Below are 55,071 nucleotides of genomic sequence, written 5' to 3' on the forward strand. Positions count from 1 at the left end.
ATGAAAAACGGTTATATTACGATCCACAAAATAGAATTTTTAAAAGACTATTTACACTGCGGGGACTGCCCCGTAGAAATCTGCACCATCTAAAAGGGCTACTCATGAGAGAGCCTTTTTTTTTGATTAAAAGAAGGGGCAGCACCGCACAGCAGCCATTTAGATAATCAGAGCTGCCGCAGAAAAGGTTATTTTACAGAAACATGTATGACTGGTTTACTTCCTCTTCAGCGGCAAACGGCACCATTAATTAAATATTAAATCCTGTCTCGTCAGTAACGGGAATAATATTCAGGTGATCTCCTAAAAAGGTTTCCTCTCCTTCAGAAGAGATAATCGTACAGAATGGCGTCTGTTTCTGCCCTTGTTTAGTTCGAGAAGAAACATCGGACTGAATGAGAATACCTCTTCCCAGTAACTTTTGACCATCAAATACTTCTACTGTGAAGCCCTCCATTGAACGGTGCTTTGCCTGATTTATAAATTCTCTCCAAGCCGTAAATCCGTGATATAAGTAGGCAGGTCTGCCTTCTGAATCATATCCAAGCATGGCTTCTTTATCATCCACCTCCGCCTGCAAGTGTTCAGACAAGTGGGCAATAAGAGCATACAATTCTTTACATCCGTCAAACGAAATTTCGTCTTCACACACAGCTTTCAGCACTTTCTCGTCATTCTTGTGAGTCATAACCACTGAGAAAGCGTCTGATTTTAAATTTTTTTCATAGGAATTACCTTTAAATTGAAACCCGTATTTGGATAAAACAGGGAAAACTCCGCTTTCGGTTTTATAATTTAAGCGTACAACTAACATAGTGACAACCTCCCGTTGCATTTACAGTTTCTCATATAACGATGATAACAAATCAGTAAAACCTGCGCTGTGGGAAAAATCACATAAGTTAAAAGCAATTGTGACCCGCATCACATACAAAAAAAGTCTCCTTTAGTAAACTTAAATTAGAACATTACAGGAAAGAGGGGGTTATTATGAAATGGTATATACCCAGGGAACATGGGGCTTGGGCAATGTTCATCGTTCCTTACTGGATCGGCGCAGTTATTTCCGGGTTAAATTATCATCATCTTTTATTTTTTGCCGGATTAACAGCCGTGTATTTTGCCCAGGCGCCTTTGCTGACGTTTATCAGACAGCCTAAATACCGGGATGTATGGCCATCATTTTTTATTTATGCAGGTCTTGGAAGTCTCATTTTAATTCCTTATATGCTCTCTGATATAACGCTGCTTTTAATTGGTTTAAGTATTTTGCCATTATTTTGTATTAATATCTTTTTTGCAAAAATAAAGAAAGAGCGGAGCTTTTTGAATGATGCTGCTGCGATTACAGCTCTGGCTGCTCTCCTTCTGTTCGCTTACCAGCTCGGTAAAGGCACACTGGCCGGAGAAGCCTATTTATATACAGCCATCACTATTATTTATTTTATAGCGAGTGTCTTCCACGTTAAATCGCTGATCAGGGAAAAAAAGAATATGTTATTCCGTAAAACATCATACGGTTATCACATCTTAATCACCTTTGCTACTATATTGACTGGATGGTTCGGTGCCGCAGCGGCATTCTTTTTAAGTACACTGAAGACAATTTTTCTTCCTGAAAAATATTTAAATAAACCGATGAGCATTGGAATAGTTGAAATTGCCAACAGTCTGCTTTTTTTTATTTTTATCGTTACTGGCTATTACATTTAATTAATTGAAATACCATGTCGTGACTGTATGCTGGCACCTTATGCGTATGAGCGTATGATTTAAGTGTAAGCGGGAAAGATAAAGCATATTACATTTTCAGAGGTGAAACAGATGGGACAGCGTCATCAGTTTAAGACGGGCGACAAAGCACCGAATAACGGTATGTATGTGGAAATAGGAGAAACAGGGAGCATGGTGCAGAAGCCTCAGCAAATTCATCTGGAGGCAGGCGACACTTTTCCTGAGACAAGGAATAAAGACCGCATCTGGACTTACAAACGAAAACCTTGAAGAGGCTGGGAGAAAAGAATAGTAATCATAAAGAATGCCGAACAAAATTCAAAAATTTTGTTCGGCTGTTCTTTTTGAGAAAAGGAGTGATTTTAATTCGTCAGGCGGGCACTTGTCCCTTTAATCTGCCGGTTCACTCTTTACGAAGGCTTATGCCACAGATATAAGTGCAACTAGGCACAAGTGAAAATTGGAATCATAAAAAGGAGGTCCGGATAGGATCTTAAAAAGCCTGCCCATTTTTCTGCTTGTTTTCTTCACTCATTTTTGCGACTCTAATAATAGCTGGAAAGGAGAATATTATGAGATTAACTATAGGGGTCGTTATTTTTTCATTAGTAGCACTGGCTGTTTTTTTCACACTCAATTCAGCAGTTGACTGGCCTGTGGAAGTTATTGTTATCAGTTCGTTACTGGCAGGCGGTGCAACAGAATGGCTTTTCTACCAGTTCAGAAAAAACAGTGAGTAGAACCTATAGGAGGAAAAAACAGCCAGAGTGTAGAATAATACATTTAGAAATAATCATTTTCTGCTTCCTTCCATCACTCCAGGAAACACGGTTTAAGTATTATAACAACTATAATAGGGAGCGTGGCTATTAAGATGAACCGTAAGATATTACTGTTTGTTTTCGCTTTATTCCTGCTTCTGGCCGGTTGTGCCCAGGCTCAGGAAAAACCCCTTGATAAAATCGGGGTATTGCTGCCCCATCCAGTCGATGACAGAGGGTGGAACAGTAAAGGGTATCAGGGTATTTTAAAGGTCCAGTCAGCAATGGATCTCGAAATATCCTTAAAAGAGGATATACGCTCAAGTGAGGCTGTAAAAGAAGCAATAAGAGAATTTGCAGAGGAAGAGGCAGGACTCATTATCGGTCACAGCCATATTTATGCAGATATTTTCATGGAAGTAAAAGATGATTTTCCTTCAATTCATTTCGTGAGCTTTAACGGTGAAGTGGAAGGGGACAATATTACAAGCCTGCATTTTGACGGGTATGCAATGGGTTATTTCGCCGGTATGTTAGCAAGTGAGATGTCTGAAGAGGGAACGATCGGAACAATCGCTGCCTTTCCATTCCAGCCTGAGGTCCAGGGTTACGAAGATGGGGCTAACTATCATTCACCTTCTGTCAATGTACTAGTAGAGTACGTGGAAAGCTGGGCAGATGAAGAAAAAGCTGTAGAGGTTTTCCATGAAATGAAAAATAAAGGCGCTGATATTTTTTATCCTGCTGGTGACGGGTACCACGTCAGGGTCGTAGAAGAAGTCAAGAAAGAAGGGTTGTATGCGATCGGTTATGTAGGTGACCAGATAGACCTGGGCGAGTCAACTATATTGACGAGTACCGTGCAGGAAGTAGAGAAGTTATATGAATATGTTGCCACTCAGTTTAAAAACGGTGAATTGGAGACCGGGAACAAGTATTATGATTTTCAGGAGGAAGTTATTTCACTGGGCAGTTTTGGTCAGGAAGTACCTGAAGATATTAAGAAGTGGCTTGAAGAGCAAGTTGACACATATATCCAGACAGGAAAATTGCCTCATGAAACTAATTAAATTGTAAAGGGTGATAATAATGGAAGAACACACACTGGCGCCAGTCTCTTCAAGAGAATCACTTCATTTACTCGGAGGTTTAATTTTAACAAGAGAACGTCTGCTTACGCTTCTGGACGAGCTCGATGACCAGGATCTTCATCATCAGGTACACGATTTCCCGACTTTAGGAGGTTATGCGCTGCATTTAGCCCAAATTGAGTTATGGTGGAATAAAATGGTGCTGACTGGTGAAGGTTTAACAGCTGAAGACCGGAAAAAGTTTGACTTTAAAGAAAAACAGGAAATAACAGCTCCGACAGGGATGGAGAAAAGCTGGGTATTAGCCAGACTCGGTGAAGCCCGTATGTTAACCCGTGAATATTACCATAGTTTGTCGGATTTTGAGTTTAGAAAAGCGATATTAAAGGTTAAAGATGGAGACACTGAAAAGGTCTACTCGCCTGAATGGGTGTTATATCATTTAAATCACCATGAAAGTTATCATTTAGGTCAAATGTATATGCTGTTAAAATGGATTAACGGGAGACGGGAAAAATGGGATCACTTTAACACTCCATACTTATCTATATAATTTTTACAGCCAGTTAGGAGATTGATTTATGTCAGATCAGCAGTCAAAAGCAGTTAAAAAGATGGCAGACCGTATCGTCAAAGGGTACGAGGCTGTGCACAGCAAAAATTATCAGGAAGCAAAAGAACTGCTGGAACCATTGGTTCCTTTATTTCATCAGGAAGAAAAGCCGAACGTAACCTTATTATGTTACACGTCGATTGCACAACTAGGATCAAAAGATATCGATTCGTTCCTGCAAACATATGAAGAACTGAAAAATTATACACCTTCTAAAAAAGGGGAAAAGGATCTGGTTAAAAGAGTTGATGAAATGTTCGAAGAATTAATGCATGCCATCAATTTGGATTCTGACAGTAACGAGAGCCATTAAACGTACTACAGTACAAAAAGGCAGAAACAAAATGATAGTAACTTTAATAACACCCGGAACAATTTTTAAAATGTTGTTCCGGGTGTTTTTTTATTTGGGGTGTTTTTTACAAAACTGTATTGAGGTTTGTTTTCCGTGTTTATTCAGTAACGAATAGTAACCAGAGTGTTCAGTAAGAATAGAAGCTTTCCTGTGCAGTAAAAACGTTGCAATTTTTTTAGCACTAGGTCATAATAATAACTATAAAAACATACTTGATCATGAATGTTATGAGGAGGAAAAGAGATGCGAGCAGGAATATGGGGAATGGGTAAATACATTCCGGAGCATGTCCTCACTAATGAAGATTTAGAGAAAAAAGTAGATACAAATGATGAATGGATTCGTTCCCGCACAGGCATTGAAGAGAGGCGTATTGCTTCTGATGATATAGATACATCGCATATGAGTTACTATGCAGCAGTTGAAGCGCTTGATAATGCAGGAGTTCATCCTGAAGAACTGGACATGATTATCGTGGCTACGGTGACTCCGGATCAGAGCTTTCCATCTGTGTCCTCTATGCTGCAAACACAGCTTGGTGCAACTAAAGCGTCAGCCATGGACGTAAGTGCCGCTTGTGCGGGCTTTGTTTACGGGCTTGTAACAGGTAAACAGTTCATAGAGACGTCGGCTTATAAACATGTATTGGTTATCGGGACAGAAAAGCTCTCTAAGGTTGTGGACTGGAAAGACCGGAATACCGCTGTACTGTTTGGGGATGGTTCAGGTGCAGCCGTTCTTGGACCGGTGGCTGAAGACCGGGGAATACTTTCTTTTGAATTAGGGTCTGACGGAACAGGCGGAGCACATATCCGAATGGAAGACCATCTTCTTATGAATGGACGGGAAGTCTTCAAATTTGCAGTCAGGCAGATGGGGGAATCTTCGTTAAATGTAGTAAAGAAAGCCGGACTAACTAAAGAGGACGTTGATTTTCTTATTCCTCATCAGGCAAACATCCGAATTATGGAATCTGCCAGACAGAGACTGGATCTTCCAGTTGAAAAAATGTCTATGACAGTTAATAAATATGGAAATACATCTTCTGCTTCTATTCCTCTTTCCATGGTTCATGAATTGGATCAAGGTAAAATCAAAGAGGGAGACGTCGTAGTGATGGTTGGTTTTGGAGCAGGCCTCGTCTGGGGCGCTGCAGCTATTAAATGGGGAAAATAAAACAAAATGATACAATGGGAGAAAAAGGAAAGGGGTTTCCGACAATGTCAAAAAAACGAGTAGTTATTACAGGCGCAGGCGCCGTTTCCCCTTTGGGGAATAATATAGATATCACGTGGAACAAACTGATTAACGGCGAGTCAGGAATTAATCGCCTCACAAAATTTGAAGAAGGACAATTTCCTGCTACAGTAGCAGCAGAAGTAAAAGACTTCGATCCTTCTCAGTTTATGGATGGAAAAGACGCTAGAAAGATGGACAGGTTCACTCAGTTTGCGGTTGCCAGTGCAAAAATGGCAGTTGAGAATGCCGGTTTAACGATTGATGATTCAAACGCAGACCGAATAGGTGTGTGGATCGGTTCCGGTATTGGCGGAATGGAAACTTATGAAAAACAATTCCGCCTTTATGAAAAACGGGGCTATCGCCGTGTCTCTCCCTTCTTCGTTCCAATGCTGATTCCAGATATGGCTTCCGGGCAAGTATCGATTCAGCTTGGGGCCAAAGGAATAAATTCCTGCTCAGTTACAGCTTGTGCTTCAGGGGCTAACTCTATTGGCGATGCTTATAAAGTGATCGAGCGCGGAGATGCAGATGTCATGCTAACCGGAGGAGCAGAAGCGCCTATAACAGAAATGTCTATGGCAGGCTTTTCATCTGCCAGGGCTTTATCGCTTAATCCTGACCCTGAAAAAGCAAGCCGCCCATTTGATAAGAACAGAGATGGATTTGTTATGGGAGAAGGCTCAGGTATTCTCGTTCTCGAGTCATTGGAATCAGCTGAGAAACGGGGGGCCACGATCCTCGCTGAAATTGCAGGGTACGGAGCTACAGGAGATGCTTATCATGTCACAGCACCTGCTCCTGAAGGGGAAGGGGCTGCCCGTGCAATGATGCAGGCGCTTGAAGACGCGGAAATGTCTCCGTCTGAAGTCACTTATTTAAACGCCCATGGAACAAGTACCGAGTATAATGATAAATATGAAACGACTGCAGCTAAAAAAGTGTTTGGAGAAACTGCCCATAACCTTGCTATTAGTTCTACAAAATCGATGACTGGGCATCTTTTAGGGGCGGCAGGTGCAGTTGAAGCCATTTTTTCTGTAAAAGCTATTCAGGAGGGCATTATTCCTCCAACTATGAATTATGAAACACCTGATCCTGACTGCGATTTGGACTATGTTCCAAATAAAGCGAGGAAACAGGATGTGCCAGTGGTTATGAGTAATTCACTCGGTTTTGGAGGGCATAACGCTTCCTTGGTGTTTAAACGTTATGAAAAGTAATATAAGAATTTACTGCTCAGGAAACTGCGGTTTCCTGGGTATTTTTTGTATTATAAGAAAGTTGAGGTTTAAATTAAATTTATCTCGCGGGTTACAGAGACCACCTGTAAAAATCAGACTTAAGGTTGAGAAGAAGACCGTCTGAAGGGCGTTTAACTGCGCCGTTTTTGAATTTAAAATTTAGTTAGGCAAGAATCAGGGATTTGCTTAATGCCTGTACGAGCATTAAAAGTGAGTTGATCGCCTGCCAGAATATTACTAAAAATTAATTGGCGGAAATGGTATAAAAGGATACAATAAAAGATGAGAAAGCTGCAAGGGATCGCGCGGTTTTCTTATTTGAAAAGAGGTGTCTTTAGATGAAGAATTTCATAGGAATCCTTATATTAAGTACAGGAATCGTCTTTCTCATGGCAAATACTGGTTTTATTGATACAGAAGTAACTAGTCTTTTTTCGACTTTCTGGCCGGCAATTATCGTTCTCTTCGGATTAAAAATCCTTTTTGAGGGGCTCGTCTACTTTTTTCACGGATTAAGAAGAGACAGATGGCATATTGGCAAAATTATATGGGGACTCATTGTCACAGCAGTCGGAGCCGTTCTATTAGGAAACAATGCAGGGTGGTTCAGCTATGGTCTGGGAGATTTATGGAGCTGGATATGGCCTCTTCTGATCGTATATATAGGTTTTAAAGTATTATTTGACCGTGACGGTAATGTAGTAATTAATTTAGGGCCTGATGATATAGAAAAAGTTAAGAGAGAAAAGAGGAAAGGTAAAAACAAAGACCGCTCTGCTGATTTTAATTTTGGACCCTTCAGTGGAACAGTGGGGCGACCTGGACAAGACAGAAAAACACACCGGACCTTTATTGGAGATATTTCTCTTGGCAAACAGCCATGGGAACCCGATGGTATGGATATAAATATGGGAATAGGAAGTATTGAACTTGATTTGACTAAAGCGATCCTAAAGGAAGGCGATAATATAATTGACGTATCCAGCTGGATAGGTTCAGTGGAAATTTACGTTCCGAAAGAAATGGCTGTAAAAGCTGGTGTTTACGTGAAAGTTGGTGAAGTGACGCTCTTTGATGATTCTCATGGAGGGACAGGCAGGAATGCTACTTACACAAGCCCGGGATTCCATGAGTCAGAAAAAAGATTAATACTCAATGTTGATCTGAGTATTGGAGATGTGGAGGTTCTCACAGTTGACTGAAGCCGAAAAAAAAATTCAGCAGAAAAATAAAAAGAATAAAGAATCTCTGCAGGGAATTCTTTGGGACCTTCTCAGAATACAGACTAAAGTGGTTTTAACAGCAGGAGCAGCCGTGTTTATTCTTTTTCTTATTTTACAAAGTTTTCTTCCGCATACTCCCGGAGCCCCCTCCACTTTCTTATACGACATTACAGCCTTAGCTTCTGACAGACTTATTTTTGCTTTTTTAATAGTTATCATTATGGTTATATTTCTGATAACGGGATGGGTGTATTATTACTCTTACGGCCTGTCACTTAAAAGGACGCTTGCCCATATTATTCATCAGTTGAAACAGTTTCAAAGAGGCTCCTTAAACAGGAAAATAACTGTGGAAAGAAATGATGAACTTAAAAAACTTGCTGATGAAGTTAATGAATTAACAGATGATCTGCAGCAGCAGATTGTCTCTATGAGAAGACTGTTAAACGAGAATGCCAAGCTGATTGAAGAGGCTGAAAAAGGAGCAGGTCTGGAAGAACGGAGGAAGCTTGCCAGGGACTTGCATGATGCGGTCAGCCAGGAATTATTTGCTGTATCCATGTCACTGGGAGCTCTTCCGAAAGTTTTAGATAAAAGCCCAGAAAAGGCGAAAGTTCTGTTTAAACAAACGGAAAAAATGGTTCATCACGCTCAGCAGGAATTAAGGGCTTTAATTATGCATCTTCGCCCGGTCACCCTGGAAGGAAAATCGTTAAAACAGGCGATGGAAAGTTTAATGAAAGAATTATTGAGTAAACATCCTCATCTGACTTTTGAATGCGATTTAAAAAAGGTTCCTCCTATGGAAAAAGGAACTGAAGAGCAGCTATTCCGTGTCCTCCAGGAAGGTTTATCCAATGCATTAAGACATGCCGATCCTTCAAAAGTCCAGCTGCATGCTTTTCTACGGGGGGAACGCCTGCTTATCGTACTTGAAGACGACGGGCGGGGGTTTGATACGGATAACGTGCAGAAAGAAAAGACAGGGAACTACGGATTAAGTTCAATGAAAGAAAGGATGGTTGAACTTGGCGGTCATTTAACGATTGTTTCGTATCCCGGAAAAGGGACAAAGCTTGAATTCAGAGTTCCGCTGACAAAGCACCAATAAAAGGTTGAGGAGGAAAGAAGATGGACAGGAAGATTAAAGTGCTGGTTGTAGATGATCATGAAATGGTACGAATGGGGCTGGTTACATACTTAAACGTGGAAGATGATATAGAAGTGGCCGGTGAAGCCGGAGATGGGGAAGAAGCCATTAAAGCTGCTGCTAAATTCGATCCTGACGTCATACTGATGGACTTGCTTATGGAGAAAATGAATGGGATTGAAGCAACGAAGGTCCTTTCGAAAAGCCGGGCAAAAATTATAGTTTTGACAAGTTACCTCGATGACGAAATGCTGTTTCCTGTAATGGAAGCAGGAGCCTTCAGTTACTTGCTGAAAACATCAACAGCAGATGAAATTGCTTCAGCTATTCGTAAAGCTGTAAAAGAAGAGCCGACTTTTCAGGGGCAGGTGACTCAGAAAATGTTCAGGCATATGAATAATAAGCCGAAACATGAGGAATTGACCAAAAGGGAAAAAGAAGTCCTCTGCCTGATCGGTCAAGGTAAATCAAATAAAGAAATCGGGGAAGAGTTATTTATTGGTATAAAAACGGTGAAAACTCATGTAAGCCATATACTGGCAAAGCTTGAACTGGAAGACCGTACTCAGGCGGCAATATATGCCCATAAACATCATCTTGTATAGAAAAACCTTTCTCTTCTCCTGGGGCAGTGAAAAAAGCCGTCCTTCCTTATTACCGGAGGACGGCAGCCGGATGGGCTATGAGTCCTGTCTGCTTCCCATCAGGATAAAGTACATATTTCCAAAGGACATTTTTCACAATGGAGGTGCTTTTTTAGCTCTTCTATTTTTTTTATAACTATATAGCCATTCTCAATCTCGGTTACCCCGTCTTTTTTAAGTTCGTTGAACATCCGGTTGACTGTTTCCCTTGTTGATCCGATAAAATAGGCAAGCTCCTGGTTAGTCAGCTTCATGTCTATTTTAATTCCTTCAGGATGTTCAATTCCGTAAGAGTGTGCGAAGCGAATAAGGATGGAGTAAAAGGCGCCTGTCTTGCCATATAAGAGCAAATCAGAAAATTTCGCCTGAGTGGCTTGCGTATTTCTTGCAAAAAGTTTAATAAAAACTGTGGCAATTTCCCCGTTTTGTATAAACAGTCCTTCGAGTATATCTCTGTCGAAGCGGATGAGTGTGGCAGGTGTTTTTGCTTCGGCTGTCATACTTGCACGCATGTCATTAAACAGGCTGAATTCCCCAACAATGTCATTTTCCCTTTTTATATGAATAACAAATTTTTTATCATCCATTGTCATTTTGCTCATTTGAACTTGCCCTTTAGTAATTAAATATATATATTTTACTGTTTCTCCTTCATAAAATAATATTTTGTTTTTTGGTACTGTAACCTTTTCTCCATGTAATAAGAGATGCTGCTGGTTTTCCTCGGACAGCTGTTCGAAAAAAGGATTATAATTTTTGTAATTATATAGTTTTTTTGACATTGAGTACCCACCTTTCTTGGGTTCGCATACCTTAATGGTAGCATATCACAATATATATTTTAAAAAAGTGAAGCAAATCACTAAAAACTTTTGGGAGGTATATAGTGAGACTATATGATACGTCTTCCTGGGTGTTCCGCCACCATCTGGAAAAAATACCGTTAAACAAGGCCTTCCAGCCGCTGTTTGATAAAGATAAAACAAAAATTAAGGAAGAATGGTTCAATTTTCTTATGTCCCAGGGAATGATGCCTGTATCTTTAAAGACAAAACGGGACTGGATGGTATGGAGAAAAAAAATAAATTTAATTAACTTGAAAAAGCATATGGTGGATTTAAAAAAAGAGTTTAAGGGTCCTGAAATTGATATATTTTTATTTCCCTTGAACCAGCGTCATACAAACATAATGGAGGAACTTGATGGTAAAAACGGCTGCACGTTTCCTGACTATATTATAGCTTTTTGGAAAGATTCGCTTCCGGAAAATGATCAAAAAGCTTTATTGCTGCATGAGTACCATCACGCCTGCCGGATTAAATATCAGAGAATAAAAGAGAGTTCGATTACTTTATTGGAATCAATGATTATGGAAGGACTGGCTGAATGGGAAGTTCAAAACCGGCTGGGGAAAGAATATTCAGCTCCATGGATAAAGAGATATCCTTCAGAAATGGTTGAAAGCTGGTGGAAAGATATTTATTCAAAGAATATTAATCTTCGGGGAAGGCAAAACCACGCAGATTTATTGTATGGCTCGAGAAAGGGAATTCCCCCATTAATGGGATACCAGCTCGGTTATGAAATTATTAGTAATTATTTGAAAGATGATCAATCTTCAGACTCCCGGGTTTTGCTCGAAATAAAAGATCATCAGTTTTTAACAGGTAAATTTACTAAAAATAAGCAGGTAAAGGGATGAAATCTCGTTTGCGAGTCCTAATGCCTGTTTTCCTTTCATAGAATATCTTAGGTGGTTAATCGCCAGGTCCTGTGAAGGGAGGGGCTTCATGAAGTTTTTTATGTTAATTGTAGGCTTCGCTCTCGCCGTCTTTGGGGGCGTAAGTTTAGTAGCTTATTTGAATTTGTTAACGGTTGGTTACTCCCTTCAGAACTTCTTATTATTTTTGGTGCAGCGAATTGAAACGTATATGTTTGCTGCCGGTATATTTATCATTTGGATAATTGTCTATTTTCCAATGAAAAGAGGAAATAAGAGAAAGAAAATTAAGAAATAAAGCCTTTGTGGAATAATATGGATACGATCTGCGAATACTGTTGGCAAAGAATAAGTAAGGAGGTCTGTCCATGCTTCACATGAGGGATGTTTGGGTAAACTGGTTTGAGGGAGAAGAGAACAGCTACAATGTCTGTGAATTTTTTGAATGGAAAAAAAGCGACAGGATTGAACTTCTGGATCAAGTGGCGGTAGTCAGAATAACTGATACCTTGCTTGATTATATTGAAAATACACTGCAGGAACTTCCTGAGGAGCTCCTTGCAGACGTTTATAAACAAAGCTTTATCCGGCAGAAAAATGAGCGGAGTGCATTGGAGTATTGTTTTATAGCAACAAATGGGACAAGGGCTCTCATCGTTGATACATTAGGTTATCATACGCCAATTCGAAAAAGCCGGATGGTTCCGAGACAGGAAGAACAACTGAGAAAACTGGTGGAGGAGCATCCTGTATCAGATTACTATATGGATTACCTGGAATGTGATAAACAATATCATATGCTGTCTCCCGAACCGCATTTGATGCACGGACTGGTCAGGCGGGAGAAACAATTAAAGCAACTGCTGTTTATGGCTTTCGATCAGCTGTACTGCCAGGCTGAACTGGCTGAATTAAGATACTGGTATACTGAATGGGCTCCGCACAAATATCATGAGATACAATTAATGTCTTTTGATGAAGCTTGGGACGGCCTATTTAATGATATAAAGCACGGATGGTCTAAGCGTCATGAAAGTTATTGTCAGTCGATGATAAAAGGCCAGCCCTTCTTCGAGAAACTGTGGGAACTTCAGCAGCCTCAAGAAAAGAAAAAAACGAAAAGGTAATATTTTGGGGGGAGGCCCCCCCAAAAAATATTACCTTTTTCTGCCGAGGCCGATTGCTTTTTCTGCTTTTTTTAACATTTTATAAGCCGTTCTGTTTGCTTTATCTGCCCCGGTATCCAGGATGTCGTCCAGTTCCTCAGAGGACATCAGCTGCTCATATCTTTCCTGTATTGGTTTGAGGGTCTCGACAACAGCTTCAGCTGTTTCAGATTTAAATACCCCGTAACCACTGTCTTTATATTTTTCTTCCAGCTCTTTAATAGTCATGCCCGAACATAGAGAGAAGATAGTGAGTAAATTGGAAACGCCTGGTTTATTGTCAGGATCATACCGGACTTCTCCGTCTGAATCTGTCACAGCACTTTTTATTTTTTTCACGATTAGTTTTTCGTCGTCAAGCATGGAAATATAACTTTTAGGATTAGGGTTTGATTTACTCATTTTTTTAGTCGGTTCATTTAAAGACATTATTCGCGCCCCGACTTCAGGTATTTTTACTTCAGGAACGGTAAATATATCGTTATACCGATGGTTAAACCGTTCAGCGAGATTTCTCGTTAATTCCAGATGCTGTTTCTGGTCTTCACCCACCGGTACAATATCTGTTTTATATAGAAGAATATCAGCTGCCATGAGTGGAGGATAGGTTAACAAAGCAGAAGAAACAGCTTCTTTTCCTTCAGATTTATCTTTAAATTGTGTCATTCGTTCCAATTCTCCTATATAGCTTACACATTGCATAATCCAGCCGAGTTGGGCATGAGCCGGGACCTCTGATTGAATAAATAAGGTCGATTTCTCAGGGTCGATCCCTGCGGCTAGATACAAGGCTGCAAGGCTTTTAATATTTTTGCGGAGTTCCAGCCGGTCCTGGGGCACGGTAATCGCATGCTGGTCTACAATACAAAAGAAACAATTGTGCTCATCCTGCAGATCCACAAAGTTTTTCATAGCTCCTAAATAATTCCCTAAAGTTAAAGTTCCGCTTGGCTGAATACCGGAAAAGATTGTTTTCATTAATTTCATCCTTTCAAAATGTGTTATGTGTAAATGTTAAGTTCCATACAAAAAAGCCCATTCGTCCCTAATAGATACTAGGGACGAATGGACCGCGGTGCCACCCTGTTTATTTCCATATACACGGAAATCGCTTCATGACCTCACCACTGACTGGTAAGGAGTCTCAAGGTAACGTTTGAGAAGACGGACCCGCCTACTGTTATTTTGGCCGGCCAGCTCGAAAGGCCATTCCTTTTCACCGCATGTTCTGCTTTCACCATCCGCAGACTCTCTGATCATGCTACAGGAAAAGTACTTCTCTTTCTCATCGCTGTTCATCTTAAACTTATCACATTATACGACGTTTAAAAATTAAATGCAAACATCCAATTAACTTAAAATTAAGACTTTTTTTAAACCTGTTGATTAATCTCTTTACGCAAGGCAATATAAGTAGTGCTAAGTAAATACAAATGTCTTTCAAGCGAGGACAGTTCATGAAGGGAAGAAAAGGAAATGAAATTAATTTTAAAACTAATTGCAGGCATCACAGCAGGTATCGTTGCAGGACTAATTGGAATAGACTGGCTTACCAGAACCCTGCTTACTTTCAGAGACATTTTTGGAGAATTTATTGGATTTATGATTCCTCTGATCATTCTGTTTTTTATTGCTTCAGGAGTTTCAAAGTTAGGGGCACATTCAGGTAAACTGGTTGGAATGAGTGTAGGGACTGCATATTTATCTACGTTAGCAGCAGGTATTGCAGCTTTTTTTATTGCCACTATCGTTATGCCGCTTATTGCTTCAGAAGGGACAGTGCCTGAAGAAGGAGCGGGTCCGGAAGGTTTTTTCTCTTTTGAAATTGATCCGCTAATGGGGGTAATCACTGCACTAATTACAGCTTTCTTATTCGGAATAGGAATGGCTAAAATAAAGAATGATGTTTTAATCCGCTTTTTCGATGAAGGAAAAACAATTATTGAAATAGTCATTAAACGTATCATTATTCCTTTGCTGCCATTTTACATAGCAGGCATTTTTGCAGCATTAGCTGCAGAAGGAACCGTGTTTGACACGTTACAAGTTTTTGGACTTGTACTGGTTATAGCTGTTTTAACTCACTGGGTCTGGATTTTTATTCAGTATGTTGTAGCAGGTAGTTTTACCGGGCGAAATCCATTATCTTTGTTAAAAAACATGCTGCCGGCATATTTTACGGCGTTAGGGACCATGAGCAGTGCCGCTACAATCCCCGTGACATTGAGGCAGGCAAAAGTAAACAAAGTGAGGGAAGATGTTGCGGACTTCAGCATTCCACTTGGTGCCACAATCCATTTATCAGGAAGTGTGATTACGATTGTCAGTTGTACCATAGCTGTTATGTCTGTTTTAGATGGCTATGCGGTTCCGGATTTCTTTACAATGCTTCCCGTGATAGCCATGTTAGGTGTAATCATGATTGCTGCTCCGGGAGTTCCGGGGGGCGCGATTATGGCAGCGATTGGTATCTTAACTTCTATGTTAGGATTTAATGAAGCGGCTGTCGGGTTAATGATTGCTTTGTATATGGCTCAGGACAGCTTTGGAACAGCTGCGAATGTAACAGGAGACGGCGCAATCGCTTTAGTTGTTGATAAGTTTACAGCTAATGCTAAAAATTCATAGTCACTGTCATTTGTCCCTTCTTTTTCACATAAGGATTGAATGAGAGGGGGACAGGATATGCTGGAACGTGCTAAATGGGCTTTAATGTTTTTTTTACTGTGTGCTGGGGGCGTTTTTTACCTCTTTTCTTCAAATGAATGGGTAATGGTTGAAAAAGCAATGTCGGAAACTGCTGCTCAGGAAGATGACTCTCTTTATAGCCTGCCGTTGGAAACCATGGACGGAAACCAAGTGACTTTAGGGAACTTTCAGGGAGAAAGGTTATTCGTATTTTTCTTTACGACGTGGTGCCACGTTTGTCAGGAGCAGTGGAAGGAAGTAAAAGAGGTTCAAGGCGGTCCTTCAGCCGATAAAATAAAGATAATCGCGGTTAATTTAACAAAAGAAGACAGAAATAAATCAGAAATAGAAAATTACGTGAGACAGACAGAACCTGGGGAGATCGATGTTTTGCTCGATACAGAAGGAAAAGCTCAAAAAGAATTTAAAGTGATGGGGATCCCGACAAGTATTATAATTGATGAAAAAGGCCAGGTCATGGAACGGACGGACGGGCTTATGTCCGCTCAAAAAATAAATGAAAAAATAGAGGCATGGACCAAAGAGTCTCCTTAAAAGTATACTCTTTTAAAGGTAAATGTTGATTTTGGAATCAGGCAAGCATTTTAAATGTGAACAATCCATTTATAAAACATTAAAAAAGAATGGCTCTCACCTTTTAGTGAGGCCATTCTTTTTAAAACGGTTTCCGGAAAATAAATAAGAGCATATATTAATTAACTTAAAGTCCATAAAAAGTAACTGCTTATAAAGTAAAAGACGATGACTATAACAGAAGGAAGAAAGTAGTTATAAGTGTTTGATATTTTTGACTGGGCAAAGATCATTCCGGCAAGGATGACCACGTTTAATATAATTACGGCTGCAGCTGTAATGAGTACGACCGGGGATACAAAAGATAAAACAGGCCCGCTTCTGTAAAAGAAGTCACTCAACACAAGAATCAGCAGATTAAACATATTACTTCCCAGGATGTTTCCAACAGCCAAATGGTAATTAGCCAATTGTACAGCTACAATTACTGTAACCACTTCCGGGAGGGACGTCGCTCCTGCAATCAGGAAGGTCCCTATAAAACTTGAACTAAGACCCGTAGCAGCAGCAATCGCATCCCCTGAAACAGTTAAAGCACTTCCTGCTATAAAAATAACAAGGGCAGCTAGAGCAAAACCGAATTTAGCTTTTTTTAGAGATATTGCTCCTGTATGATAAGATGATTCGGCCGCAGCTTCAGCTTCTATTTTATTGGCCTGGGAAGAAGAAGAGATCATTTTCATCCCTACGGTATAAAATAATACAAGCAGGTACATCTCTATTCCGATGTTGAAAAAGTGATAGCCAGTAGGAGATAATACAGCAATAAATACAAACGCCATAAGGCCGACATTGACAAAGCCAGTCATAAGGTGGTCGAGCCCAATGTTACTGAACATTTGCCGTCTTCTGAAATAGACGTCTGCAACAGCTAATATAAGAAGGTTAAACAGATTACTTCCAAGTACATTACTCACTGCTATATCAGGATTATTTAGAGATATAGCAGTCAGGCTCGTCGTTACTTCAGGAAGAGAAGTGGCCCCGGCTAATAAGATTGTACCTGCCATCATCCCTCCTAATTTCGTTCTTTCTCCAATGACGTCAGCAAAGGAAGATAGTTTTACAGCAGAATAAATGGTAATAAGTGCAGCCAAAATAAAAACCACATACATCATTATGATCTTCTCCTTAAATTAGCGCCTTGCAAATTCAGTCTGTTCAACACAAAAACAGACCTCTTTATGAAACACCTCCATATTAACTTGGAAATGTTTCATAAAAAGGTCTTGCATACTCCGGGACTCCCAAAGCTTTATGAACCGGACGCCAGGCGTCGTCATGACGATTCATAAACCAGTATGGTTGCTACTCCCCTTTTTATATAAGCGCAATTATTTTGTTACTATTAATGTAGCACGCCTAGTGGTAATTAGCAATAAAAAAGTGCCAGCCAGTTTTTTTAAGAGGCTGGCTGGTTTTCATTATCCTGGGACAGGGTGTGTTCTTCTATTTTTTCATCTAATTTTTTTATCATATGAAGGGCTTTTTCTTCAGAAATAAACCGGTAGTGATGAGTCCCGCCCGGTTCTTCATCCGCTTCATCTGCTAAAGCCACTACTTCCTGAAGCGGTTCGCGCCGGATGCCGCGATCCGGAAGATATGAATCAGTATGGAGCAGTATGGCCAAAGCAATTTCTTTCGCAGACACTGGGTTCTCATCCAGACGGATTAGTAACTTATGTGCCCGTTCAGCCCCTTTTATTGCATGTATATCATTTTCTTTATACAGATTGTAGTCCCATTGACCGTTCCTGTACCATGTATAATGCCCAATGTCATGTAAAAACCCGGCTTTAACAGCTAAATCAGGGTTTACCCCGCGCTCTGCTGCAAAGTTAAAAGCATGATATGCAACGGAGATGGCGTGAGCCATACCTGCACGCTTAACGTATTTCTGAGCAATAGGGTGTCTATAAATTTCTGTAAGTGTCACACGCTTCATACTGTCATCTCCTCCTTTGCCTGTAAAAATGTATATTGTTCAATATTATATCTTTACATACCCGGTTTGTCAAAAAGAAAACTGGACACGTGACTAAAATTTACACTTTTTTCCGGAAGACGCAGTTAATTTAAAAATATCCATTGGTTAGTGAATCATTTCATTGTATAATTTACCAAGTAGAGACATAGTGTTCATTTTTAAGCAGGCAGTTCAATTATTTTAAACTGGTTACATAATAACGAGTGAAACACCTGCAGTTACCAAACAATAATATAGCACATCTATTTGAAAAGGCAGGGAGAAGGTATGTTAAATAAAAAAAAGTTAGTATCGGTGTTAGGTGCTGCCGCAATAGGCGGTATGATTTTACCCTCTGCAGCACACGGAGAAGAAGAGACGGTAACGGTTTCTTACCACAGTGAAAAGCAAACAGTTCTTGAAGCACGGGAATGGCCTGAGCGGGTGGCTCGGTTTACTTTTGATTCAGGGTATACATTTGAATACCCGGACGCGGTCAGAGGGGTTTTTGTGACCGGACACTCAGCAGGAGGAGCAAGATTTAATGAGTTACTTGAGTTAGTGGATACGACAGCTTTAAATTCAATGGTTATAGATATAAAAGATGATCATGGCTTCTTAACTTACAGACCTGAAGAAGATGATCCTTATTATGATATTTCCCAAAACATGATAGGGAACCCTGAAGAAATGATGGAGACATTGGAAGAGAATGAAATTTACCCTATTGCACGAATAGTTGTATTTAAGGATACATTATTAGCTGAAGATAGGCCTGATTTGTCGTTTACCCAAAACGGGGAAGTATGGAAGAACAACAGGGGAGAAGCATTCGTTAATCCTTTTATGGAAGAAGTCTGGGATTACAATATAGATATTGCCATAAAAGCTGCAGAAATGGGTTTCCAGGATATTCAGTTTGATTATGTCCGTTTCCCTGAAGGTTTCGAAAATCGGGATGATATACTGGATTATGACGGTGGAGAATACACCAATAACCCTGGGGATAACGTTCAAAGAAGGGTGACTGCAGTCACGGACTTTGTAGCGCATGCAAGAGAAAGGCTGGAACCGTATGATGTAGATGTCTCAGTTGACATATTCGGCTATGCTGCAACGATCTCTGAAGCTCCGGGAATCGGACAAAACTTTTCTAAGATTTCAGAAAATGTTGATGTTATTTCTTCTATGATTTACCCAAGTCATTGGACACCGCATTTCGGCCTTGATAAGCCTGACCTTTATCCTTACGAGCTCGTCGATGCTTATGCACAGATTGAAAATGACGTTCTTGCTGCTCTGGATGAACCGCCTGTGTCGCGGCCATGGATTCAGGATTTTACAGCTGCTTACCTTGGATCGGGGAACTACATGAATTATGGCAAAGATGAAGTAGAGGCACAAATTCAAGCCTTATATGATAACGGTATTCATGAATTCCTGTTGTGGAACGCTGGAAACAGGTACTCACAAGGCGTTGACTATATGCTTGACCTCGATTTGGAAGATAATTAAATGGAATCCGAGGCTGGGACAAAAGAATAGTAATCATAAAGAAAGCCGAACAAATCTTATGATTTTTGTTCGGTTTTTTCGCTTTTGCACTTAATAAAAAATTAACTTTGATAAATAGTAATGGCAGTGAGTTCAGTCAGCCAGGCGGACGCTTGCCCAGGGGATTGTCTTTTTAATCTGTCGGTTCACTTCCGGCGAAGGCTTACCCGAGGGCTTGTCTTCAACTAACTTTCCCGAAGGATTGCTTCGGGAAAGTGGATTTTCAGACTTCGCCTATCCTCCGGGTGTCCTCGCCTTCGTTCACCGGAAAAAAGTATTTAGCGGGGCGTTATTTCTCCAGGATTAGCTAAAATTAACCCAGCCTGGAGCTTCGTTGAATTGGATCTTCAGACTGCGCTTAACCCCTGTAACGTCGCCGCCTTCTGTCCTTTAATCAAAATAAGCTAAAAAATGATGAGGTTCAAAAATCACGAGACGCCTGCAGGAAAAGCATCTTCTGAAGATCCCGCAGGCGATCTTTGCCGAGGAGCTGAAGAGATGCCTGCGGCAAGCGAGGGCGTTTATGAACCTCATCTCACCTTATGGTCTATTGTGAATTCATTCTTCGGTTATCCTAGATTTAATTTAGTTTTGTCCCAGCCTTGTTTTTTGTATAAATGATTTTTTTATGCCTGGCTGGTTATATATTTGGCGCATTGGAGAGTAATTTTAATAATGGCTCTGCAGACAGTAACTGAGAGGTTTAAAGTCAGACAAAACTTCAATTACTCAGGCTAATCCCCCTTTATGATTTTTATGAAAACGCATATAATAACACTATAGAGATAAATGAAGAGATAATCTGCTGTTTTAGTTAAGTGCAAACCGGGTATAGAAATGGTTGAAAACCATTACAGATCGATGGAGGTCACACATGAATTGGTATAAGAAGCTTAATCAGTACTTTCCTATAGAAGAAATGAAATCAAAAGAGCATATGGAACTGCTGCTGCAGGAAAAGAAAAATATTTATAAAAAAGATGACAGTCCGCTTCATGTTCTCATGTATGCGGAAACGGATGATTTTATATTTGTTGATTACCTTTTTGTTTCCAAAGAGGCCAGAGGGCAGGGCTTAGGAAAGAAATTATTAAATAAAATGAAAGGTAAAGGAAAGCCGATTATCTTAGAAGTAGAACCAATTGATTATGAAGATACAGATACCGAAAAAAGAAGACGGTTTTATGACAGAGAAGGCTTCAAGCACGCTGAATCGATCGGTTACCGGAGACGTTCTCTTGATACTGGGGAAGTTAATGAACTTGAGATATTATACTGGTCTCCGACAGATGAACCTGAAGAAAGTATTTATCAGAAAATGTGTCATACGTATGAAACGATTCATACGTATAAAGATAAAGAAATTTATGGAAAATCATACGAAGATGTGAATGAAGTTTTAAGCTTTGACGAAAAGACGAAGGAAGAACCCGCCCGTTAAAGTTGTGTTTCCGTCTGGCAATTCGCCGGACTGTAATATAGACATCTGTTGTCTTGTCAAAACACATTAGAAAGGAGAGTGTTTTGCAATGGGTAGCAGAGCTAGAAGAAAGTTAAAGAAAAAGGTACTGTGGAAAGATCTGCTTAAACGAAAGTGGGATGAAGTTAATAAAATCCCTAAAAAACAGCCTGTGTCACAATTTAAATGGATTGCCTGACGGAACAAAGAGCCAGCTCTTTTTCATAAAGAGCTGGTTTCTTTTGAAATCCTGTGTGAAATGAGTTTTTTATCAGAAGCGTAAAAATGCGGAGCGGGCTTGCAAACTTTTTTCCTGCTTTCGTGATTGTAATTTAATTGTTAATTGATAATATCTTAGTCTAATTGAAAACAGAGAGCTTTTCTGCCAATGGAATGGCCTTAATAAAGAGGAAGAGTTTAATTAATTTTCAGCTAAATAACAGGCGAAATCAAGAGGTTTAGTATACATTTTTTCCAACAAATCCGGGTCTCTGACTTTTTTAGTAGGCTGACCGTTTATCTCCAGCATAAACAGCTGATTTCTGTCGTCAATCATAAAATCAGCACTTAGTTCACCAAACTGCCCAGCTTCTTCTTCTAAAGCTTTGGCAGAGGCAATACTGATCAGTTCTAACTTTTTTTTAAAAACTGCTCTCTGGAGAAATCCCATATTAAGTCTCTTGAGGAGATCCTCCAAAGGGAGCATTTTTAAAGCGGCATTTGTAACGTAAACACGGGGGATGGCGATTCGGGCCAATCCGCCTGAAACCTCCCATTTGCCAAGCCTGTTTTTATGAATAATCACTCTTATATCAAAGATGCTTTCGTTTACTGCAGCACTTTTAATTTCCTTCTGCACTATATATTTTTTCTTTCCTGCTATCTCTTTTATTTTAGTGAGGCACAGCTTTTCGTCGTTAAACACAAAAACAGGGGTAGATGAATGATCGTAAATATTATACTGCCCCGCTTCTTCTTTCCATTCAACTCTGTAAATGAGGACTCCTTTAAGCCCGTGGCGCGGCTTTAAATAGAGTACTTTATATCTCTTTAAAAGAGGCAGAAACTCTTTTTCTTTAAACATAAATGTATCTGGGAGAAAGAATGCAACAGGGGATTCACTCAATGTTTCATATGTCTGCCATTTATCTAACCGGTTGACTGTATTAAAAACTTTTTTACCTCCCAGTTTTTCTTCAAGCTTAGCTATTGTCTGCTGTTGTTTTGTATAAATTAAATTAATCACGCTGTTTGGAAAAGGGAATTCCTTAGTAATGGTTTCTCCTTTTGAAACAGTCAGCCCGCTGATTTTCTCCTCTTGCCAATTTATACCGGACGGTGTAAATGCAAACAATTCAACATTAGGGTTTTTATTAAAACTTATAAACCTTTTAAGTTGTTTTTGCCTGGGCTTTTTGTTTGTCATAATACCGATTAAGATTTTATTGTCCATTTTAATCACCTGATACAGGATATGTTGATTAAGGCAAGTTGGTTCAGAAGAAATTGATGAAAAAAACTTCAATTATTCTCAATTAAAACGTTTAAATAAATGAAAGAAGGGAAACTAGACCAATGTGGGTATTTAACATGTACAACGAGTATAAGTGTTGTATAACTTTTTAAAAATAGAGTCTAGGCAAATTAAAACAAATATAGTATAATAATAATTGTAAAAGATATCGTTTATTAAAGCAGTTGACATATATGGACGCAGATTAACTTTTGAAGGGAGAGCTGTCCTAATGGTAACATTGTTTACATCGCCAAGTTGCACGTCTTGCAGGAAGGCAAAAGCATGGTTAGAAGAACACGGCATAGATTTTGAGGAAAGAAACCTGTTTTCAGACCCTCTATCTGTGGAAGAAGTTAAACAAGTGATCCGCATGACAGAAGATGGCACCGATGAAATTATTTCTACCCGCTCCAAAGTCTTTCAGGAATTAGACGTTGAGCTTGATTCCATGCCGCTTCAACAGCTGTTTCAACTTATCAGTGACCACCCTGGTTTACTGAGGCGCCCTATTATCCTGGACGAGAAAAGAATACAGGTCGGTTATAATGAAGCTGAAATCCGCCGTTTTCTTCCCAGGAAAGTCCGTACTTTCCAACTTCAGGAAGCTACTAAAAGACTTGTTAATGAATAAAAATAAACCTTCCGTACTTAGCTGAACGGAAGGTTCTTTATTTTTTCCGGGCGGGTGAATAATACATAATTTTAATTCCTTGGACCCGCTGGGTAATCCACGCGATTAAGAGTCCGGTAATAACCAGCCCGGGAACAAAGTAATCTACCGGGAATGCACTTAGTTGCAGAAGTGATGCCACAATGTCCTCATGGACAATCATTTTACCCGCGGTGTAAAGCAGGATAGCGGCACCTAAATAAATTATTACCGGAAATTTTTCCATTAAGTACAGAATCAGCTTGCTTCCCCAAATGATAATAGGAACTGAAATAATTAATCCGGCAATTACGAGAGAGGAGTTGCCATCGGCAGCGCCGGCCACAGCGATGACATTGTCAAATCCCATAACTACGTCCGCAATGACAATTGTTTTAATTGCATCGCTCATTGAGTAATTTTCTTGTGCCTCACTGTGGCTGTTTTCCGTTTTTACCAGTCTGAAAGCGATCCAGATGAGGAAGAAGCCGCCTATTCCCATCAGATAGGGAATTGCCAGTAATTGAACGGCTATCACAGTAAGCAATCCTCTGGACAGTACTGCGAGCATAATGCCTAATACGATGGCTTTATTTCTCATATTCTCAGGCAAGTGGCGGCAAGCGAGAGCCACAACAATTGCATTGTCACCACCCAGGACAATATCAATACCTATAATAGTCAGAAGGGTCCATATCATTTCTGAACTCAAAGAATACTCCCCCTTGGAACAGAAAAAAATGAAAAAACATTTTTCACTGGATTTTGGACAAAGAGTCTTTTACAATATATACAACCAATCTTTAAATAAGAACGAAATAGTAAGAAATTATGAAATGATAATTTTCCAAAAAAAATTCAAGCATATTTATTTCATTTCGAGTTGTAATCACTTAAAATAAGGATAAGATGAAATGATTGATGTTTGATCCATTAGGGAATAGAGTATATATAATAATTATTCTCAAGTGAAATATGATTTTATCTCTCGAAAGGGTGAGAGCACATGGAAATCGAAAGAATAAACGAAACGACAATTAAATTTTATATCACATATTACGATATCGAGCGGCGCGGTTTTGATAAAGAGGAAATCTGGTATAACAGGGAACGCGGAGAAGAATTATTTTTTGAAATGATGAATGAGGTTAATGAAGACGAGACCTTCGAAATGAATGGCCCGTTATGGGTTCAGGTGCATGCTCTTGAGAAAGGGCTTGAAGTTATTGTAACCCGTGGTCAGATGAATGATGGGAATGTAAAACTTGAAATACCGGTTGGAGACGAGAAAGATGAGGCTCCAGTGGATAACAATATTGTTGATATGCTGGATCAGCAGTTTGTTCACAGCAACGAAAGTGATATCGGAAAAGATAATTCATTAAGTGTGGTTATAGGATTTAACGACTTTGAAGAATTAATCTCATTAAGCCATTCTTTTAAAGAAGACGTGAATACGAGTCTGCATCACTTCGAAAACAAGTACTACATTTTTGTAACACTTGACGAGTCCTTTACTGATGAAGAACAGGATAACATGTTAAGCAGAATGCTTGAGTTTGGATATGAGTCTGATATTACAATTCACCGCATTCGTGAATATGGTAAAACAATTATTAAACAAAATGCCTTAAAGGTTTTAAGCGAACAATTCGACGTATAAACCGGTCAAACCGACCGGTTTTTTCTTTTATTTTTTTCTGAAATTCATTATGATAATTATAGGGAAGCGTTCCACTGACCATACAGAACAGGAGTCTTTAGTATGTTAAAGCGTCTTCAGGTTATTTTATTTGCTTTAGTTATTGGTATTATTTTATATATTACCAGAGAATATTGGGAAAGCTGGGTAGTCGGAGGCTTCAGTTTATTCGTATCTTTATCGGCGTTCTTTATCGCTGTCGTTATATTTCTCGAAAATCGTAACCCTTCCAAAACGTTAACATGGCTGGTTGTGCTGGGAACCCTACCTGTAGTGGGTTTTTTCTTTTATTTATTATTCGGGCAAAATCAGAGAAAAAGTAAGTCGTTTAAAGAAAAAGCTATTATGGATGAGCAGGCATTTTATCAGATCGAAGGCACTAAACCAGTGGATGAATCCAAATTGAACGAAATGGGCCATCATCAGAGAAACCTTTTCAAACTTGCCCATAAACTGGCTAATAATCCTATATCTTTCCAGACAGATACGAAAGTACTGACAGACGGAAAAGAAACATTCGCCCATATTAAACAAGCTCTCAAACAGGCAGAAGATCATATACATATGGAATATTACATAGTGAGGGACGACGAGATCGGCCGCGAAATTAAAGAGATACTAATCGAAAAGGCCGGAAACGGAGTAAAAGTGAGATTTCTTTATGATGCGGTAGGCTGCTGGAACTTAAATAAAAGTTATATGAAAGAGTTGAATGAAGCCGGGGTGGAGGCAGTCCCCTTCTCCCCGGTCCGTTTTCCTGTTTTAACCCATAAAATGAATTACCGGAATCACCGGAAAATCATTGTGGTTGATACCCGCTACGCGTTTATCGGGGGACTGAATATCGGAGATGAATATTTAGGTAAAAACCGGTATTTTGGTCATTGGCGTGATACACATCTGTTTATTAAAGGTGAAGCGATAAGAAGTTTGCAATTGATTTTCTTAAGAGACTGGTATTATGCTACAGGGAAATCCGTTCTTAAACAGCATTATTTGTCCCCGCTACTTCCTGTAAGGGATTTAGAGGGAGGGGTTCAGATGATTGCAAGCGGACCTGATACAAGATGGGAAATCCTAAAAAAATTATTTTTTGCAATGATTACTTCTGCCAAAAAGTCTATTTGGATTGCTTCCCCTTACTTTATACCTGATGAAGACATTTTGAGTGCTCTCAGAATAGCTTCTTTAAGCGGAGTGGATGTGAGATTGCTGGTTCCGAGCAGACCAGATAAACGGATTGTATTTTATGCTTCCAGGTCCTATTTTCCCGAACTGCTTGAGGCGGGTATGAAAATTTATGAATACAATCAAGGGTTCATGCATAGTAAAGTGATAATTGTTGACCATGAAATAGCTTCTATAGGCACGGCTAACATGGATATGAGGAGCTTCCATTTAAACTTTGAAGCGAACGCTTTTCTATACAAAACACGGAGTGTAGAGTCGTTAGTAAGTGATTTTATTTATGATATGGAACATTCTACAATTATCCGGCATGAATTATTCCAAAAACGACCGTTAGTTCAAAAGGTTACTGAATCAACGTCCAGGTTATTTTCCCCGCTGTTATAATAAATTAATGTTGAACATACGTTCCCTATTTATTATAATTAACAGGACAATATCAGGCAGCTTAGTTTCAACTGTGCGGTTATTACTAATCTGCCTGAAAAGAAGGTGATGTGATATGTATCATGCCGGCCGTTCAGACGGTCAGTCAATCTCTTTGCTGAGCCGTAAATGGAAACGTGAAGAGCTGGTGAAAATGAAATTATCTTACCAATTTTTTTGTCCTCATTGTTCTGAACAAGTTATATTAAAATTGGGTGACTGCCAAGCCTGGCATTTTGCCCATCTTCCTCGCTCCCGCTGTGACTTCCGCAGAACGAACGAAACAGCTGAGCATGCAGCTGCTAAACTGAAACTCTACCAGTGGCTAACTTCCCACCATATTGAAACTTATCTCGAATTATATCTACCTGAATTAAAAAGAAGACCAGACTTATGCATGAAAATAAACGGACTCTGTTATGTGATGGAAATTCAGAGATCCAGCATAGACACGGAGCAATATATGCATAGGCATTTTTCTTATTTAGAGGCAGGGTATGAGCCGGTTTGGATAGGACTCCACAGTTCTGAAAGAAATGAAAACTATACCGTGAAGACGTTAACTCTTCTTGACTCCTTTTTGATCAGGCAGGACCCTGTGCCTCACTCAATATATTACGATCCTTCCAAAAATAAATGGCTTATTTACTCCCGTTTTTTCTATATTCAGCCTCGAAAAATATTCCTCCAAGCTAAAAATTATTCTTCTTCTTCTATCTCTCCTTATGATGTGCTTTGCAGCCCTAAAAATTTATTCTTACCGGACAGAAATACAAAAACGTGTTTTGCAGAGATGCTGTTGACCCACTGGAAAAAACGTACGTTGGCCTTACGGACAAAAATGTACGTGACGATGACGCCATCAGAAAAAAGAATGCTTCCACTTTTTCAAAGCTGCCAGTTAAACCTCAATTATTTCCCAGCAGTCTGCAACCTTCCTTTACCTTCCCAATATATGCTTATGACGCCTCCTCACTTATGGCAGTCCTGGCTTGTAATTAAATTAATTAATAGGACTGGAGTCAATAAAACTATTCATTTATCAGCTCTTACTATGGAAATGGTTAACGCTGCACCCCAGTACAGGTTTACTTTTCGCCCAGCCTCTATACACCATAAAGAAATAATCAGATGCTTATTAGCGGAATATTTTGAACTTCTTTGTTTATTTGGAGCATTGATTAAGTTATATCCAGGAGTGTACAAAGTCGTCCGACATGTAACTGTAAAAAAAACATTTAACAAGCTTTTGACAGATGATACCTTCGTATGTAATCAACTTGCTGTTTATTTCGGGAACAAAAATATATTTAAAACTTAACAGGAATTTGAGTATTTATCTAGAATTGTATGAAAGGCCCAATTAATAGTAAGCTAAGAGGGTAGAATGACTTAATTATTGGAGGTGCCTGTATTGGCTGCACAAAAAACGTTACCTAAAAGAGAAGAGATTCCTGTAGAGAAAACATGGGATCTGGAGGATATTTATGAAAATAATAATGAGTGGGAAAAAGAGTTCCAGGAAGTGAAAGAAATGCTTCCTGAACTAAAAAATTTTCAAGGAACATTAGGGGAATCAGGAGCACAATTGTTTAAAGCACTCCATTACCAGGACGAAGTGTCAAAAAAACTGGGTAAACTTTATACATATGCCCATATGCGCTATGATCAGGATACAACGAACTCTTTTTACCAGGGGTTGAACGACAGAGCAAGCCAGCTGCTGACTCAAGTCAGCCAGTCTGCTTCATTTATGACACCTGAACTTTTATCTATTCCTGAAGAAACTCTTAAACAGTTTATAAAAGATGAACCCGAACTGCAGCTGTATGAACATGCATTTGAAAAAATAAACCATCAGCGTCCCCACGTACTTAGTGAGAAAGAAGAATCTATACTTGCCCAGGCGGGGGAGGTAACGGACGCTCCTTCAACAACATTCGGTATGTTAAATAATGCCGATTTGGCATTTCCGGTAATTAAAGATGAGGATGGGAACGAAGTAGAAGTAACTCACGGACGAATCATCCGTTTTCTCCAAAGCAATAACAGAAGAGTAAGAGAAGACGCTTTTAAAGCTGTGTATGAGACTTATGGCAAGTATATAAACACATTTGCCAGTACGTTAGGCGGGAATGTAAAAAAGAACATTTTTAATGCAAATGTCCGCAATTATGATTCTGCACGCCAGGCTGCACTAAGTAAAAACCATATTCCTGAAGTTGTCTATGACCAGCTTGTTTCAACAGTAAATGATCACCTTCATTTGCTCCACCGCTATGTAGATATAAGAAAACGGGCCCTGGATCTGGATGAGCTTCATATGTATGATTTATATACGCCAATTGTCAAAGATGTGGAGATGGAAATTCCTTATAAAGAAGCGAAGGACCTGATGCTTAATGGATTAACTGCTCTCGGCAGCGAATATACCTCTATTGTAAAAGAAGGACTTGAAGAGCGCTGGGTCGATGTAGAAGAAAATGCCGGGAAAAGAAGCGGGGCCTATTCCTCGGGAGCTTACGGAACAAAGCCTTATATCTTAATGAACTGGCAGGATAATGTGAATAACCTATTTACATTGGCGCATGAGTTCGGCCATTCCGTGCACAGCTATTACACAAGACAGGAACAGCCTTATCCTTATGCCAACTATTCTATTTTCGTAGCAGAGGTTGCTTCGACAACCAATGAAGCACTTTTAAATGATTATATGCTTAAAAAAGAAACTGATAAACAGCGCCGCCTGTACTTACTTAATCAGTTTCTGGAAGGGTTCAGGGGAACAGTCTTCCGGCAGACGATGTTTGCAGAATTTGAAAAAATGATTCATGAAAAAGCAGAGAACGGTGAACCTCTCACGCCGGACGCGTTAAACGAGACGTATTATAACCTTAATAAGAAGTATTTCGGCAATAACATAGTTATTGATGAAGAGATCGCTCTTGAGTGGGCAAGAATCCCTCATTTCTATATGAACTTTTATGTCTACCAGTATGCAACAGGGTATAGTGCTGCCACAGCTTTAGGAAAACAGATTCTTGAAGAACAGGAGCCGGCGGTTGAACGGTTCATAGACTTCCTAAAAGCAGGAAGTTCAGATTATCCGATTGAAGTTCTAAAAAAAGCAGGCGTAGATATGACTTCTCCTGAACCAGTGAAACAGGCTCTTAAAGTATTTGAACAAACGCTGGATGAGCTGGAAAATTTGCTGTTTGATTAATATGGAGAAGCTGCCGGGAGTTTCTCCGGCAGATCTTTACTTCAAGGCCGGATAAAATAATAGTAGCTATAAAGAAATCCGGACAACTATCTTTTTAAGATAGTTGTCCGGATTTTGCTATTGTGCTTTCATATTCTGGGGAAGAGGATTTCCACTCAGGGGGTTGGCCTGGGAACACTCCAAGGCGTCCTCACATTAATTAAAATCCTTTAAATCTGTGCCGGTTAGTAAACGTATGGAGGGTATATAATATAGTCAGAAAAAGTATTGGGAAAGACAGCCAGAATGGAAATAGATTCATTAAACTCATTATGGTTAAAGTATAGCTGATTAATATGCCCAGCAAGCCAAAAATTAGTTTCACAGACGTCACCTCTTTAGGAAAATAAGTAATCTTTGACTAATTTGTGAAAAGATTCACGTACGTATTGTAAGTCAGATCAGAATTTGATAAATTAGAATTGTGAAAGGGATCACATAACTCCCCCTTAGCTTATGTGGACGTCACAAACCCCTTGACGGAGAAGCCTTTCAAACTATTGACAATGTTCCGATCGAAAAAAATCAGGTTACCCCGCCTGATTTTTTTCGTGCTTCTAAAGAGAAAAGAGGTTTCCTCAGGAGGAAAGCAACAATGGTTAACAGAGGGAAAGAAAAATTCCATAAAAGCAGAGTGCTCTTATGTCCAGTTTATGAGTTAACAGGACAAAACTTTCCGGAAATTAAAAAGCCGCACGGAATCATTGCTCCGTACGGGTGAACTGAATGTATGGAATTAATCGTTTAATTTTCCTGTAAACCGCCAAAATGACCCGTGCTTTGTACGGATTTCTTTTACTTGCTGCTTTAGCTGCATTTTTTTCATTTCTTTTTTTACCTGTTCGGCATCCATATCAAACACGACAGAAATTTCTTTTTCTGCGACCAGAGAATAAAATGATACAAAGTGTTCTAATGAAACAGGAGGGCACTTCTGCAGTTCTTTTCCAAGAATGTCAGAGATAATACTCACGTAGACGTCATAGTCATACAACCCTTGAACTTTAAGACCCGGTTCATCCACATCCTCGCCGAAGAAAATCATTGTCGGCAAAGCGTCGACATCCATCTCTTTTGTCGTTTTGGAGTCGGCATGCAAAGCTTTTTTAGCCACTTCGGAGTGCAGATCCTTAGCAAACTCCCTGACATCCATTCCTTCTACTTTTTCAGCACAGGAAATTAATACGTCTTCACTGGCAATATTTTTTTTGTGAAGGAATAAAGCCTCACGTACACGGCGCAAATATTTTGAACCTATTGCTTTACCTTGGAGTTCAGATGCTTTAATGGCCAATATAGCAGAGTAAGGAGTAGTCATTACATTTTCATACCACACATCTCCGTCACAGGGCATACCTGTACGGCAGGCAGTTTCGTTGTAAGATTTAGCCATTTCTTCAACGATGGATTTATACTGTTTCCCGCATGGAGAATTTAAGGATCTCATTTCATTACCGAGAAAAGTAGTAATTTTAAAATAATTTGAGTATTCCATTTGCAGTTTTTTTATAACAGGTTCAAGAGACCAGCATTCAGGGCATAAAGGGTCTATAAACACATATATTTCTACAGGTTTTTTTTCCCGCTCCATTAAATAGAAAGAGGCGGGTTCAACAGGGCAGCAGATACCCAGATTGTCATAACAAACAAAATTTCCTTCCTTGGCTGTCATGAGTCATACCCCTTTCGTCTTCCTTCAGAGGAATGTGTCGTTTCGGAATTGATCATATGGCGAGCTGTATAGGATAAGCGTTCAAATACAGCTGTTCTTAAAGGTTCCTCTATGTTTACCTCTACGAGCGCCTGAGCCATACAAGACAGCCAGGCTTCAGATCTCTCCGGAGTAATTTTGAAGGGCATATGGCGTGCACGTAGCATCGGGTGACCGTGTTCTTCTGTATATAAAGCCGGGCCTCCGAAGAATTGGGTAAGAAATTGTTTTTGTTTTCGTGCTGTTTCTGTTAAATCATCGGGGAACACCTCGATTAAATCCGGGTGCTCAGATACTAACTCGTAAAAACGATCAACGAGTATGTCTAATTTATCTTCTCCGATAAGTGAATATACCGTGTTGTTGGACTGAGTCATCGGGGTCTCCTTTTACAGATGTTGAAATAGTCATCCATTTAGTGCTTTTTCACGGGTACAGCATACCCGGAGCTTTTCTATCGTTATTGTAGCAAGGGGAAGCTAAGGTCGCAACAAATGTGTTTTGCGGGTGGCAGACTGTATGAGGACAGGTAGTTATCCCACCCGGTTTCAGGGTAATTCCAAGCAGCTCACTTAAAAAGTACATATATAAAAAAGGCTCCGTCCAAGACGAACCCTTTCTGGCTCTCAGTTTTAGACTGAGCTGAGCTTTTCATAAGTGTTTAAAACGCGGGGGACATAGGTTTGAGTTTCCTTAAATGGAGGAATCCCGCCATACTTGTCCACGTTTCCCGGTCCGGCATTGTAAGCGGCAAGAGCCAAGGCTGTATTTCCATTGTATTTATCGAGCATCGCTTTAATATAACGGGTTCCTCCATCGATGTTCTGAGAGGGATCGTAACTGTTTTCGACACCAAGGCCTCTTGCTGTAGCGGGCATAAGCTGCATAAGCCCCTGTGCGCCGGCATGGCTTTTTGCGGCAGTATTAAAACCGGATTCGTGTTTAATGATCGAATAGATTAATTTTTCATCGACTTCATATTTCCTTGCAGACTCTTTAATAAGAGGGAGGAATGCTTTGTCATTGGAAGACTGGCTAATCAGATTTTCTGCACTTTCTTTTTTTTGCACATACGCGTCGATAAGTGATCCGCGTTTACTCACTGTGGTTTCTGGAAGTCTGCCGGAGTGAAAGTGGTCGTTTAACGCCTGGGTGAATGTATTTTTTACAGGTGGAGAGGCCTGGCCGATCCGGTTAAGCTGCTTGTCTCCCCATGCTTTTAACACCTGCCATTGATACAAATCATTAAACATATTAACTTTCAATTATACCCTCTCCTGTAATAAGAACCGAATCTGAAGTTAATCCTGTTCCCGTTGAATTTTTACGCTGTAAAACCTTTCAATTTTATTAGCTGGCTCGTTCCACGAAAGGTCCCACTCTTTTAATAACTGTTTAAAAGCTTGCTTCCCTGCAGCAAATTCTTCGCATTCGAATTCTATCTCGTAATCTACATGGTCAAAATAATAACTTTTGTCCAGGACAAGCAGCCCTTCTTTAAGGCTGATTTCCGTCCGTTCAGTCGTCAGCTGTCCAAGGTAGTCCAATTCCGGGACGGTTCCTTCGAGCAGTTGTGACAGCTGGTTAAATACATCGCCATCTGAAAGACTGCCATGCTCCTTCAAAGCAGAAAACTCCTCTTCGCTTAGCTGTTGATGTGTTTCCAGCAGACCTGTCTCGTAAGGCTGTTTTAAGGTTAAAATATATGCTCCTTTTTTATATCGGACTCTTAAGGCGGATTTTTTATCTTTTAACGCTAATTTATCCGTGTCAAAATAGTGGTTCACCTGTGTGTAAACAGGGGTACTTAAAGAGTGATAGCAGCTAAGAAGCTCTTCATATTTCTTTCGGTCAATTAAATTCTTAAACTCTATTTCAATTTCCTGATTCATGCTAATCACCTGCACTTAAAGTTAGATTTATAGGTATCTGCTTTTTCCCGGCCACACCAGGCCACATCTAATTAATTATTCCACATGTAGCTGGGGATGGCAATGAATCAATTTTGCTTTATAAGCAGAGATCTAGTATGTTTTACTGCGTGAAAATATACGATTATGATAAAATGATAGTGGATGTTTACAGAGGAGGTTCGCAAATGATTATCTTTCAAGCTGAAGGAATAACAGAAAGAGATAATAGCGTAGAGGTAGCATTAAATAAACAAATTAAAGAAAGTGACTGGCAATCCCTTACTCCAGCTGAAAGAATTTTAGCAGATTCGGATGGGGAAGCTTTTGTCTATTTACTGGAAAACGACGAAGGCTTCCACCATGTCAGAATTACAAGTGAGCACTGGTATACCCTTAATGACTCGTTGGATTCAGAGAAAAAAGTGTATCTTGCTGTAGAAGGGGAAACAGCCGGCAAACTTGAACTGACCCATTTTTGGGAAGAAATCAAGCTGCTTCTGGAAAATATTAAAGGGAACAACAATTACGGTAAAGAGTTTGTAAATAAGGTAGAGCAGACTTTTGATTTGAAAAACTGAACATTCCCAGCCGATCAGAAAAACAGCAAAGGACATAAAACAAGAAAATAATGGTGGTGACGTAGATGCTGGATTGGGATGTGATGCTTACCCCTTATAAGCAAGCTGTCGAAGAGTTGAAAATTAAATTAAAAGGTATTCGGGATCAGTATCAGCTGACGTCCAAACATACTCCTATAGAATTTGTCACCGGAAGAGTGAAACCTGTGTCCAGTATTCTTGAAAAAGCTAAAAGAAAAAATATCCCTCTCAATGAACTGGAAGAAAAAATGCAGGATTTAGCTGGTGTCCGTATAATGTGCCAGTTTGTAGGAGATATCGATACGGTAGTAGAGCTTATTCATGCCCGGACGGATTTTGATATAGAAGAAGAGAGAGACTATATAAAACATAAAAAAAGAAGCGGGTACAGGTCTTATCATATGATTCTCCGTTATCCTGTCCAAACTATAGACGGAGAAAAACCTATTCTGGTTGAACTTCAAATCCGTACTTTAGCTATGAATTTCTGGGCAACCATTGAACATTCTCTCCAATATAAGTATTCCGGTAAAATTCCGGCAAAAATTGAAGAAAGACTGCAGACGGCAGCTGAAGCCGCCTTTAAATTGGATGAAGAAATGTCAAAGATACGCGGAGAGGTGCAGGAGGCCCAGCAGATTATCACTAAACAGAGGGAGTCAATTCGAAAACGGAATTAACTTGAAAGGACGACTGCCAACTATGAAGTTTAATGTAAAGTCGCGTGGGGACCACGATTCAAATATTTTAACCCAAAAAATAAAAAATTATCTCAAGGAATTCGAACTCGAGTTTAATGAGGAAGAACCTGATATCGTTATTTCCGTTGGAGGGGACGGCACCCTTCTGGAAGCATTCCATCAATATACTCATCGTCTTGAAGAAACTTCTTTTGTCGGAGTTCATACGGGCCATCTTGGATTCTACGCGGACTGGCAGCCTGATGAAGTCGAAAAATTAGTCATTCATATTGCTAAAACCCCTTATAAAATTGTAGAATATCCCGTTTTGGAAGTTATAATCCGTCACCATGGCGACCAGAAATCAGAGCGTTTCCTTGCTTTAAACGAATGTACAGTTAAAAGTATGGAAGGCTCTCTTGTTATGGATATTGAAATTAAAGGAGACTTGTTTGAGACATTCAGAGGAGACGGCCTTTGCTTATCCACCCCTTCAGGAAGTACGGCATACAATAAAGCGCTGGGAGGGGCAATTTTGCATCCCTCTCTTGCATCTATACAGCTAGCCGAAATGGCTTCTATTAATAACCGTGTCTATCGGACAGTCGGGTCGCCTCTTGTACTGCCCCAGCACCACACATGTATTTTAAAACCTAAAAATGATGTGGATTTTCAAGTGTCAGTGGACCATTACAGCTTAGTGCAAAAAAAAGTGAAAGCTATTCAATGCCGGGTAGCTGAAGAAAAAGTCAGGTTTGCGAGGTTCAGGCCTTTTCCTTTCTGGAAACGGGTGAAGGAGTCGTTTATTGCTGAATGACAAATAAAAAAATGATACTTACATGGGAAGTGGATAACCGGTATTCAGACCTGTTGTTAAGGGATTATTTGAGAGAAGTAAAGGGGATTTCCCGTAAAACACTGGCCGAAATTAAGTTTAAAGGCGGGAAATTAGTCATAAACGGAAAAGAGCAAAACGTACGGCAATATATCAAATCAGGGGACAAAGTGGACGTTCATTTGCCTGATGAAGTAGTAAGTAAAAACATTAAAATAACCTCTTTGCCCTTGGAGGTCATTTATGAAGATGACCATCTCTTAATAATTAATAAGCCTGCCGGCATTGTAACGATTCCCACTGAAGATCCTTATGAGCCTTCCATCGCTGGAGCAGTCATTAATCATTATAGAATAACTGGATGGCCGGCCACTTTTCACGCAGTTAACCGCTTAGATCGCGATACCTCAGGCCTTTTGGTTGCAGGAAAACACCGCTATGCTCATGATTTGCTTGTGAAGCAGCAGCGAGCGGGAAAATTGGAACGGGCCTATACAGCTCTTGTTTCAGGAGAGGTGTCCTGGCGATTCGGTTCCATTTATGCCCCAATTGCCAGGAAATCTTCGAGTATTATAGAAAGAGAAATATCTTCTGCGGGGCGACACGCTGTGACACATTTTGAACGGATAAAGTTGCAACAAGGTTATTCAACGATGTTATTAAGGCTTGAAACGGGAAGGACTCATCAAATCAGGGTGCATATGGCCTGGCTGGGATATCCTTTATTAGGCGATACCCTTTACGGAGGAAATAAACGGCTTTTAACAAGAACTGCCCTTCATTCTCACCGGGTTATGTTAAATCATCCGCTAACAGGCGAACTGCAGTGTTATGAGGCTCCGCTGCCTAAGGACTTTAAATTAAATGACTAAAGAAATGGAGTTCCAATCAATCGAACGATTGGAACTTTTCTTTAAGGTAAGGCTGGTTTGAAGGGACAGAACAGACAGTTTTTTCCGGCCACCGGAGCGCTGAGAGTTGACCGCCGAAAATACAGCCAGTATCAATATTCACAGTGCTGCCTTTCCATCTTGGCTTCGGCACGGGGGTATGCCCATACACTACAAAGCTGTCAAAGTTATATTTAGCAGCCCAATCCCTCCGAACAGGTCTGCCATCCGCATGTTTTTCTCCAGTTATATCGCCGTACAACACAAAGGTCCTTACTACTTTTCCTTTTTTTCCTATTAAATCGGGGCGGATTCCTGCATGGGCGACTATTAAACGGTTCGCATCCAGTTGAAGGTACAAAGGAGATTGTTCGTATAAGGCTTTGAATTTATTTGCTATACGTTCGGTCTTCTCTTTCGGCAGACTTTTCAATTCTTCAACTGTCGTTTCAAGACCGTTATTGATCATGACGTTCCTGCCGCTAAGATAACGGTATAGTTTGTTGCAATGGTTTCCAGGACAGTAGAGAGCCTCTTTTTGTAAGACCCAATCTGCAACGTCTTCCATTACTTTTACTGAGGCGGGACCCCGGTCAGTGAGATCTCCAAGGAAGACAGGCACGCGGTTGTCTGAATGGTGAAGTTTCCCGCTTTGGTGTGAATAGCCTAACTCCTTTAACAAATCCGTCATTTCTTCATGACACCCATGTATATCACCAATAATGTCGAATTTTTTCATTGCGGATTCCTCCATTAATTATTTATAGCAAACTGTAAATTTGTAAGAGAGTGCTCTGCACAGATATTCCCGTTTATTAAGACGGACGGTAAAGAAATGTATTTGTATTGTGCCACAAATAGCCAGCGAAGTCATCATCTCCATACTGGTCTGTTTGACGTAACAGGGCACCTGGGTTAAAATTATGACCAAGTATTAATATCAAGTGCATGTTAAGGAGGAACAATCAATGGAGATTGATTTAAGCAGAAAAACCTATGTGATTATGGGCGTAGCTAATAAAAGAAGTATTGCATGGGGAATCGCCGAGTCATTAGCGAATGCTGGTGCTAATTTGATTTTTACATATGCGGGAGAACGTTTAGAAAAGAATGTTAGAAAATTGGTTGATACTTTGGAATCAGGAGATCATGCGGTTTTACCGTGCGATGTAACCAAAGATGAAGATATTGAAGAGACTTTCAGGCAAATCAAAGAAAAAACTGATGTAATTCATGGAATTGCCCACTGTGTAGCATTTGCAAACCGTGAGGAGCTTGAAGGCGAATATTTAAACACGACCCGGGAGGGGTTCCTTTTAGCTCAAAATATCAGTGCCTATTCTTTAACTGCTGTTACAAAAGCAGCCCGTCCCCTTATGACAGAAGGCGGGAGTATCGTGACACTTACCTATCTTGGCGGTGAGCGCGTGGTGAAGAATTATAATGTCATGGGAGTGGCGAAAGCAAGCCTGGATGCAAGTGTGAAATACTTAGCGAACGATTTAGGAAAAGAGCAAATCCGGGTTAATGCTATCTCTGCCGGCCCTATCCGTACACTGTCAGCAAAAGGGGTAGGCGGTTTTAATGATGTACTGAAGGAAATGGAAGATCACGCTCCTCTCAAGCGGACGGTAACCCAGAAAGAGGTTGGGGATACTGCCCTGTTTTTGATGAGTGATTTATCAAGAGGCATTACTGGCGAGCTCCTGCACGTTGATGGCGGCTATCATGTGACAGGACTGATGTAAATAATAAAAATTACAAAAGTGCAGTATTGGCAACTAGCCAACACTGCGCTTTTTTTAATGCTTTTGCTCTTGAAGAAGAGCCAACCCTCGCCTTCACCGTAACTTGTCTGTTAAGTTAATTTTATACAATGCATATATGCTAATTAAACTGGTCAAATACACTTCCATAGTGTAAGGGAATACATAGACTGTATTACATGTCGTTATTAAGAAAGGAACCGGCCGGTATGGAAGTTACTGCAATTACCTGCACGATGAGAGAGAATAAATTAGATAATATCCTGAGTAATTTTTTACGGCAGAAATGGAAAGGTAAAGAGCTGATTATTATTATTAATAGAGACAGAATAGATCTTAACGTCTGGAGAGAGAAGACTAAAGATTATCCTTATATTCGTGTATTTCAAGTGCCGGAAGACGAAACTCTCGGTTCCTGCTTAAATAAAGGAGTTGAACTGGCCGGGCATAGTATCATCTCTAAGATGGATGATGATGATTATTATTCTCCCTTCTATTTAACTGAGATGATAAGAGCGATTAATAGAACCGGCGCAGATATTGCTGGAAAAAGATCTGTTTACACTTATTTTTGTGAAAATAACCTATTAGGTATTCATAGGCCTTATAATGAAAATCAATTTGTAAAGTCTGTCCGTGGGGCTACATTAACTTTTAAAAAGAAAGTACACGACAAAATCCCTTTTTATCACACAAACAGGGGTGAAGATGGTGATTTTTTATGGCGGTCTGCGAGACACGGCTTCCGCATATATTCAACAAGCAAGTATAACTATACGTGTATTCGTCAGGAATCACCCAAGGATCATACTGAGAAAAACAGCTCCCTTCTTAATGGGTGCGCAGACCTTGAAAGCGGGTATAATTTTCCCGGGAAAATTATTAAATGTACAGAGTAACTGTTGCTGGATAACCTGAACAATCCAGCAGTGCGGAAGAAAGGCTGAGCACCATCATTCCGGCTAATACGTGAGAGAAGAAATTAATAAAACGAGACAGCATTTTTAGAGGGAACACCTTCTTTTAACTCTGATGAGAAACAAAACCCTTGCAGCGTTAATTTGTCAGTTACTTTTATTCGCTTAATCCTTAAGTCAAAACCCGAAAAAGTCAGTGTCTCTTCCGGTTTTAATTCTGCACAATGAGAAGGCTTTAGCCAATATTCACCTTTATCCCTAATAGTATCTTTCCAGCCGGAATCCATGTATGTCCATTCTTCATCATCTTTGTACAAGACACTGTCCTTGTTGTCTGAAAGGGTAATTTTTCCGTTCAATCCTGCACTTGCTGGAGGAGTGATACGGAAAACAATAAAAGGTTCATGTAAAGAGGAGGCTCCCGTATTTTTCATATGGAAATTTCCATTAACCAATATTTCTTCATCTTCCGGTTCAGATAAAAATACCGTGTAATTAAAAAATGAAAGGACAGAAAAGGACGGTGTTCCCGAAAGCGTTTCGTTTATGACGGGAGATCCGGCATGAAACTCTTTTTTATACCTGTTAATGTCTTTTTGTAAATTGGAAGTAAGTTTCTTATATTTTTTTAATTCAGACTGGTAATGAAGGAGTTTCTGCTTCAACTGAATGTCTGTGTTTGAATTACTCATAGAATAACACCCTTTCTATTAGGCGCAGTTTTTAAAAACGTATGTACAAAATCAAAAAATAAAACTAAAAAAAAAGAGAGGCAAAGCTCTCTTTCTGTAAACTCGAATGATTATTTTAATCTTTATACTTTTTGTGAGGGACGGGGAATACTTCAGGGCACTGCTCCGGAAATTTAAATTCTGGACATTTTTTAGCCGGTGTCGGAAGAACAATTTCAGGGCGGGGCTTACAAATTTTACCTTCTATATCAATTTTAACTTCTGCTTCTGCCTGAATGGACTGGCAGATTAACAAGGTAAGATCGAGTGTCCATTCTGTCCCGTCTTTACCGTTGCATAAGAACGATCCTTCGCAATCAAAGTCGTATACATGGCATACCACATCTGTACCTTCAGGGGCACATAATAAAAATTTCTCAATTTTAAAGAAACTGATTGGTTCAGAGAACAAAGGAGGCAGATTGTTGTGCTCTGATTCCAATACAATTTGGTATTCACCTTGTTTCTGAATTTTAACGACCTGTAAAGTTGTATCAAATTCCTCTACATAAAAGTCCTTCCTCGTTCCTACTTCTTCGCATAGCTGTTCCGGAAATTCCGGTTCAATTAATATACAGCTTACTTCGACAGTTTCAGGAAGAAAGTAGCCGCAAACATCGGGTACTAATACGTCGGTCGTTTGCATATCAGGGTCTTGTTCTGTAAAGAAGTCAATGTCGCCTGTTTCAAACTTTTCTTCCTTTTCTGCCTGATGTGTAATCCAGTCATAAACTTTAGGTACTTTTATACAAAGTCTTTCTAATTTACCCATATAATTCATCCTTCCATTCAGATTAAATAATATCCTTACTGCTTCATAGTATGTTTGATAAGAATAAATGTGTCTGTTACTCATGGAATTATTGCCTAATCAGCATATAACTAATTTTTTATCAAATGCTCTGTAACCGTCTGGTGTAACCGCATGATTTCAAAAATATAATCTTTTTTAGTCAATTATCCATTCCTCTTAACTGGTTTCTTCATATATATAAGGAGAGAAGGAGAGTAACTTCCTTCTAAATGGGATATGAGGAGGTGAAACTCTTGAGTTATTACAACAGTTTTACTCTCATCGTAGTGTTGTTTATTTTGTTAGTTATTGTAGGTGCAGCCTATGTATGCTAATACGGGGAAGAAGTAAAGGGAAACCCTTTACTTCTTTTTACATATATATACAGATAGAATGCTAGGGAGGGGTCTGTATGGAAGAATCCTTGTTGAATTTTATTCTAATGGGGTTAGCGGTTTTCAGGCTAACCCATCTGTTTATTTACGACACGGTTACAGAACCGCTTAGACAGCTTTTTTTAGAAGAAATCAAAGAAAGTGAGGAAAACGGTGAAGTGATCTGGCATTATGAACCTAAAGGCAAAGGAATAATAAAATTCGGAGGCTTGTTGTTAAGCTGCCATTGGTGTTTGTCTGTGTGGATGGGCGGCTTTATTTTTGCGGGACAGATGGTTTTTCCATTTGTTTTTACGGTTGTTATATGGGTTTTTGCCTTATCCGCCGCCTCGGTAATTTTAGAAGAGGTTGTTCTCAAATATTTTTAACTAAGCTGCTCCTATATAATACAACTGGCAAGTTTCATCTCTTTTTACATATAAATAAGAAGTGAAAAGGATGAAACAGGAGGGATAATGTGGGGGTATCCAATAAAATGAAGAGTTGGGCGGAAGTACAGCTGCAACAGGAAGTCATTCATTATAAATCTGAAGCACAAAGGCTGAAACGGGAAAAGGAAAAACTTGAACAGCAGTATGATGTGAGAAAAATGAACGAAATAATCAGCGAAGTAGAGGAATTAGCTGAAAGAAACAGACTAATTGAAAAAAGTTATAAAGAAGCTGTCAAGGAAAAGAAAAAGCTTCAAACTCAATTGGTAAAGAATGAGGAAGAAAAAAGCCAGATGAAAAATACACTTCTGGAAATTGAAAAAATAAAAGAAGATTTAAGTGCTAAAGAACATGAATGGAAAAAAGAGAAAGAAGAGCTTCTTCAGCAATTACAACGCGCATATGACAATTCCACCAAAAAAACACCTGAAAACTTTTTTTCAAAAGCCGTAAGTGAACAAGCAGACACCCAAAAGGTGGAAGGCGTCAGTGAGCCGGATCAACAGGAAAAAAGTAAACAAAACTATGAGCAGTTTTTTCAGGCTTTTCAGGCTGGAAACAATCATTCTAATGAAGACGACGAGTGAATGCCCTCACTTTATTATTAGAATCTCATAACCTATAGTGATCAAGCAAAAAGGAGCGAGAGGTTTTGGGAAAATACAGTGAGAGAAAAACGTGGAGAAGCCGAAGCCATGTTAATAAACCTTCTAATAATATGACTGGGCAAAAGAACAAATATCAAGTAAGCCATACTAAACCGAAAAAAGGCGGGTGTGCCTGCGGCAAAGCAAAAGCCCGGACAAAAGCCTATAAAACAGGGTTCGCTTCTCAAAAATAGGGGTATACCGATAGTAAAGAGAGGTGATTGTATGGGTTACCTTCCACCAGTTAAAGATGAACAAGTAACAATCTATGCGAATCGTCAAACGGGGTCTAAACCTATGATCACAGGGCCGTCTCCGGCTGAAAGAGTGGCGTTTTTTGATGCTCTGAAAGACCGTGCGGCGACAGGGAATTATTTTCAAAGAAATAAAGCTAAGCAAAAGCTGTTAACTGTTGCAAGAGCGCATGAGAAAGAAATAACCGGTAAAGGTGAGTATTTTGACCAGACTATTTAACAGCAGCTGGGACAACGAAATCCTATTAAAAAGCTAAAAGGTTCCTGTTTTTAACCTCAGATTGTCGAGAAGAGGCTTGGGAAAAAGAGTAATTATAAAGAAAGCCGAACAAAATTTTCAAATTTTGTTCGGCTTTTCTTTTTGAGATAAGGAGTGATGTCAGTCCGCCGGGCGGACGCTTGCCCAGGGGCTTCGCAGGATTAGTTAATTTATAGATTTTGTGATTGCAGTTCAAGGTGTTTAACTTTATTTCTGAATACAAAGGTGAAAACACTGACAGCGATTAACGCGAGAAGGACAAGACCGGCAAACAGGTTCGAATAAATAGCATAGTCATTAGTGATCCCAAACGGGTTAATCAGAAACCGTATATGGGAAAAATCAAGTAAAGCACCGAATACAGCACTGGAAATGGCTCCTGACAGAAAGTTGACTAAATTAAACAATCCTATTCCCACGCCTGTCTGATTAGCTGGTACAAGAGAGGTTAAAAGATTAGCCGTTGAACTCTGGATAAGCGGGAAGGCCATATACTGAACCAGAATACAGGCAGCCATAAAAACAGGCGGAATTCCGACAAAAGTGGAGATCAGAGTGCTCCCTGCCATAACCATAATAAAAGCTGCCTTCAGGATGGGATAACTTCCGTGACGATCCACAAGTTTACCTCCGTACTGCCCAATCAGCCCCGCTGCCATTGCGCCGGGAAATAAAAGAAGGCCAATCTGTACGGTATTCAGATCATATACGGATCTTGCCATAATCGGAACTATAAAAATCATTCCGAACATGGCGCTTGTTCCAAAAAAACTTGTAATGATAGTGGTCGTGTAATATTTATTCTTAAGCATCGTCGGGTCTATAAAAGGAGCATGAAATGTTTTCATCCGCCAAATAAAAAGGCTGAATGCTGATGTACCAGCGAATAACCCTAAAAGGCTGAAAGAGGTAATAAATAAAAGCAGACCGGCTACAGAAACAGCGATAAACAGAGCTCCAGGTATATCAACTGTTCCTTTTCTCTGAGGTTCGTCGGGCAGCCATTTTCTTAAAAACGGAATAGCAATCAGCGAAAGGACTGACAGGATAAATAAATACCTCCAGTCAAATGCACCTCCTACCAAACCGCCTGTAATTGGTCCAAGTCCGGAGGCAAAAGCGACAGTGGAAGATACAATACCGAAGACTTTTCCTCTTTCATCCGGCATAAACCGGGCCGGAATAATAAAGGCCAGTGCCGGGATTGTTGCTCCGCCCATCGCTTGAAGAATCCTCGCAGATAATAAAACTCCGTAGTTAGGGGAAAAAAGTCCGATTGCTGCTCCGGAAGCAAATAAAATAATCCCTATAGTAAGTAAAGTCTTAATGGGATAAAAATCAGCCAGTTTTCCATACATTAAAGAGCCGATTGCAAAAACGAGAATATATCCGGTCATCACCCAGCTCACTTGAGAAGGAAGGAGATTGAATTCCTCTGCTATATCGGGAATAGCTACATTGAACATTGTACCGTTCATGACAGTGAAAGTGAGTATAATACATAAAAGCAGAGTGAGTCTCTGTTTATCCTTTTGATTTAGTAGGCGAGAAGATGGCGAATGGCTCATGATGCCCTCCTGTTTTTAGTTTCTTCTGGAAGTATGCCGGGTTAAAAAATAAACGACGAGCCGAAAAGATAGCCGCCGGAATTTATTTCGAGTATAGAAATATTACTTATTATGTTAGCGTGTGGTCGCGTTGATGTCAACGAATCACTTTGCCATGATTAGCTTTTAAGCATTTTTTGTCTTATTGTGTGATAATTAAAGCAGGAGGGCGGTTATATGAAAAAAAATATTATTGGAATTGCAGGCAGTTTAAGAAAAAGTTCTTACAACCGGATGATTCTGAATTATTTAACAGATGTGGAACATTCAAACGTAAAAGTCACTCCACATTCAATTGATGAAATCCCATTATTTAATGGTGACTTGGAAGAAAACGGAGATCCGGCAGAAGTGGCTTCATTTAAACAATCAGTAAAAGAAGCCGATGGACTATTAATAGTCACACCTGAATATTCTCATGGCACACCCGGCGTGCTGAAAAATGTACTGGACTGGGCTGGAAGTATGACTAATGAAAATGTGCTTTATAAAAAGCCAAGCATGATTGTCGGAGCTTCCCCCAGTGCGATGGGAACCTGTTTTTCCCAGCAGCAGATTAGACAGACATTATCAGCGTGTCATGCCTATGTAATGCCTCAACCTCAGGTGTATATTGGTTCAGTCCACCATAAAGTGAATGAGAGCGGCCAGCTTCAGGATGAGGTGACAAAGAAACGATTGAATGAAAGCCTGGAAGAATTTTTAAAATGGATTGAAATTATGAAATTGTAAAAAACAGACTGGGTATACGCACACAAAATGATTTTCAACATCATCTTCGGATGATAAGCTGGACAGCCTGTCTTACGTTAAAAACAATTAAAAGCTTCATCAGGAATAGATTCCACCAGATCATTCACTGCAAAAGCGACGTCATTCTCCTGAAGTTTATAGGATAGGTCCATAGGCAAAATGACTTGATTCATGTAACCTTTAAACATAAGGATACCTCCGATTCTGTTATCTTGTGTTGATTTAACTTTATCAGAAGGTATCCTTTTTGTGTTTTTTAAATGAGTTATATTTAAACTCGTTGATTGTCAAAAGTCGCGAGACGCCTGCGGGAAAAGCAACGAGCGAAACTTCACGAATTAACACCGAGCTGCTTCGACGAACAAGGCTCCAAAGCAAAACTTGCAGAGGAAGAAGCAAGAGATGAAGATCCATCGGGGTGCTCTTCCCCGATTAGCTGAAGCCTTGCCCGCGGCAGATCTTTTTGTGTGACGAGCAAGCGTAGCGGCGCAGGAAACAAGCGAGTGACAATTTGGACAAGTAACCTACATTAATCAATTTAGATATAAAAATGGCTCTCACATAAGTGAGGGCCATTCTTATTTACTGGGTTTTGTCCCGGCCTCTTTTTTTAGTACTCCTGGTCACAATTTTGCCATTGTATAGCAAACATTCCGTCACAAATACGGCAGTTGCAGGACCTTTATATATAATATAATCAAATTAAAGGAAGAGAGTTAGTGGTCACTAACTTAACAAACCGAAAGAGCGGGTAATGTTCTTTTTATCGCTCACTTACCATCAGGCCATAATTATTTTTAAAAGTGATCGTTGACTTGACCTCTTTATTAAAACATTTCCTGAGGAGGAATGAATCATGATTATGGATTTCTTGAGAAACAACAAAATTGCAGCGGGCGTGTTGACAGTATTACGTGTTTATATTGGATGGCAGTGGCTGACAGCAGGCTGGGGGAAAGTGACAGGAGAGCCGTTTGATGCAAGCGGATATTTAACCGGTGTGGTCAATAATGAAGCGGTCATTGAACAGTACCCGACGTATCACGCATTTATAGAAAGTTTTGCTTTACCGAATGCAGGAGTTTTCAGTTTTATGGTCGCCTGGGGTGAATTGCTCGTAGGGCTTGGCTTAATTTTAGGTGTTCTGACAACGGCAGCAGCGTTCTTCGGAATTGTCATGAACTTCGCGTTTATGTTCGCAGGCACCATCTCATCAAACCCGTGGTTAGTGCTTCTGACCATCTTTATCTTGGCAGCAGGCTACAATGCCGGTAAATTCGGCGGTGACCGCTGGGTGCTTCCTTACATCCGCACGATGGTTTTTAAAAAACAGTTAACAGAGCCTGATAAAGCGGCAGCATAGAAGGATTTTAATAAGTCTTGCACTCTTTCTGACGGAAGAGTGCTTTTTACTTGCCGAAGGACAAATGAGAGGTTAAAATTGGAAGGGAATGTATGTTTGCAAGGAGGATGAATTATGGAGCTGATTGACTGGAGTTATGGCCGGAGATATCAAATAAAAGCTGTTTTTTCTTCTCATCCTAATTCTCCGGTTATCTTCAGATCTTTTCCTGATTATTATTTTATATATACAGTGAAATGGTCAGACAGAGACAGTCCTGTAAACAGAGACGATTTAGCAGAGATGGAGAAACTGCTTAATGAAGAACTGGGATGTTTAAAAGCCTACGAAACCCGCAGATCGGTATGCGGCAGGGCTGGATTATAAATAACTGGGCCACCGGGCGGTTAAACCCGATGGCTCTTTTTTTATTCTATCTTTTCATATTAATCATAAAACGGTAACGGTCCGCCCTGTAGGCTGACTTTACAAATTCAACCGGGGTTCCGTCTTCAAGGTACGTATGCCGTTCAATTAATAAGATGGGGGAAGATTTCCTTACTTGAAGAAGCTCAACTTCATTCTGATTAGCTGTAGAAGATTCAATAATCTGTGTCGCTTCTTTGATTTTTTTGCCCAGAGCAGCTTCAATATATTCATAAAGTGAGGATTGCATAATTTCTTTTGTGACACCTGGAACTAGTTTTTCAGGCAGGTAGCTTGTTTCAAGGGCCATTGGTACATTGTCAGCAAGGCGGACCCGCTGAATCTCATACACCGGATCATTCTCTTGAATTTTTAAATAGTTGGCGACAGACGAAGTCGCAGGCACTACTTTAAAATGAACGAGCCGGTTGCCCGGTGTCATTCCTCTCGCTTTCATATCTTCCGTAAAACTGGTTAACCCCTGGAGCGGCTGTTCGATTTTTTTCTCGGATACGAAGGTTCCTGTCCCTTTTTTCCGGTAGACATAGCCGTCGTTAACCAACTTTGTAATTGCCTGTCTTACTGTCATACGGCTTATTGCATATGTGTTGGCATACTCTCTTTCAGAAGGAAGCATGTCTCCTGGTTTTAAGTCGCCCTGGTCAATTTGATTTTTAATTTTTTCTTCAAGCTGGTAGTAAATTGGAATTGGTGAGTTTTTATTTATCATTTCCGCATCATCCTAACACGTTAAGTTACATAGACCACTATTCCACTTTATTTTATCACACCTTTTAATTGCTAAACCAGTGACGCGGCATTGGTATAATCTCCTATAAATTTTTGAGGAATAGTTTATCCTTACAAAAAAACGCCTTAATACACGTAGTATCGGGCGTTTTATAAGTGTTACACATTTTGGGTTTTTCTATAAGCTTCAGGGATGTAGACACAGAATGGTTCACTTTCAAGATAATCGCCGGTTACTGAGTAAGATCTTGAACGTGAGCCGCCGCACACATAACGGAATTCACAGACTCCGCATTTTCCTTTATAGAGATCCGGATTTCTTAATTCTTTTAAAACAGGCGCTTCCCGGTATATTTCCTTTAGCGGCTTTTCTCTTACGTTGCCAACCTTTATCGGAAGAAGGCCGCTTGGCATGACGTCACCTGTATGAGAAACAAAGATAAATCCGTTTCCGTCATTAACTCCTTTTGGGGCGCGTTTTAAACCGTCGATTTCAGAAGCCGTATCTGAAATGGAGTCCGAATAGTTTATTTCACCTTTTTCAATCATTTTGTCCTTAGTTTTCTGCTGAATAACGACACGGCGGTGGTGTTGGGCTGCTGTCGTTTTAATATCAAAATTTGAAGTTTTGTTTAACTCATAAAGCCAACGAAAGACTTTCTCATGCTCGGCTGGTGTGAGGCAATCATCTATTTGCCCCCTGCCTGTTGGCACCAGAAGAAAGATATACCACATGACCACATCAAGTTCTTCGACTAATTGAGCCATTTCTTCTAAAGAATCATAATTATATCTGGAGATGACGGTATTAATTTGAAGCGGCATGTCGAGCTCTTTCAAGTAGCGTATTTTCTCAAGGGTTAAATCAAAGGATCCGGATGTGCCTCTAAACTGGTCATGGATAGCTGGATTTGGACCGTCTAAGCTGAACCCCCACCTGGATAAACCGACTTCTTTCGCTTTTTTCATTCGTTCCTTAGTGACATTATCTGTAGCACTGGGAGTCATTGATACACGCATACCTTTTTTTACGGCGTAATCAGCGAGCTCAAACAAGTCTTCTCTCATCATACAATCGCCGCCTGTAAAAACAAGCATAGGATTATTCATATCATAAATCTCATCTATTAGCTTAATTCCTTCTGAATGGGACAGTTCATGAGGATGAGGCTCCACCTGTGCATCGGCGCGGCAATGCACACAGCGAAGTTCACAGGCACGTGTAACTTCCCAGATAACAATAAAGGGATTTTCATTATAATCCATTTCAGCTATTTTACTAGCGTGCGGATGGCCATGACCTTCAGGATGTTTTTTTCCATACATACGTATCACCAAACTTTATTTGAATTTTTATAATTAAAGCATTTGATATATTTTCATTGTAAATGTTCAGTAATCCAGCGGCGGCAGCAAATGTTACAATGTGGCAACACTTTATAGGCAATTGAAAGAGACAGATAACTGAATAGTGAGTTTAGGGACTTATAAGTTGATAAGCAGGAAAAGGTCAAAGGTTAAGGCAATTATTATATAAGCCTGGAAGGGAGACGAACTAATTTTGTTAACTTTTTTCTGGGAGTAAATGCAGGCATCCGTTATAATAAGAATCGAGCCAGAATTGAGAGGTGTTTGAACTATGAGTACGAAGAAAGATATGGAAGAACAGATTATTAAAAATTATCAAAAAGATGAAAAGATGATGGTGCTGGTGTTTGCCCAGTGGTGTGTAAATCATAACCTTGACCCTGAGGAAATTTATTTGCGCGCCTACCCTGGACAAAGCGAGAACCAGGCTTTAAAACAGGCAATTGATTTGACTGTGACTAAAGAAGAAGCGGGAGAGATTCCGCATGATACTCTTCTAGGCGTATTATCCTTATTTGGCAATGATGATCTTGCCTTTGTTGTGACTGAAGAAATGGACAAATTAAAACCCGAAAATTAATGTTGGAAAGTTCCAGACTCTTCGCCTGGGCGGAGAGTTTTTATTTGGAAACAAATGGGGGGACTGACCCCTTTTTGTCACTAAATATACACAATTGGAAAGGGAAACCGGGTTTAATTTGGTTGGTAGGTTGGTATGTTATAAGTGTAATTAAATTAGATTTTGGAGGTGGTTTTAATGGCAAACTTATTTCCAAAAAGACGGCGTGACGTCTTTGAGTGGCTGCCTTCTTTTCTAGACCGCGACTCAACAACCGATTTATTTGACAGTTCTTTTGGTTTTCAGAGTCCGAAAGTGGATATTAAGGAGAAGAAAGACCATTATGTAATTGAAGCTGAACTGCCGGGGTTCTCAAAGGAAGACATTTCAGTTGAATACAAAGATGGCCATCTGACAATCCAGGGAAAGACTGAACGATCTGCTGAGACGAAAGATGATCAGTATGTCAGACGTGAGCGATCCAGCGGTTCTTTCCAAAGAAGTTTCTATATTGGAGACATAAACGAAAAGGAAATACAAGGAGAATTTAAAAATGGACTTCTTGTATTAAATGTGCCAAAAACAAGAGAGGAACTCGATGAATCATCCGGGTACCGTATTGATATAAATTAAAGGGGGGATTTTATCCTCTCTTTTTTTATATGGCTTTATCAGGAAATAACTGGGGGGTCAGACCCCCCAGTTATTTCCTGATAAAAGAAGGATTAAAGGCAATTTGGCAAGAAATAAACCTTAAATAAAAGTTTTTTAAAACGAGGTGAAAAGATGGATGGGTTTTATTATCATAAGTATGATGCAACCGGGCTTGCAGAACTTATTAAAAAGAGGGAAGTGACGGGAGAAGAAGTGTTTAAAGAAGCGCTTATTAGAATTGAAGCTTTTAACCCTTCTCTGAATGCTGTCGTTCATAAATTTTACAGTAAAGCTCTAAAGCAAATAAATAATCTGGAGATGACAAATACACCGTTATCCGGAGTTCCTATGTTACTAAAAGACATTACCCAGGATGTCAAAGGGGAAAGAATAACCTCCGGCTCACGTGCAAACCAGCATTTCCGAGCAGAAACTGATTCTAATTTTGTATTTAGGTTAAAAGAGGCCGGATTGCTCCCCATGGGGCATACAAACGTTCCTGAATTTGCACTCATGGGAGTGACTGAACCTGAATTTTACGGACCTGCAAGGAATCCCTGGAATATAAAATACACGCCTGGCGGCTCGAGCGGCGGTTCGAGTGCGGCAGTGGCGTCAGGAATGGTCCCGGTTGCAGGCGCTAATGATGGAGGAGGATCGATAAGGATCCCGGCAGCTTATTGCGGGTTATTCGGGCTGAAGCCAACTCGGGGAAGAACCCCTGTAGGTCCGTCACAAGGAAGATTATGGCAGGGAGCCTCTTCTGAACATGTGTTAACCCGGTCGGTTAGAGACAGCGCCCTTATTCTCGACTTGATTCACGGAGATGAAAAGGGAGCAGCCTTCCTTGCCCCAGGATATGAAGGGAGTTATGTGAAAGAGATGGCAGTCCCCCTTCATAAACCTTCCAAAATCGCATTTTCTGTCAAATCGCCTATTGGTACAGCGGTGGATCACGAATGCAAAGAGGCCGTATTAAAAACGGTTCGGTTTCTTGAAAAATCAGGGTTTGAGGTGGAAGAAAAAGACGCGCCTGTGGACGGTAAAAAAATTGCCCAAAGTTATTTGACGATGTATTTTGGTGAAGTAGCAGCCACTCTTAGTCAGCTTGAACAGTCTTTAGACAGGAAAATTACCATGAAAGATGTAGAGCCGACGACTTGGCTTCTTGGCATGTTAGGAAAAGCCACATCAGCTCAGGAATTTGTATTAAATCTGAAAGAGTGGGATACCGCTGCCTTGGCCATGGAAGAATTTCATGAAACCTATGATTTTTACGTCACCCCTGCTACAGCTATGCCTCCTGCTAAAATTGGCGAGTTACAAGTCAAACCATCAGAAAAACTGCTGATTAAACTAGTTGCAAGTCTGAGAGCAGGTAAACTGTTGAAAAAGTCAGGGGCAGCGGAACAATTAGCGGAAGAAAGTTTAATGAGGACGCCTTTTACCCAGCAGGCTAATTTAACTGGGCAGCCTGCCATGAGTGTACCGGTTCATAAGACTGGAAACGGCCTCCCTGCAGGAGTTCAGTTTATCGCGGCCAAAGGTAATGAGCAGAAATTATTTCAGATGGCTTATTTTCTTGAAAGTACTGACTTATGGATAAAGGCAGATGAAAACCCGTTTTACAGTCTTTGAAGAATAAATAGCGGCAAAGCCGAAAAATAATTTTAAAAATATAAGTATAAGACTTCGAATTTTTGTCATACTAAATGGGGAAACAATTAAACAGGAGGAACATAACATGACCCAAGGTACAGTAAAGTGGTTTAACGCAGAAAAAGGCTTTGGATTTATTGAAGTAGAAGGGCAGGATGATGTGTTTGTGCATTACTCTGCAATTGAAGGGGACGGATTTAAATCCCTTGAAGAAGGACAATCCGTGACTTTTGACATCGAACAAGGCCAGCGTGGACCACAAGCAACAAACGTACAAAAATAATTGTACATAAAAGCTCCTTTTAAGGGGCTTTTTTTATTTTGTTACGTAAAAAAACGGTGGTGCGGTAATGACTTATTTCTCCCCTTACACATACAGAATTTGGGCTTTGGGTGAGCGGAACACCGCTTTCAGAGATTGGACATCACTGCTGTCATTACAGACTGCGGTGATGCTGAGGGTACTTTATTATTAACAAATGGCTTAAATGAGCTTCGGGCTTAAAATGTGAGAGAAAGCATGGAGCTGCTAAATATTTTATGTTGCAGATGAAGAATGTTAAAATGGTAACAAACTTTTTTATGAAGAGGGATGTAACAATGATAACAGTGGTAAAAGAAGAGCTGGCAGGGATCCCTGCTTTGCACGTCGCTGCGAATAAAGATATGGAAAAACCGCTTCCTTTATTTATTTTCTGGCATGGGTTTACGAGTGCGAAAGAGCATAACCTCCACTATGCCTATTTATTAGCTGGAGAGGGTTACAGGATTATTATGCCTGAAGCAGAACACCATGGTGAGCGCCATAAGGGTATACCTGACGATCAGAGAAGTTTGTCTTTCTGGGAGATTGTTATAAAAAGCATACATGAAACAGAAGAGATCGTCTCTGCATTAAAAAAAAGGGCACTAGTCGAAAGTTCTGATATTGCAATGGCTGGAGTTTCAATGGGGGCCATTATTACGCTGGGGGCGCTTACTCAATATAACTGGGTGACAACTGCAGCTTCTTTTATGGGAACACCTGCTTATGAAGATTTTGTACATGAACAAATCGAGCGGATTAAAGAAGAATCAGGTGTTTTTCCATTCAGCAAGGAAGAGTTAGACAGAAAAAAAGCACTATTAAACAGTTATGATTTGTCGAAACAGCCGGAAGCTGCGCAAAACCGGGACTTATTTTTCTGGCACGGAGCGCAGGATACTGTAGTTCCAATAGACGGAGCGAAGTCTTTTGCTGCAAGCCATAAAAATGCTGATAACCTTACTTTCATTGTGGATGCGCAGGCAGGCCATCATGTGAACCGTGAAGGAATACTATCTTTCATTTCATGGCTGAAGAACCGGCAGCCATTAAAAATGATCTAGGGGTCAGACCCCCCATTTATTTACATTTAATAAATATGTGAACATTTTAGATTCCTGCGTGGAAAAGTGATTTCCATCACATCTGTTATACCTCTCTCCAGTTAAGCTTTAAGTAAGAATTAAACTTAACTGGGAGGGGTTATTATGTTTCCTGGAGATTATAATAAGAATCCGTTTATAGTTATATGGGAATTAACGAGGGCCTGCGAATTAAAATGTCTTCATTGCAGAGCGGAGGCGCAGTACCGGCGCCACCCTATGGAATTATCTTTTGAAGAAGGTAAAAAACTGATTGATGAAATATACTCAATGAATAATCCAATGCTTGTTTTTACAGGCGGAGATCCTCTAATGCGCGAAGATGTCTTTGAGATAGCTAAGCATGCCATCGAGAAAGGGGTTCGGGTCTCTATGACTCCTTCAGCGACACCTAACGTAACAAAAAAAGCGATGGAAAAAGCTAAAGAAGTCGGTTTATCGCGTTGGGCATTCAGCTTAGACGGGCATAGTGCAGAAATTCATGACCATTTTAGAGGAACAAGCGGGTCCTTTGATTTAACAATGAATGCAATTAATTATCTTCACGAACTGCAGATGCCTGTACAGATTAATACAGTTATTTCAAAATACAATGTGGATCATCTGGAAGAAATGGCTGAGCTTATTCAAGAGCTGGATTGCGTGTTATGGAGCGTCTTTTTCCTTGTGCCGACAGGGCGGGGACAGGAAAAAGATATGATTTCCCCAGTTGAACATGAAAAGGTGTTTCAATGGCTGTATGACTTATCAAAAAAGGTATCATTTGATATAAAAACTACCGCAGCACAACATTACCGGAGAGTAGTCATCCAAAATAAAATGCGTGAGAAAATCAGTGCAAGTAAAGGCACGGACATCCATTACGGCGATGCTTTAAAGCAGGGAGCTACTGGCCAGATTGACGGGCTTGGGAGGGCTCCAAAGGGGGTCAATGATGGAAATGGGTTTGTGTTCATTTCCCATACAGGCGATGTGTTTCCAAGCGGACTTTTACCTGTTAAAGCGGGGAACGTAAGAGAGACACCTCTATCAGAAATATACAGAGAATCTGATATCTTTAAATCTTTAAGAAACCCGGATATGTATAAAGGCAAGTGTGGAGTATGCGAATTTAAACATGTCTGCGGCGGATCCAGGTCCAGGGCCTATGCCATGACAGGCGATTATTTAGAAAGTGAACCCTATTGTGTTTATGTGCCCAAAGAATTACGAAAGAAAAAAGCCCAATAATTAAACTGACCCGTGCCGGAAAATTCAGGCACGGTTTTTTGTAAATAGTTGGGGGGTCTGTCCCCCCAGCTATTTACAAAAAAATTTTTAAAAAATTCAAAAAAGCATTGACCATTTTGAGAATGCTGTTATATAATACATATTAACAGATACAAACTGTATTAAAACACATGAAAAAGGAGAGGATTTATATGCTACGTCAAGAACGCGAAAACATGATCAAATTTCTATCAAAGGTGAAGGAAATGTCCAATGACAAACTAATGGTACTGACTGATGAAGACCTGGAGCATCTATATTCCCGGACGTATACCACACACGAAGCATATGAAGAAGTGATGTAATAAAAGAGTCCTCTCTTCGTTCATTTGCTTAATTAGTTAACAGAAGACTTTATAAACCGTCCTCATGAAGAGGACGGTTTTCATTAGTACAGATTGAAACAGTTTAAGGTCGGGAGGTTTGGGCATGTGGAAGGAATACGGTATTATGCTGATACAAATTGGAATATTATGGTTTATTAATCAGATTGGAAATTTACTGGTCAGTTC

65 protein-coding genes, 1 pseudogene and 1 other annotated feature (2 of these 67 cut by a window edge) are annotated in these 55,071 nt (G+C 40.0%); of the genes and pseudogenes, 48 read left to right on the forward strand and 18 right to left on the reverse strand.

Annotation, left to right across the window (positions count from 1 at the left end; all coding sequences use genetic code 11):
- Positions 1 to 93 carry the end of a Crp/Fnr family transcriptional regulator gene (locus BMW59_RS08235; protein WP_093050068.1) on the forward strand. 618 nt of this gene lie to the left of the window's left edge, so only the last 93 of its 711 coding nucleotides appear in the window; its start codon lies beyond the left edge, outside the window; the stop codon is at positions 91 to 93.
- A 157-nt stretch (positions 94 to 250) separates the two neighbouring features.
- Here BMW59_RS08235 and BMW59_RS08240 read toward each other — a convergent pair whose 3' ends face one another.
- Positions 251 to 814, reverse strand: a complete 564-nt coding sequence (locus BMW59_RS08240; protein WP_093050071.1) for a hypothetical protein — start codon at positions 812 to 814, stop codon at positions 251 to 253.
- Between the two features lie 176 nt (positions 815 to 990).
- On the opposite strand from BMW59_RS08240, the gene BMW59_RS08245 reads away from it, so the two are divergent.
- The 11 genes from BMW59_RS08245 (at position 991) to BMW59_RS08290 (ending at position 10,015) form a co-directional block, all read left to right on the forward strand.
- Positions 991 to 1,713 carry a YwiC-like family protein gene (locus BMW59_RS08245; protein ID WP_093050074.1) on the forward strand — a complete coding sequence of 241 codons (723 nt, stop codon included), beginning with the start codon at positions 991 to 993 and terminating at the stop codon, positions 1,711 to 1,713.
- 111 nt (positions 1,714 to 1,824) lie between these two features.
- Entirely contained in the window at positions 1,825 to 2,004 is a 180-nt protein-coding gene (locus tag BMW59_RS08250; protein WP_093050077.1) for a YjzC family protein, read from the forward strand.
- A 302-nt stretch (positions 2,005 to 2,306) separates the two neighbouring features.
- Complete coding sequence (locus BMW59_RS21605; protein WP_177174241.1) at positions 2,307 to 2,474, forward strand: hypothetical protein; 168 nt, start codon at positions 2,307 to 2,309, stop codon at positions 2,472 to 2,474.
- A gap of 134 nt (positions 2,475 to 2,608) precedes the next feature.
- Positions 2,609 to 3,565 carry a BMP family ABC transporter substrate-binding protein gene (locus tag BMW59_RS08255; protein WP_093050080.1) on the forward strand — a complete coding sequence of 319 codons (957 nt, stop codon included), beginning with the start codon at positions 2,609 to 2,611 and terminating at the stop codon, positions 3,563 to 3,565.
- Between the two features lie 19 nt (positions 3,566 to 3,584).
- Complete coding sequence (locus tag BMW59_RS08260) at positions 3,585 to 4,139, forward strand: DinB family protein (protein WP_093050083.1); 555 nt, start codon at positions 3,585 to 3,587, stop codon at positions 4,137 to 4,139.
- Between the two features lie 28 nt (positions 4,140 to 4,167).
- Complete coding sequence (locus BMW59_RS08265; protein ID WP_093050086.1) at positions 4,168 to 4,512, forward strand: hypothetical protein; 345 nt, start codon at positions 4,168 to 4,170, stop codon at positions 4,510 to 4,512.
- Positions 4,513 to 4,797: 285 nt separating this feature from the next.
- A complete protein-coding gene (locus BMW59_RS08270; protein WP_093050089.1) occupies positions 4,798 to 5,730 on the forward strand; it encodes a beta-ketoacyl-ACP synthase III in 933 nt (310 codons plus the stop codon).
- Between the two features lie 44 nt (positions 5,731 to 5,774).
- A complete protein-coding gene (fabF, locus tag BMW59_RS08275; RefSeq protein ID WP_093050397.1) occupies positions 5,775 to 7,016 on the forward strand; it encodes a beta-ketoacyl-ACP synthase II in 1,242 nt (413 codons plus the stop codon).
- Between the two features lie 359 nt (positions 7,017 to 7,375).
- The gene (gene liaF / locus BMW59_RS08280; protein WP_093050092.1) at positions 7,376 to 8,239 is read left to right on the forward strand and encodes a cell wall-active antibiotics response protein LiaF; all 864 of its coding nucleotides are present in this window, start codon (positions 7,376 to 7,378) and stop codon (positions 8,237 to 8,239) included.
- Positions 8,232 to 9,371, forward strand: a complete 1,140-nt coding sequence (locus BMW59_RS08285) for a sensor histidine kinase (RefSeq protein WP_177174242.1) — start codon at positions 8,232 to 8,234, stop codon at positions 9,369 to 9,371. The genes liaF and BMW59_RS08285 overlap by 8 nt, the downstream gene beginning before the upstream one ends.
- Positions 9,372 to 9,391: 20 nt before the next feature.
- Complete coding sequence (locus tag BMW59_RS08290; RefSeq protein WP_093050098.1) at positions 9,392 to 10,015, forward strand: response regulator transcription factor; 624 nt, start codon at positions 9,392 to 9,394, stop codon at positions 10,013 to 10,015.
- Between the two features lie 98 nt (positions 10,016 to 10,113).
- Here the strand turns inward: BMW59_RS08290 and BMW59_RS08295 are convergent, their stop codons facing one another.
- Entirely contained in the window at positions 10,114 to 10,836 is a 723-nt protein-coding gene (locus BMW59_RS08295; protein ID WP_093050100.1) for a Crp/Fnr family transcriptional regulator, read from the reverse strand.
- Positions 10,837 to 10,940: 104 nt separating this feature from the next.
- Between BMW59_RS08295 and BMW59_RS08300 the strand changes: the two genes are divergently transcribed.
- The 3 genes from BMW59_RS08300 to BMW59_RS08310 all read left to right on the forward strand — a co-directional run bounded on the left by BMW59_RS08300 (position 10,941) and on the right by BMW59_RS08310 (position 12,901).
- A complete protein-coding gene (locus BMW59_RS08300) occupies positions 10,941 to 11,756 on the forward strand; it encodes a DUF2268 domain-containing putative Zn-dependent protease (RefSeq protein WP_093050103.1) in 816 nt (271 codons plus the stop codon).
- Between the two features lie 88 nt (positions 11,757 to 11,844).
- Complete coding sequence (locus BMW59_RS08305) at positions 11,845 to 12,072, forward strand: YuzI family membrane protein (protein WP_093050106.1); 228 nt, start codon at positions 11,845 to 11,847, stop codon at positions 12,070 to 12,072.
- Between the two features lie 70 nt (positions 12,073 to 12,142).
- Positions 12,143 to 12,901 carry a DUF3603 family protein gene (locus BMW59_RS08310; RefSeq protein WP_093050109.1) on the forward strand — a complete coding sequence of 253 codons (759 nt, stop codon included), beginning with the start codon at positions 12,143 to 12,145 and terminating at the stop codon, positions 12,899 to 12,901.
- Between the two features lie 30 nt (positions 12,902 to 12,931).
- Here BMW59_RS08310 and trpS read toward each other — a convergent pair whose 3' ends face one another.
- Positions 12,932 to 13,918, reverse strand: a complete 987-nt coding sequence (gene trpS / locus BMW59_RS08315; RefSeq protein ID WP_093050112.1) for a tryptophan--tRNA ligase — start codon at positions 13,916 to 13,918, stop codon at positions 12,932 to 12,934.
- 76 nt (positions 13,919 to 13,994) lie between these two features.
- Positions 13,995 to 14,238: a binding site (T-box leader), on the reverse strand.
- 178 nt (positions 14,239 to 14,416) lie between these two features.
- Here trpS and BMW59_RS08320 point away from each other — a divergent pair.
- Positions 14,417 to 15,568 carry a dicarboxylate/amino acid:cation symporter gene (locus BMW59_RS08320; protein WP_093050115.1) on the forward strand — a complete coding sequence of 384 codons (1,152 nt, stop codon included), beginning with the start codon at positions 14,417 to 14,419 and terminating at the stop codon, positions 15,566 to 15,568.
- A 57-nt stretch (positions 15,569 to 15,625) separates the two neighbouring features.
- Complete coding sequence (locus BMW59_RS08325) at positions 15,626 to 16,183, forward strand: TlpA family protein disulfide reductase (protein ID WP_177174243.1); 558 nt, start codon at positions 15,626 to 15,628, stop codon at positions 16,181 to 16,183.
- Between the two features lie 161 nt (positions 16,184 to 16,344).
- On the opposite strand, the gene BMW59_RS08330 is transcribed toward BMW59_RS08325, so the two are convergent.
- Complete coding sequence (locus BMW59_RS08330) at positions 16,345 to 17,340, reverse strand: sodium:calcium antiporter (protein WP_093050121.1); 996 nt, start codon at positions 17,338 to 17,340, stop codon at positions 16,345 to 16,347.
- 284 nt (positions 17,341 to 17,624) lie between these two features.
- Positions 17,625 to 18,167, reverse strand: a complete 543-nt coding sequence (locus BMW59_RS08335; protein WP_093050124.1) for an HD domain-containing protein — start codon at positions 18,165 to 18,167, stop codon at positions 17,625 to 17,627.
- 309 nt (positions 18,168 to 18,476) lie between these two features.
- Between BMW59_RS08335 and BMW59_RS08340 the strand changes: the two genes are divergently transcribed.
- The 3 genes from BMW59_RS08340 to BMW59_RS22220 all read left to right on the forward strand — a co-directional run bounded on the left by BMW59_RS08340 (position 18,477) and on the right by BMW59_RS22220 (position 21,400).
- Positions 18,477 to 19,703 (forward strand): putative glycoside hydrolase, encoded by a 1,227-nt coding sequence (locus BMW59_RS08340; protein WP_093050127.1) that lies wholly within the window; start codon positions 18,477 to 18,479, stop codon positions 19,701 to 19,703.
- Positions 19,704 to 20,616: 913 nt separating this feature from the next.
- Positions 20,617 to 21,183: a GNAT family N-acetyltransferase gene (locus BMW59_RS08345; RefSeq protein ID WP_093050130.1), complete on the forward strand. Its 567-nt coding sequence runs from the start codon at positions 20,617 to 20,619 to the stop codon at positions 21,181 to 21,183.
- 88 nt (positions 21,184 to 21,271) lie between these two features.
- Positions 21,272 to 21,400, forward strand: a complete 129-nt coding sequence (locus tag BMW59_RS22220) for a hypothetical protein (protein WP_255717402.1) — start codon at positions 21,272 to 21,274, stop codon at positions 21,398 to 21,400.
- Positions 21,401 to 21,622: 222 nt separating this feature from the next.
- Here BMW59_RS22220 and BMW59_RS08350 read toward each other — a convergent pair whose 3' ends face one another.
- Positions 21,623 to 22,654: a YheC/YheD family protein gene (locus tag BMW59_RS08350; protein ID WP_093050133.1), complete on the reverse strand. Its 1,032-nt coding sequence runs from the start codon at positions 22,652 to 22,654 to the stop codon at positions 21,623 to 21,625.
- A 292-nt stretch (positions 22,655 to 22,946) separates the two neighbouring features.
- Here BMW59_RS08350 and spxA point away from each other — a divergent pair, with 292 nt between their 5' ends.
- Entirely contained in the window at positions 22,947 to 23,348 is a 402-nt protein-coding gene (spxA, locus tag BMW59_RS08355) for a transcriptional regulator SpxA (protein ID WP_093050136.1), read from the forward strand.
- Between the two features lie 37 nt (positions 23,349 to 23,385).
- On the opposite strand, the gene BMW59_RS08360 is transcribed toward spxA, so the two are convergent.
- Entirely contained in the window at positions 23,386 to 24,078 is a 693-nt protein-coding gene (locus tag BMW59_RS08360) for a TerC family protein (RefSeq protein ID WP_093050139.1), read from the reverse strand.
- A gap of 294 nt (positions 24,079 to 24,372) precedes the next feature.
- Here BMW59_RS08360 and mecA point away from each other — a divergent pair, with 294 nt between their 5' ends.
- From mecA to BMW59_RS22225, 5 genes are all read left to right on the forward strand, one after another.
- Complete coding sequence (mecA, locus tag BMW59_RS08365) at positions 24,373 to 25,029, forward strand: adaptor protein MecA (RefSeq protein ID WP_093050142.1); 657 nt, start codon at positions 24,373 to 24,375, stop codon at positions 25,027 to 25,029.
- Between the two features lie 102 nt (positions 25,030 to 25,131).
- Positions 25,132 to 26,643, forward strand: a complete 1,512-nt coding sequence (cls, locus tag BMW59_RS08370; protein ID WP_093050145.1) for a cardiolipin synthase — start codon at positions 25,132 to 25,134, stop codon at positions 26,641 to 26,643.
- Between the two features lie 115 nt (positions 26,644 to 26,758).
- Complete coding sequence (locus BMW59_RS08375; protein WP_093050148.1) at positions 26,759 to 28,003, forward strand: competence protein CoiA; 1,245 nt, start codon at positions 26,759 to 26,761, stop codon at positions 28,001 to 28,003.
- A 93-nt stretch (positions 28,004 to 28,096) separates the two neighbouring features.
- Positions 28,097 to 29,905, forward strand: coding sequence for an oligoendopeptidase F (pepF, locus tag BMW59_RS08380; protein WP_093050151.1), 1,809 nt, complete (start codon positions 28,097 to 28,099; stop codon positions 29,903 to 29,905).
- Positions 29,906 to 30,539: 634 nt separating this feature from the next.
- Entirely contained in the window at positions 30,540 to 30,665 is a 126-nt protein-coding gene (locus BMW59_RS22225; protein ID WP_281244246.1) for a hypothetical protein, read from the forward strand.
- Between the two features lie 15 nt (positions 30,666 to 30,680).
- On the opposite strand, the gene BMW59_RS08385 is transcribed toward BMW59_RS22225, so the two are convergent.
- From BMW59_RS08385 to BMW59_RS08400, 4 genes are all read right to left on the reverse strand, one after another.
- Positions 30,681 to 31,616 (reverse strand): ClpXP adapter SpxH family protein, encoded by a 936-nt coding sequence (locus tag BMW59_RS08385; RefSeq protein WP_093050154.1) that lies wholly within the window; start codon positions 31,614 to 31,616, stop codon positions 30,681 to 30,683.
- A complete protein-coding gene (locus tag BMW59_RS08390; protein WP_093050157.1) occupies positions 31,613 to 32,032 on the reverse strand; it encodes a globin domain-containing protein in 420 nt (139 codons plus the stop codon). Before BMW59_RS08390 ends, BMW59_RS08385 begins: the two co-directional genes overlap by 4 nt.
- Before the next feature lie 255 nt (positions 32,033 to 32,287).
- Positions 32,288 to 32,920: a lytic transglycosylase domain-containing protein gene (locus BMW59_RS22230; RefSeq protein WP_281244247.1), complete on the reverse strand. Its 633-nt coding sequence runs from the start codon at positions 32,918 to 32,920 to the stop codon at positions 32,288 to 32,290.
- 36 nt (positions 32,921 to 32,956) lie between these two features.
- Positions 32,957 to 33,547, reverse strand: coding sequence for a CYTH domain-containing protein (locus BMW59_RS08400; RefSeq protein ID WP_093050160.1), 591 nt, complete (start codon positions 33,545 to 33,547; stop codon positions 32,957 to 32,959).
- Between the two features lie 206 nt (positions 33,548 to 33,753).
- Between BMW59_RS08400 and BMW59_RS08405 the strand changes: the two genes are divergently transcribed.
- The 4 genes from BMW59_RS08405 to BMW59_RS08420 all read left to right on the forward strand — a co-directional run bounded on the left by BMW59_RS08405 (position 33,754) and on the right by BMW59_RS08420 (position 36,554).
- Positions 33,754 to 34,146, forward strand: coding sequence for a UPF0738 family protein (locus BMW59_RS08405; protein WP_093050162.1), 393 nt, complete (start codon positions 33,754 to 33,756; stop codon positions 34,144 to 34,146).
- Between the two features lie 65 nt (positions 34,147 to 34,211).
- Positions 34,212 to 34,847: a GTP diphosphokinase gene (gene yjbM / locus BMW59_RS08410; protein WP_093050165.1), complete on the forward strand. Its 636-nt coding sequence runs from the start codon at positions 34,212 to 34,214 to the stop codon at positions 34,845 to 34,847.
- A 22-nt stretch (positions 34,848 to 34,869) separates the two neighbouring features.
- A complete protein-coding gene (locus BMW59_RS08415; protein WP_093050168.1) occupies positions 34,870 to 35,664 on the forward strand; it encodes an NAD kinase in 795 nt (264 codons plus the stop codon).
- 11 nt (positions 35,665 to 35,675) lie between these two features.
- Positions 35,676 to 36,554 (forward strand): RluA family pseudouridine synthase, encoded by an 879-nt coding sequence (locus BMW59_RS08420; RefSeq protein ID WP_177174244.1) that lies wholly within the window; start codon positions 35,676 to 35,678, stop codon positions 36,552 to 36,554.
- A gap of 16 nt (positions 36,555 to 36,570) precedes the next feature.
- On the opposite strand, the gene prpE is transcribed toward BMW59_RS08420, so the two are convergent.
- Positions 36,571 to 37,311, reverse strand: a complete 741-nt coding sequence (prpE, locus tag BMW59_RS08425) for a bis(5'-nucleosyl)-tetraphosphatase PrpE (protein WP_093050174.1) — start codon at positions 37,309 to 37,311, stop codon at positions 36,571 to 36,573.
- 229 nt (positions 37,312 to 37,540) lie between these two features.
- On the opposite strand from prpE, the gene fabI reads away from it, so the two are divergent.
- Both fabI and BMW59_RS08435 read left to right on the forward strand, forming a co-directional pair.
- Entirely contained in the window at positions 37,541 to 38,320 is a 780-nt protein-coding gene (fabI, locus tag BMW59_RS08430) for an enoyl-ACP reductase FabI (RefSeq protein ID WP_093050177.1), read from the forward strand.
- Between the two features lie 254 nt (positions 38,321 to 38,574).
- On the forward strand, positions 38,575 to 39,237 hold the full coding sequence (locus BMW59_RS08435; protein WP_177174245.1) for a glycosyltransferase family 2 protein: 663 nt from the start codon (positions 38,575 to 38,577) through the stop codon (positions 39,235 to 39,237).
- A gap of 83 nt (positions 39,238 to 39,320) precedes the next feature.
- Here the strand turns inward: BMW59_RS08435 and BMW59_RS08440 are convergent, their stop codons facing one another.
- Both BMW59_RS08440 and BMW59_RS08445 read right to left on the reverse strand, forming a co-directional pair.
- Positions 39,321 to 39,947 (reverse strand): hypothetical protein, encoded by a 627-nt coding sequence (locus BMW59_RS08440; RefSeq protein WP_093050183.1) that lies wholly within the window; start codon positions 39,945 to 39,947, stop codon positions 39,321 to 39,323.
- Between the two features lie 115 nt (positions 39,948 to 40,062).
- The gene (locus BMW59_RS08445) at positions 40,063 to 40,758 is read right to left on the reverse strand and encodes a BMQ_0737 family morphogenetic spore coat protein (RefSeq protein ID WP_093050186.1); all 696 of its coding nucleotides are present in this window, start codon (positions 40,756 to 40,758) and stop codon (positions 40,063 to 40,065) included.
- Positions 40,759 to 41,009: 251 nt separating this feature from the next.
- On the opposite strand from BMW59_RS08445, the gene BMW59_RS08450 reads away from it, so the two are divergent.
- From BMW59_RS08450 to BMW59_RS08470, 5 genes are all read left to right on the forward strand, one after another.
- Complete coding sequence (locus BMW59_RS08450) at positions 41,010 to 41,114, forward strand: YjcZ family sporulation protein (protein ID WP_093050189.1); 105 nt, start codon at positions 41,010 to 41,012, stop codon at positions 41,112 to 41,114.
- Between the two features lie 77 nt (positions 41,115 to 41,191).
- Positions 41,192 to 41,542, forward strand: a complete 351-nt coding sequence (locus BMW59_RS08455) for a DUF1360 domain-containing protein (RefSeq protein ID WP_093050192.1) — start codon at positions 41,192 to 41,194, stop codon at positions 41,540 to 41,542.
- Between the two features lie 107 nt (positions 41,543 to 41,649).
- Positions 41,650 to 42,192: a hypothetical protein gene (locus BMW59_RS08460; RefSeq protein ID WP_177174246.1), complete on the forward strand. Its 543-nt coding sequence runs from the start codon at positions 41,650 to 41,652 to the stop codon at positions 42,190 to 42,192.
- A gap of 65 nt (positions 42,193 to 42,257) precedes the next feature.
- The gene (locus BMW59_RS08465) at positions 42,258 to 42,446 is read left to right on the forward strand and encodes a hypothetical protein (RefSeq protein ID WP_093050199.1); all 189 of its coding nucleotides are present in this window, start codon (positions 42,258 to 42,260) and stop codon (positions 42,444 to 42,446) included.
- 31 nt (positions 42,447 to 42,477) lie between these two features.
- Positions 42,478 to 42,726, forward strand: coding sequence for a hypothetical protein (locus BMW59_RS08470; RefSeq protein WP_093050202.1), 249 nt, complete (start codon positions 42,478 to 42,480; stop codon positions 42,724 to 42,726).
- A gap of 209 nt (positions 42,727 to 42,935) precedes the next feature.
- Here BMW59_RS08470 and BMW59_RS08475 read toward each other — a convergent pair whose 3' ends face one another.
- Positions 42,936 to 44,333 (reverse strand): MFS transporter, encoded by a 1,398-nt coding sequence (locus BMW59_RS08475; protein ID WP_093050205.1) that lies wholly within the window; start codon positions 44,331 to 44,333, stop codon positions 42,936 to 42,938.
- A 216-nt stretch (positions 44,334 to 44,549) separates the two neighbouring features.
- Between BMW59_RS08475 and BMW59_RS08480 the strand changes: the two genes are divergently transcribed.
- Positions 44,550 to 45,104, forward strand: coding sequence for an NADPH-dependent FMN reductase (locus BMW59_RS08480; protein ID WP_093050208.1), 555 nt, complete (start codon positions 44,550 to 44,552; stop codon positions 45,102 to 45,104).
- Here BMW59_RS08480 and BMW59_RS08485 read toward each other — a convergent pair.
- Positions 45,059 to 45,313, reverse strand: a pseudogene (locus BMW59_RS08485) (transposase); the annotation flags it as partial. The gene BMW59_RS08480 and the pseudogene BMW59_RS08485 overlap by 46 nt on opposite strands.
- Positions 45,314 to 45,981: 668 nt before the next feature.
- Between BMW59_RS08485 and BMW59_RS08490 the strand changes: the two are divergent.
- A complete protein-coding gene (locus BMW59_RS08490; RefSeq protein WP_093050211.1) occupies positions 45,982 to 46,488 on the forward strand; it encodes a DoxX family membrane protein in 507 nt (168 codons plus the stop codon).
- Positions 46,489 to 46,602: 114 nt separating this feature from the next.
- The gene (locus BMW59_RS08495) at positions 46,603 to 46,854 is read left to right on the forward strand and encodes a hypothetical protein (RefSeq protein WP_093050216.1); all 252 of its coding nucleotides are present in this window, start codon (positions 46,603 to 46,605) and stop codon (positions 46,852 to 46,854) included.
- Between the two features lie 46 nt (positions 46,855 to 46,900).
- Here the strand turns inward: BMW59_RS08495 and BMW59_RS08500 are convergent, their stop codons facing one another.
- A complete protein-coding gene (locus BMW59_RS08500) occupies positions 46,901 to 47,623 on the reverse strand; it encodes a GntR family transcriptional regulator (protein WP_093050219.1) in 723 nt (240 codons plus the stop codon).
- Between the two features lie 179 nt (positions 47,624 to 47,802).
- Positions 47,803 to 48,969 carry a TIGR04053 family radical SAM/SPASM domain-containing protein gene (locus BMW59_RS08505; protein ID WP_093050222.1) on the reverse strand — a complete coding sequence of 389 codons (1,167 nt, stop codon included), beginning with the start codon at positions 48,967 to 48,969 and terminating at the stop codon, positions 47,803 to 47,805.
- Positions 48,970 to 49,282: 313 nt separating this feature from the next.
- Between BMW59_RS08505 and BMW59_RS08510 the strand changes: the two genes are divergently transcribed.
- The 8 genes from BMW59_RS08510 to BMW59_RS08545 all read left to right on the forward strand — a co-directional run.
- Positions 49,283 to 49,591 (forward strand): hypothetical protein, encoded by a 309-nt coding sequence (locus tag BMW59_RS08510; RefSeq protein ID WP_093050225.1) that lies wholly within the window; start codon positions 49,283 to 49,285, stop codon positions 49,589 to 49,591.
- 177 nt (positions 49,592 to 49,768) lie between these two features.
- The gene (locus tag BMW59_RS08515) at positions 49,769 to 50,203 is read left to right on the forward strand and encodes an Hsp20/alpha crystallin family protein (RefSeq protein ID WP_093050228.1); all 435 of its coding nucleotides are present in this window, start codon (positions 49,769 to 49,771) and stop codon (positions 50,201 to 50,203) included.
- Between the two features lie 153 nt (positions 50,204 to 50,356).
- Complete coding sequence (locus BMW59_RS08520) at positions 50,357 to 51,862, forward strand: amidase (RefSeq protein ID WP_093050231.1); 1,506 nt, start codon at positions 50,357 to 50,359, stop codon at positions 51,860 to 51,862.
- A gap of 106 nt (positions 51,863 to 51,968) precedes the next feature.
- Positions 51,969 to 52,166 carry a cold-shock protein gene (locus BMW59_RS08525; protein WP_093050234.1) on the forward strand — a complete coding sequence of 66 codons (198 nt, stop codon included), beginning with the start codon at positions 51,969 to 51,971 and terminating at the stop codon, positions 52,164 to 52,166.
- 266 nt (positions 52,167 to 52,432) lie between these two features.
- Positions 52,433 to 53,251 carry a prolyl oligopeptidase family serine peptidase gene (locus tag BMW59_RS08530; RefSeq protein ID WP_177174247.1) on the forward strand — a complete coding sequence of 273 codons (819 nt, stop codon included), beginning with the start codon at positions 52,433 to 52,435 and terminating at the stop codon, positions 53,249 to 53,251.
- A gap of 144 nt (positions 53,252 to 53,395) precedes the next feature.
- A complete protein-coding gene (locus BMW59_RS08535) occupies positions 53,396 to 54,520 on the forward strand; it encodes a TIGR04053 family radical SAM/SPASM domain-containing protein (protein WP_177174248.1) in 1,125 nt (374 codons plus the stop codon).
- Between the two features lie 191 nt (positions 54,521 to 54,711).
- A complete protein-coding gene (locus BMW59_RS08540) occupies positions 54,712 to 54,864 on the forward strand; it encodes a BH0509 family protein (RefSeq protein WP_093050243.1) in 153 nt (50 codons plus the stop codon).
- Between the two features lie 124 nt (positions 54,865 to 54,988).
- Positions 54,989 to 55,071 carry the start of a CidA/LrgA family protein gene (locus tag BMW59_RS08545; RefSeq protein WP_093050404.1) on the forward strand. The gene runs 358 nt beyond the window's last position, so 83 of the gene's 441 nt are visible here — the first part of the coding sequence; it begins with the start codon at positions 54,989 to 54,991; its stop codon lies beyond the right edge, outside the window.

The sequence above is a fragment of the Salipaludibacillus aurantiacus genome, assembly GCF_900111295.1.
Classification (GTDB): Bacteria; Bacillota; Bacilli; order Bacillales; family Salisediminibacteriaceae; genus Salipaludibacillus; species Salipaludibacillus aurantiacus.

What these genes read in the sequence shown, in the direction of transcription:
- BMW59_RS08240 (WP_093050071.1), bottom strand. Translation starts at nt 814, where the DNA reads ATGTTAGTTGTACGCTTAAATTATAAAACCGAAAGCGGAGTTTTCCCT.
- BMW59_RS08245 (WP_093050074.1), top strand. Translation starts at nt 991, where the DNA reads ATGAAATGGTATATACCCAGGGAACATGGGGCTTGGGCAATGTTCATC.
- BMW59_RS08250 (WP_093050077.1), top strand. Translation starts at nt 1,825, where the DNA reads ATGGGACAGCGTCATCAGTTTAAGACGGGCGACAAAGCACCGAATAAC.
- BMW59_RS21605 (WP_177174241.1), top strand. Translation starts at nt 2,307, where the DNA reads ATGAGATTAACTATAGGGGTCGTTATTTTTTCATTAGTAGCACTGGCT.
- BMW59_RS08255 (WP_093050080.1), top strand. Translation starts at nt 2,609, where the DNA reads ATGAACCGTAAGATATTACTGTTTGTTTTCGCTTTATTCCTGCTTCTG.
- BMW59_RS08260 (WP_093050083.1), top strand. Translation starts at nt 3,585, where the DNA reads ATGGAAGAACACACACTGGCGCCAGTCTCTTCAAGAGAATCACTTCAT.
- BMW59_RS08265 (WP_093050086.1), top strand. Translation starts at nt 4,168, where the DNA reads ATGTCAGATCAGCAGTCAAAAGCAGTTAAAAAGATGGCAGACCGTATC.
- BMW59_RS08270 (WP_093050089.1), top strand. Translation starts at nt 4,798, where the DNA reads ATGCGAGCAGGAATATGGGGAATGGGTAAATACATTCCGGAGCATGTC.
- fabF (WP_093050397.1), top strand. Translation starts at nt 5,775, where the DNA reads ATGTCAAAAAAACGAGTAGTTATTACAGGCGCAGGCGCCGTTTCCCCT.
- liaF (WP_093050092.1), top strand. Translation starts at nt 7,376, where the DNA reads ATGAAGAATTTCATAGGAATCCTTATATTAAGTACAGGAATCGTCTTT.
- BMW59_RS08290 (WP_093050098.1), top strand. Translation starts at nt 9,392, where the DNA reads ATGGACAGGAAGATTAAAGTGCTGGTTGTAGATGATCATGAAATGGTA.
- BMW59_RS08295 (WP_093050100.1), bottom strand. Translation starts at nt 10,836, where the DNA reads ATGTCAAAAAAACTATATAATTACAAAAATTATAATCCTTTTTTCGAA.
- BMW59_RS08305 (WP_093050106.1), top strand. Translation starts at nt 11,845, where the DNA reads ATGAAGTTTTTTATGTTAATTGTAGGCTTCGCTCTCGCCGTCTTTGGG.
- BMW59_RS08310 (WP_093050109.1), top strand. Translation starts at nt 12,143, where the DNA reads ATGCTTCACATGAGGGATGTTTGGGTAAACTGGTTTGAGGGAGAAGAG.
- trpS (WP_093050112.1), bottom strand. Translation starts at nt 13,918, where the DNA reads ATGAAAACAATCTTTTCCGGTATTCAGCCAAGCGGAACTTTAACTTTA.
- BMW59_RS08320 (WP_093050115.1), top strand. Translation starts at nt 14,417, where the DNA reads ATGAAATTAATTTTAAAACTAATTGCAGGCATCACAGCAGGTATCGTT.
- BMW59_RS08325 (WP_177174243.1), top strand. Translation starts at nt 15,626, where the DNA reads ATGCTGGAACGTGCTAAATGGGCTTTAATGTTTTTTTTACTGTGTGCT.
- BMW59_RS08330 (WP_093050121.1), bottom strand. Translation starts at nt 17,340, where the DNA reads ATGATGTATGTGGTTTTTATTTTGGCTGCACTTATTACCATTTATTCT.
- BMW59_RS08335 (WP_093050124.1), bottom strand. Translation starts at nt 18,167, where the DNA reads ATGAAGCGTGTGACACTTACAGAAATTTATAGACACCCTATTGCTCAG.
- BMW59_RS08340 (WP_093050127.1), top strand. Translation starts at nt 18,477, where the DNA reads ATGTTAAATAAAAAAAAGTTAGTATCGGTGTTAGGTGCTGCCGCAATA.
- BMW59_RS08345 (WP_093050130.1), top strand. Translation starts at nt 20,617, where the DNA reads ATGAATTGGTATAAGAAGCTTAATCAGTACTTTCCTATAGAAGAAATG.
- BMW59_RS22220 (WP_255717402.1), top strand. Translation starts at nt 21,272, where the DNA reads ATGGGTAGCAGAGCTAGAAGAAAGTTAAAGAAAAAGGTACTGTGGAAA.
- BMW59_RS08350 (WP_093050133.1), bottom strand. Translation starts at nt 22,654, where the DNA reads ATGGACAATAAAATCTTAATCGGTATTATGACAAACAAAAAGCCCAGG.
- spxA (WP_093050136.1), top strand. Translation starts at nt 22,947, where the DNA reads ATGGTAACATTGTTTACATCGCCAAGTTGCACGTCTTGCAGGAAGGCA.
- mecA (WP_093050142.1), top strand. Translation starts at nt 24,373, where the DNA reads ATGGAAATCGAAAGAATAAACGAAACGACAATTAAATTTTATATCACA.
- cls (WP_093050145.1), top strand. Translation starts at nt 25,132, where the DNA reads ATGTTAAAGCGTCTTCAGGTTATTTTATTTGCTTTAGTTATTGGTATT.
- BMW59_RS08375 (WP_093050148.1), top strand. Translation starts at nt 26,759, where the DNA reads ATGTATCATGCCGGCCGTTCAGACGGTCAGTCAATCTCTTTGCTGAGC.
- BMW59_RS22225 (WP_281244246.1), top strand. Translation starts at nt 30,540, where the DNA reads ATGGTTAACAGAGGGAAAGAAAAATTCCATAAAAGCAGAGTGCTCTTA.
- BMW59_RS08385 (WP_093050154.1), bottom strand. Translation starts at nt 31,616, where the DNA reads ATGACAGCCAAGGAAGGAAATTTTGTTTGTTATGACAATCTGGGTATC.
- BMW59_RS08390 (WP_093050157.1), bottom strand. Translation starts at nt 32,032, where the DNA reads ATGACTCAGTCCAACAACACGGTATATTCACTTATCGGAGAAGATAAA.
- BMW59_RS08400 (WP_093050160.1), bottom strand. Translation starts at nt 33,547, where the DNA reads ATGAATCAGGAAATTGAAATAGAGTTTAAGAATTTAATTGACCGAAAG.
- BMW59_RS08405 (WP_093050162.1), top strand. Translation starts at nt 33,754, where the DNA reads ATGATTATCTTTCAAGCTGAAGGAATAACAGAAAGAGATAATAGCGTA.
- yjbM (WP_093050165.1), top strand. Translation starts at nt 34,212, where the DNA reads ATGCTGGATTGGGATGTGATGCTTACCCCTTATAAGCAAGCTGTCGAA.
- BMW59_RS08415 (WP_093050168.1), top strand. Translation starts at nt 34,870, where the DNA reads ATGAAGTTTAATGTAAAGTCGCGTGGGGACCACGATTCAAATATTTTA.
- BMW59_RS08420 (WP_177174244.1), top strand. Translation starts at nt 35,676, where the DNA reads ATGATACTTACATGGGAAGTGGATAACCGGTATTCAGACCTGTTGTTA.
- prpE (WP_093050174.1), bottom strand. Translation starts at nt 37,311, where the DNA reads ATGAAAAAATTCGACATTATTGGTGATATACATGGGTGTCATGAAGAA.
- fabI (WP_093050177.1), top strand. Translation starts at nt 37,541, where the DNA reads ATGGAGATTGATTTAAGCAGAAAAACCTATGTGATTATGGGCGTAGCT.
- BMW59_RS08435 (WP_177174245.1), top strand. Translation starts at nt 38,575, where the DNA reads ATGAGAGAGAATAAATTAGATAATATCCTGAGTAATTTTTTACGGCAG.
- BMW59_RS08440 (WP_093050183.1), bottom strand. Translation starts at nt 39,947, where the DNA reads ATGAGTAATTCAAACACAGACATTCAGTTGAAGCAGAAACTCCTTCAT.
- BMW59_RS08445 (WP_093050186.1), bottom strand. Translation starts at nt 40,758, where the DNA reads ATGGGTAAATTAGAAAGACTTTGTATAAAAGTACCTAAAGTTTATGAC.
- BMW59_RS08450 (WP_093050189.1), top strand. Translation starts at nt 41,010, where the DNA reads ATGGGATATGAGGAGGTGAAACTCTTGAGTTATTACAACAGTTTTACT.
- BMW59_RS08455 (WP_093050192.1), top strand. Translation starts at nt 41,192, where the DNA reads ATGGAAGAATCCTTGTTGAATTTTATTCTAATGGGGTTAGCGGTTTTC.
- BMW59_RS08460 (WP_177174246.1), top strand. Translation starts at nt 41,650, where the DNA reads ATGAAGAGTTGGGCGGAAGTACAGCTGCAACAGGAAGTCATTCATTAT.
- BMW59_RS08470 (WP_093050202.1), top strand. Translation starts at nt 42,478, where the DNA reads ATGGGTTACCTTCCACCAGTTAAAGATGAACAAGTAACAATCTATGCG.
- BMW59_RS08475 (WP_093050205.1), bottom strand. Translation starts at nt 44,333, where the DNA reads ATGAGCCATTCGCCATCTTCTCGCCTACTAAATCAAAAGGATAAACAG.
- BMW59_RS08480 (WP_093050208.1), top strand. Translation starts at nt 44,550, where the DNA reads ATGAAAAAAAATATTATTGGAATTGCAGGCAGTTTAAGAAAAAGTTCT.
- BMW59_RS08490 (WP_093050211.1), top strand. Translation starts at nt 45,982, where the DNA reads ATGATTATGGATTTCTTGAGAAACAACAAAATTGCAGCGGGCGTGTTG.
- BMW59_RS08495 (WP_093050216.1), top strand. Translation starts at nt 46,603, where the DNA reads ATGGAGCTGATTGACTGGAGTTATGGCCGGAGATATCAAATAAAAGCT.
- BMW59_RS08500 (WP_093050219.1), bottom strand. Translation starts at nt 47,623, where the DNA reads ATGATAAATAAAAACTCACCAATTCCAATTTACTACCAGCTTGAAGAA.
- BMW59_RS08505 (WP_093050222.1), bottom strand. Translation starts at nt 48,969, where the DNA reads ATGTATGGAAAAAAACATCCTGAAGGTCATGGCCATCCGCACGCTAGT.
- BMW59_RS08510 (WP_093050225.1), top strand. Translation starts at nt 49,283, where the DNA reads ATGAGTACGAAGAAAGATATGGAAGAACAGATTATTAAAAATTATCAA.
- BMW59_RS08515 (WP_093050228.1), top strand. Translation starts at nt 49,769, where the DNA reads ATGGCAAACTTATTTCCAAAAAGACGGCGTGACGTCTTTGAGTGGCTG.
- BMW59_RS08520 (WP_093050231.1), top strand. Translation starts at nt 50,357, where the DNA reads ATGGATGGGTTTTATTATCATAAGTATGATGCAACCGGGCTTGCAGAA.
- BMW59_RS08525 (WP_093050234.1), top strand. Translation starts at nt 51,969, where the DNA reads ATGACCCAAGGTACAGTAAAGTGGTTTAACGCAGAAAAAGGCTTTGGA.
- BMW59_RS08530 (WP_177174247.1), top strand. Translation starts at nt 52,433, where the DNA reads ATGAAGAATGTTAAAATGGTAACAAACTTTTTTATGAAGAGGGATGTA.
- BMW59_RS08535 (WP_177174248.1), top strand. Translation starts at nt 53,396, where the DNA reads ATGTTTCCTGGAGATTATAATAAGAATCCGTTTATAGTTATATGGGAA.
- BMW59_RS08540 (WP_093050243.1), top strand. Translation starts at nt 54,712, where the DNA reads ATGCTACGTCAAGAACGCGAAAACATGATCAAATTTCTATCAAAGGTG.